We start from the raw sequence: 52,358 nt of genomic DNA on the forward strand, positions 1-52,358 counted from the left end.
AAACAAACGGCAACACCCTTACATTTTATCCCCCTCTCTTTGAATACTTTTATAAGCAAATGTCTGCTTCCTAACGGGTTATTCTATCTTGTATGGTCATTGTGAATTTAATAATGTAATCATTTTTTGTTTATAATCAAGGTTCGATTTAAGTGCATAGAGGCTGCTACGTTCAGTTACGCCAACAAACAAGATTCTGTCTGATTTCTGGCAAACCCATTTGTTCCTCATCATTGCTGTGTCCTTTGACTGACGTGTTGCATTGCTTACAGAAACTATCAATAATCGGTTTTGGGCAAAAGCTTCTTGTAATTCCTTGGGGATAACTTTATACATTCGTCGGGCAAGAACAAGAATAATCGGTTGGTTGCCTTTCAGCAGGAAGTGAAGCACGTCTTGTTCCAACTTACTGTTAAATCCACTGATGACACACTCTCCCCGACTACGCATCTCTGTAGCCCAATCATACACCCGCAACACCTCCTCGGAAGCGATATTGCCCGATGCGAGGAATGCCGTCTTTTGCAGTTTCAGCAATTCCTGATTACCCAAATATTGTGTATGGACTATCATTGATTATTCTCTTCCCTATCTTTCTTCTTTTTATTGTTCTTTCGTGGTGCGATACGCTTCAGGTCTTGGTCGAGCTGCTTAATACTTTCAAGGCGTTCGATTTTTCGTTGTTGTTCTTTGTAAGCAATATATTCCTTTGTAGCTTTGGCTACTGCCGATTCGTGAGAAATGGTGCCAGCATGCTCAAGAATATTCTTCTCGTTCATGGTGAGTACAAGTCGAAGTTTCTGCACCCAGTCGCTCATGTACATTGGTTTTTCAGCTAATGCCTGCGCCTCAGCATAGGCAAGGAACTGTTCTACGATAAGTTTTAGTTGACCAATCTCTTTCTCGTTCAGGTAGTTTTTACCAATCAAGACATCATTCTTGGTAACTTTTCCTTCTTTTTCCGTGGAAGTAAGTCCCATCATAGGCAGTGAGGCATTGGCACGATAGTACATGAGTTCTGCAGCTGTCTTCCCACTGACAGCCCAGAGCAGTTTGTTCTGTACTTCCTTGAAGAAAGCTAATGTCATCTCTGCCGACGGATTATAGTCGATACTTGTTGCATATATATCCTTTATCTGCTGATAAAATACTTTCTCGGATAGACGTATCTCACGAATGCGGTCTAAAAGTTCTTTAAAGTAATTATAGGAAGAACCTGTCTTAAATCGCTCATCGTTCAGTGCAAAGCCTTTGATAATATATTCTCTTAGCCGCTGAGTAGCCCAGATGCGAAACTGTGTGCCCTGTTGTGACTTCACCCGATAGCCTACCGAGATGATTACGTCAAGGTTATAATAATCCACCTGATAAGTCTTTCCATCCGTTGCAGTTGTTGCATAATTTGCAACAACTGAAGGAGCTTGCAATTCTCCTTCCTCAAATATATTCTTAATATGTCGTGAAATAGTAGATTTATCACGTCCAAATAAGATTGCCATTTGGTCTAATGACAGCCACACCGTCTCGTTTTCAAATCTAACATCTATCTTTATCTTTCCATCTTCCGACTGGTAGATGAGCATGTTGTCGTTTGCTTCCATTATACTTTTATTAAATTATTGTTCCTCTCAGTAAATACTTTACCTTCATTAAATAGGAGTGTCGGATCTTCTATTACCATTTTTGGACATTTCTAAACAATTTATCGTCAATAAGTTATATAAAGAAAACGCTTCGTAAATGAGAAAATAAAGTAGAAGATTGGACCACTTTTGGACATTTCTATTGTGAGTTTACTCATAATTTACTTATCTCTTTTAGTTATGAATTCTTTCACTGTTTCGGGGAATCCTTCGTATAAGGACTCTATCTCTTTTGGTTCGGTAATCATACGCTCTGTGATGATATTCAAAAGCCGCATAAGCATTGTAGCGGTTCCTTTATCATCAACATCAAACGAAATCACACCAGGGTGAACTGCCTTATTACCAACTACACGTACAACATCTAATGCCTGTTGGACAGATTGTGGCAGTCCTTTCTTAACAAGCGATCCTATGTTCTTGTTTATATCTCTGTCGGTCTCTCCCAATTCGTTGCATAATCTGTCTATCGCCAATCGCAATAATGCACAGGCTGCTCTTGGAGACTTATTGTAAATGGTTCCTGCTTCGTTATATAGCTGCATCACACTTTGGGGCATATCAAGGTTCGGTTCCTCAGCAATAATATCCGGATAAATATATTCATCATTGATCCATATTATCTTCTTTCCACAGTTAACACACCTTGCGATGAAAAGTTCATTTAAATATTCATTATATGGTCCTTTTTGGACTACTACAGTATTATCTTCATCATGATAGTGATGCCTATGTATCATTAAAGAGAGTGTATGACAGTGAGGACATGTAAACGCTTCCTTTTCACGTGCCGGAGTTACATATTTCTGATTCATATTCCTTTGTATTAGTTATTCTTCGCTTTCTATATTATCATAAATTCTTGTCATAATACAAATTCTTCAATAGCCAATTATAATTCGTCTGTCCACAATAAATCATCAACTCTCACTCCCAATATCTTTGCCAACAGAATGAACATTTCAAAATTGGGCTGTGCGACATTCGTTACCCACTTTGATATAACGGCAAGGTCTTTATCAAGGATTTCTACCAATTGTTTATTTGTCATTCCTTTCTCGGCGAGAACCACTTTCAGGCGATTGATTTTCTTACGTCGCATGCTTATGTAACTTGATTACGCTATAAAATTACTCATTATTTCTTAAAGCACATGTTTTTCCAAGCATAAATACTATCCTGTTGAGTCAAAAAATAGTTTTTTCAATTCATTTTTCATCTTAAAGTTTCAATTCGGAAAAGTATTTATTGCTACAAACTTCAACTTATCCACGTCACGAGTATATTTCTTGGTGTGCTTCAATCCACTTGGTTACAACAAGTAGGTGTCGGTATTGTTGTTGGTTCCGTTATCGAGGATATTCACAGCAAAGCAGTGACGAACAAAATGCCAGACCCTAGTCAACCTGTTTTAGGGAAAGACAAGATTGAATAAATAGATTTAAAGTTGAGATGTTATTTTTTAAAGTGCGACGATAAATTCAGTGGGGCTTTTTCCATAAAACTTTTTAAAGACTTTGGAGAAATAGTTGGGGTCTGAAAATCCGGAACGGTAAGCAGTCTCGGAAACAGAAAATCCTTTCATGAGCAGTTCGGAGGCCAGCGCAAGTCTTTTGTGACGGATGTATTCACCGATAGACATGTTCAGAAGGTTTTTCATCTTGGTGTGCAGCAGACTTCGACTGATAGCCATTGCTTGCGTGATGTCGGTCACAGCGAACTCGTTGTTGCCGATATTCTTGTCAATCAGTTGGTTGATTTGCAAGATAAACTTTTTGTCGATGTCATTGAGCGAGCTGGTCTCAATGTCTTCGGTCTTGGTATTTTGAATCTCGGTCTGACGTGTCTTGACCAGTTGGATGATGTTCTTAACTTGCAGATCGAGCACCTGTGGGTCGAAGGGTTTGGACACATAGGCTTCAGCTCCGCTCTTGTAGCCCGCCACCACATCTTCCTGCTCGTTTTTGGCCGTCAGGAGAATGACGGGAATGTGAGATGTGGTGACGTCCGATTTGAGCTTGGAGCAGAAGGTGACTCCGTCCATGATGGGCATCATCACATCGCTGATGACGAGTTGGATAGATTCGTTTTGAGCAACTTCGATTCCTTCTTTTCCGTTGGTAGCAGTGTAAACGTTGTATTTGGGAGAAAAGTAATTGATAAGGAAAGTAAGCATATCAGCGTTGTCTTCGACGATTAAGATAGACATTTTGTAGTCTTCTTCCATCACAATATCTTTTGAGGCATTGTTGATGTCTGTCATCGAAGGTGAGAAATGATAGTCGGTTAGCGGTACAATGACTTTGTCGTCGGTGATGAGAGATTGCCGGTCGAAAGCTTTAGCGTCTACATTCAGCAATATCCGGAAGATGGATCCGTGCTGCAGCTCGCTCTTCAACTCTATGGTTCCCTTGTGTATGGTTACCAGTCGTTGGACTAGAGAAAGTCCGATGCCCCATCCCTTGTTGTTGGTATTGTATCCTCGTTTGGTTTGATAGAACTTCTGAAAGATGTTTTTCTGTTCTTCCTGAGCAATGCCTATGCCCGTGTCGGCCACTTTCACGTCGAGATAGGTGTAGTTGTCTTCTTGTCCTGTGATGATAGAGGCCTTGACCTTTACCTCCCCATTTTCAGGAGTGAACTTGATGGCATTGGACAGCAGATTGTTCATGATGCGTTCAAGATAGGAAGGTGAAAACCATACGATTTCATCGTTGTTTTCACAATCTACTCTCAAGTTTAAGTGTTTTTCAGCAGCACTTCTGCGGAACAGGTTTGCGAGAATTTTAATAAACTCTAAGGGGTTGCCTTGCTGAATATAGAACGGGAAATTATCCGACTCGACCTTGTTGAACGTTACCAGTTCGTTGATAAGTTCCTCCATCTTGTTGGTATTCTCAAGAGCTGTCTCCAGATGACGTTGTTCCGTTTCGTTCAATTTATCTTTATGGATACTTTTAAGAGGTGCAATGATTAGGGAAAGCGGTGTTTTCAGTTCATGGGACACAGTGGTGAAGAAGTCGAATTTGGCACGGTCTACCTCTTCTATCTTGTTCTTCTCCATCATGGCCATCTTGACTTTGTTCTTTTCGTTCAGTCTTATTTTATAGTAATGCTGAATGTAGTAAACGATGATAACGACGAGCAAGAGGTAGAACAGATAAGCCCAAGTAGAGCGGTAGAAAGGTGGTGCAATGATAATTTTAATTGCTTTTTCAGGTCGGTTTTCCCAACCGGTATTTGAATTATTGGCCCGTATTCGCAGTATGTAGGTGCCGGGTTCCATGTTGTAGCTCACAAAGGTATGGTCGTTGCCCATCTCTCGCCATTGATTGTCTATACCGTCTACTTTGGTTTTGTAAATGATAGACTCTGTTTGTCCGGGAGAAATAACACCATAATCAATCATGATGGAATGTCCCTGACGATAGGAGAGCCTGATTTCATGTGTGGCATCCAGCTCTTTCGTAAGTGGCGAGTTTGCTGATGCAGCGTTGATTTCTTCGCCGTTGATTCTCAAGGATTTGAGATGAACGTTTAGATTTGTGCTTTTGGAAACCATGTCTTCAGAACGAAACATAATCAGTCCGTTCACCGTTCCAAAATACATTCTGCCATCTTGTGTCAGCAGCGTTGAAGAGAAGTTAAACTGGTTGGTGGGCAAGCCATCGTCGGTGGTGTATCGGTTGATGGTCCGAGTCTTGGGAAAATATTGGAATAATCCTTGACTTGTGCTAATCCAGAGATGGCCTTGGGTGTCGGCATTGATGCCGCATATCGTGCTTCTGGATAAGGTGTTGTCGTTCTCAATCTCAGAAAACTTTCCGGTTTTGGGATTGAGCACCTGCAATCCGTTGTTGTTGGTCCCTACCCATACCTTACCATCTTGCGCAGGATAAATGTATGTGATGTAGTTGTCCTTCAGCCCTTGTGCCTGTTGGGTGGCTTTCCAATGAATGAGTTGATTTGTTTTGGTGTTGAGCTTATAAATTCCGTATGCTACAGTACCAATCCACAGATTGTCTGCCTGATCGACGGCGAGTGCATAGATGAAGGCATGATTGAGCGAGGAGTGGTTTATCCTCCTGAATTTTTGGGCTTGCGAATCATACCAATGGAGGCCTTGTGTGGTCCCCACCCAAAGTTTTCCGGAGCTTTGCCGGGCAAAGTCAAAGATGGACACGGCAGATAGATTCATTGATAGTTCAAACCGTTTGACACTTCCGGAATTCAGATTATATCGGAACAACCCGTTTCTAAAGGTCCCAATCCAAATAATGTTGGCGGACTTGTCATAGAACAGACAATGCACGTTGGAGCCGAGTTGGGGAATGGAATTGAAAGGAGAGAAGGTTCCCCGCATGGGATTATAAATATTCAGTCCGTCATCTTCGGTTGCTATCCAGAGTTCATGAGGATTTCTTTCAATGATTTGTCGCACAACCTTCCCCTGTAGTTTGTTGGGGCTGTAACTCGGTCCTTCCCATGAGAAGGGGCTGCTATTCTTAATCATATCTACGCCACCAAAATAGGAGCCAATCCAAATGTTATGGTTGGAGTCTGACAGGATGGAATAAATAGCATTGTCGGACAGCTGATTGATATTGCCAAATTGTTGTTTCAGCGTTTTGATACTCCCGTCTTGCCCAATAATCGTTACGCCTTGTTCGGTACCCAACCATATATTGTGTTTGTGGTCTTCGGTGATCACTCTCACCGTTCCGTCCGAAAGCTGATAGGCCTCATACACTCGCGTATTGCCTGTTTTCACGTCTAACTCCATGACACCTTTCCCGTTCCGTCCTATCCATAGCCTGCCGGCATGGTCAAAAGTCATGGGGATGATACCGTCGGAGCCGGTAATGAAGTCCTTGTAGATACCGGTGTCTAACTTGGAGATTTGATTGAGTTTGGTGTTGTAGGCATAGATGCAGGAATTGGTAGCGACGTAGAGTTGGTCATCCTGGTCTATGGCGAGTGAAAGAATGAAGCCTTCGCCTAACGAGGGGAGAGGTGTGAACTTCTTGGCTTTCTCATCAAAGACACACAATTTCATGCCACCACAGATAATTTTTCCATCGGATGTTTCGACAATTGATTCTATATAATATCCCGGCAGAATGAAGTTTTCAAAGTCGTCTGTAGCCGGTCTGTACAAGCTGACGCCCTTCGAATGGGCCACCCAGACTCTGTGTTTTCGGTCGAGAAAAAGCGATTTCACAAAATTGTGGCTCAGCGAGGAGGGTTTGTGGGGTTCGTTGAAATAGTTTTTAATGGAATAGCCGTCGTAGCGGGCAAGTCCGTTTCGCGTTCCCATCCAGATGTTTCCATGGTAGTCCTGTACCAATGCTTGTACCTGCTGATGTGGCAGTCCCTGCTGACTGGAAATGTGGAAATACTTGTAATTGTTCGCCATCCCTGTGCATAGAAATAGAAACGATAAAATGAGACAGTGGATTATTCTTGCCATAATGATGTTGCGGATGTAGTAGGGCCATAATGAAGTATGCGTTTCCGCAAGGCAACACTATGGGCAGATTTGATATGTAAGTGCAAAGTTATACTATTTTTGCCTTAATCGTGTCTCTTGGCTTTATAAATGCTGTTTCCTCTCATAGTGAGTTATTCTATTTCTGGATAATGCCCTTAATGTACGCTCTTGACATTCCCGTTGCATAGGCTTGGGGCTATATATTATCTGATGACTCTATTCATATTTTCTATAGTTTCCTTTTCCACGAATGGTATATATGGGCAAAGTAAAACGTATCCATATTGGCTGTTTCCATTATTATGAGGGCTGCCCAAAGCAATATTTGTAGAATACAACTATTCAGCCTCCAAATGTTTAGTAAAAACAATATCTCCCCACACCTCTGTTTAAACAAAGGGAATGGGGAGATAACTGTAAATATATATTAACTCTATAGATATTAATACCCTGGATTTTGTACCAGGTTGGGGTCTATCTGAATCTGGTCAATCGGAATAGCAAGCCAGTAGCACTTGGGTGCTTCGATGGTGGAGCGATCAACGTAATCACCATCATTCATCTCGGTGAGACGGTAATATTCTTTTGCTGTCCTTCCGGCAGTATTCCAAGATTTTTCCTTAGGTCTCAACACCTTCTCAAGAATCTTCCAACGTCGAATGTCGTGAAATCTTCTACCCTCCATGGCCAATTCGTTAGAGCGTTCGTCTCGAATCACTTGTCTCAGCTTGGCTATGTCTGTCGGTATGCCCCCAGCGTAGCTCCACGACTCTTGGAATGTGGGAAGTCCGCTACGCGTGCGCACCTTGTTGAGGTATTCCAAACTCTTGGCACTCAACTTGTGATTATATTCCATATCTGCTTCCACGTAGCTCAGGTACAACTCGGCCAAGCGCAGGTAAGGGAAGACCCAATTATTAAACGTGAATTTATTAGTTCTGGGATTGTAAGTATCTTTGGTGGACACCCATTTTTGGCAAAAATAGCCATTGTCGCTTTGATACTCGTTGCCTCTTATGCCATCTTCCTGTTGAGGCTCACCCCTGCGACACTTCAGCATAATCGTGCCATTGTTGACTTCAAATGGTCCACGGTCGAATCCGATAGAAGCATAGAATCTCGGCTCTCTAAACGCATGGTAGGCAGAAGTCTGCTCTTTGGGAAAGAATGGAGACTGCACAATGTCAGTGGGCTTAAGGTTTTTTGTGTCTGGGTCGTCTTCCCAGGGCAAACCCTTCAACGTAAAGTATCGGGTTACGCAACTCCATGTGGGGAATACATATCCTCTAAAACCATTGCGGTTGTATTTGTCAAAGCCTACACGCGGTGCGAAATTCTTGATGCAATAGCTAATCTCTCCTTGATTGGCTATGCCGAAGAGTATCTCGTCCCAGTTGTTAAAGCTGCCCGTCTTTGGACCAACAAAGGCCTCGTGATAGTTTGTGCCGCCCTTAAACCAGTCGGTTGTGCTACCGCCATACAACTTGTAACCATTAGCCTCGCATAGCTTGATAGCATCCTCGGCAGCATCCATGGCTTTCTTCCACTTCTCTCGGTCGTATGTCAAATTCATCAATGGCTTTCCATCCGGATTTTTGAAATTGGCATAAAACTCTGTGTTGCCATTGACCAATGGTGATGCTGCATATAAAAGCAAGCGTGCTTTGAAACCAAGTGCGGTGGCTGAGGTTGCTCTGTTTTTCTCGCCATTGGTTCGAATGGCAGGAAGCAGCTTGGCAGCCTCATCGTATTTCTTGGCAATAAATTCCACGCACTCATCGTATGGTACGCGCATCTGATTGTTTTCAACATTCTGCGAGTACTCCTCTTTGGCCAAGAATATTGGGCCATAAAACTCCAACAAAATCTGATGGTAATAGCCTATGAGGAAGAGCGCCTCACCTTTCCATAGATTTATGTTCTCTTTGGTGATGTCTGGCACCTTGTCAAGGTTGTTCAACACGTTGTAGCACTTGCGAATGGCACCCCAAATATCTTTCTTCTGTGCGTCTACCGGATAGCTGTTCGCTGTATTGCTCCACAGCGCAAAGTAGGTGCTGGACGACGATTCATCGCCGTTCATCAAGCTCTTATAGTGGAACCAGCGTGTCGTTCCGCGGTGTCCCACGACCATTTCATCCGACCCCATCAAGCCGGGAAACCCCTTTTGCGGCTGCATGAAATCGGGTATCTCGCTATAACAGCCCACCACCATACGCTCTGCTTGGGTTTGTGTCTTGTAAATATCGGCTTCGGTGGCGTTGCCTGTAGGCACCACGTCAAGGAAATCGCATGCCGACAGCGTTCCCGCCAGAATGGTGGTGAGCATTATTTTAATATATGATTTAGTTTTCATTGTTCTGTATTTTTTCAATTAATAATGAAATTGTACGCCAATCTTGAATGTTCGCTGCAATGGGTAGCTCAAACCGCTACCACTTCCCATTTCCGGATCCCACGTCTTGAATGGTGAGAAGGTGAGAAGGTTGGTTCCAGCTACATAAACTCGCATCCACTTAGTAGGCGTGAATCCCACTTCCATCGTTTTGAGTCGCAGGTAGCTGCCATCCCGCAGGTAGAATGTACTGGGTTCCACGTTGTTGTTCACAAATGATTGAGTTAGGCGTGGATAGGCCGCATTGGCGTTGTTGTTGGCCTCTGACCAGTGGTTGTCTACGATATATTGGGCTATACCCAGTCCGTCTCCATCCTTGTCTACAAAGGGGTGAATGTTTCTCATCATCAGGCTCACGCGCCCGGCTCCTTGGAACATCATAGACATATCCCACTTCTTGTAGGTGATGGTGGTTCCAAAACCATAGATTATTTCGGGCAATTCCGGATTGCCGATGGTTGTCACATCGTTTTGGTCTATCTTGTTGTCTCCGTTGAGATCCTTATATTTGATGTCACCCACAGTGTATGCGCTTAGCTCTTGCTTGGGCGAGTTATCTATTTCCTCTTGTGAGGTAAACAATCCTTCGGCTACGAAACCGCGAATACTATTGATGGGATGTCCCAAACGAGAGTAGTAGGCGGGCACGTTTTGTGGCTCATCCACATCGGTCATTTCGTTGTGGGCGTATGTCAGGCTACCGTTTGCTTTGACAGTAAAGTCGCGGTTAAGCACCTTTGTATAGGCCAGGCTCATATCAAAGCCCTTGTTTTTAACTGCTCCGATGTTGGCCCAAGGTTTGTTTCTTCCAAATCCTGACATTGAAATCACGGAGTTTCTCTGCATGAAGATACCTGTACGCGACTCGTTGAAATAGTCGAAGCTGATATCCAGACAGCCCATCAGGTTCATATCCACACCCACATTGAGCTTCTTCGATTTTTCCCATGTTGCCAATGGGTTACCATAGGTAGTGATATTGGGCACTTTGATGTTTTCGTAGCCATTGCCTATCCACCAAGCACCATTGGAGAACATGTTCACCGTGGTGATGTATGGGAAACGGTTTTGCAAGGCATCGTTACCCACAAGGCCATACGATCCACGTAACTTCAGGTTGTGAATATAGGCTTTGGCTGGTTTAAAGAAGGCTTCATTAGAGATGGTCCATCCTGCTGCGACAGCTGGGAAGAAACCAAACCGCTTGCCACTCATAAAGTTTTCCGAACCGTTGTAGCCAAATGTGGCCTCCAACAGATAGCGGTGGTCGTAGTTATAAGCAAATCTACCAGCTAAGCCCTGCTCTCTGTAAGGCAACAGATCGTATTCTCCGCCGCCGTTTTTAACTTTCTTGGTTTCTTTCATGTGGTACACCAAGGTGGCGTTCACATCGTGCTTGCCAAACAGTCTTTGGTAATCCACTTTTCCTTGCAATGACCATACTGTCGTGGTGGGGTCTCTGCCGGAGTTGGATTGCAGGTAAGGCTGGCCTGGATCGCCAATGGTGGTGCTGTCAAAAATGTATTGTCCGTTCTCGTCCACGGTGTAATCATCGGACACTTTGTAGTAAAACGGTACTGTCCAATGATCCAACCAGTTGAAGCTGTAATTATAGAACGATGCCAATCCGCTGGCTTTAAGTCCTGGTGTTACAAAGTCTAAATCCTGGTCTATATTGAATGCCGTTGTGGAATACACATAGTTGCGGTCAGTATAACCTGAGCTCAAGCGAGCGTATGGGTTAATTTGCAAACCGCCTACACCTTGGCGAGCATTCATACCATAGCGCACGAAAGTGTCACCTTCCTGGGCGGGGAGCACTGGTGGGAAGCTTACGGGTGACACGCGCATAGTGTAATAAAACAGGTCGTTGACCTGCTCTTTGGGTGCATGATAGTAGAACAGCTGCGTATTCATGTTCAACCCAATCTTTGTCGTACGTGTAAGGCGGGCCGTAACGTTGCTTTGGAATAGATATTTACGGCTTCGCATGCCTACGTCCAACGCTTGTGTCTCCTTGGGCTGACGTATGATACCGTTCTCGTAGAATATGCCGGCATTCAGGAAGTATGTCAGTATCTTGCTACCGCCCCTAACATTGAGGTTCAAGTTCTGGTTCATGGTCATCTTCTTGAACAACAGATCATGCCAGTCGTTGTTCGGGAACAGGTATGGGTTGGCTCCCTCGCGTGTCTTGGCAATGCGGTCTTCGCTGTAAAAAGGGGTATATGCGTTGCCCACAGCCTTAGCCTCGTTGTAGGCTGCTTCATTGAACATTTGCATATAAGTAGGTCCGTCAGCCATTGGCTGTACCATTGTGGGAGAAGAGAACGTGTTGTCCAACCGAACTTTCACCTGCATCTTCTCCGACAGCTCACCTTGCTTAGTGTTCACTATGATAACGCCATTGGCACCGCGCGAACCATATAAGGATGTTGCAGTGGCGTCCTTGAGCACAGAGAACGACTCGATTGACTCTGGCGGAATGTTGTTCAACATGGTTGTGTTGATTTCTACACCATCAAGAATCACCAAAGGACTCTTGTTCACACCAAAGGTCGAGATGCCACGAATGTAGAATTCGGCATTATCGTAACCAGGCTCACCGCTTTGTTGACGGGCGATGATACCAGGAATGTTTCCTGCAAATGAAGTCGTCAAGCTGCTCGATGTCATTTTTAGGTCTTCCGGCTTTACAGCCTGTACAGCACCAACCAGTGATTCTTTCTTCTGCTTTCCGAATCCCACGACCACAACTTCATCAATTTCATTGTGGGCAGGGTACAGGGAAATGGCAATGAACGTGCGGTTTTTCAGACTGATTTCCTTTTCCTGATAGCCGATGTAGGCGATGTCAAGAATAGCGTTTGGTACGGCATGTATAATAAATGTACCGTCGCTGTTTGTAATGGCTGCGTTCGAAGTGCCACGCACCCGAACAGTTGCACCAATGATAGGTTCACCATTCTCATCACCGATGAATCCTTTAACTTCTCGTTTGTCGTTTTGTCCTAAGCTGCTGGCATTATGTGCATGTGCTGTTCGCGGTAAGGCATCATTAGATGCCAAAGCAGATAGCGACATCAGATTTGTCCCTAATAGGAACAATGACGCCAAAAGCAACCTTGGTTTTAGACCTTGATTCCTTTTCATTTGTTATAAGTGTTTAGAAGGTTAAAAATATTTATACTACAATTTGAAAGATAATTCATTTATATATTTTTATGTTCTTTAAGTAAAGCAAACATTTAGATTATTTATAATAAGGTAGGTTTTCATCATTCGTCCTTGCCTACAAGGCAAATCTTTGCGGTGTTTTTCACTTTTTTCTACACGGTAAGATTTGCATTTCTAATTGGAATTAGTGTTTTTTCAGCATGTCGGCAACTTCCTTTTTGGCCTGTTCACGGCTCTTGGAGAAGATGTTTTTGATGCGGTGCATGTCAAATTTCCGTTCCCGGTCGTAGGTGTAGATATCGTTTTTTCCAATTCCTTTGGAGTTGAACAGCTTGTTTTCCATTCCGCTTTTTCCAAAATCAAATTGATAGGTCCATGCGTCACCATTGAGGTTGATCCATTCCGCCCGCTCAAACTGTGGGCGTGGGTATTCCGGTCTTGGCTGTATTGCGGCACTAAGATTTAGTGAAAGGATAAGTGCCAAAGATGACAGGTAGAATTTTGTCTTTCTCATAAATTCAGAGTTTCGGTTTATTAGCACAGTGCAAAGTTAGAATATTATTTAGGCTTGCAGGGGTAATATTGTGTTTTTGTTCTGTAATATTGTTTATAACTGACATATTTCAAAAATCACATAGTAGACTCTCAAAAAGACGAGATAGCATTTTTGAGGTTCGACTAAGTATAAGTGTTTCCTGCAAATGATACAGTGTACCATACTGGTTCTGTGTATGGAGGATTAAGATATAAAACATCACATTTAACATCTTAAATGATATTTTCAATTTTATCGTTTTGGTTTTCTATTCTTTCGAAGATACCATTATTGGAATCATTCCTGCTGAAAATTATAGACTTTAGGGCTCGTGTATCCCAATGCTTATGAAAAGTGCCATATACACCTACGGTATTTGACACATCAGAAACAGATTCTAATAAACATGCTAATAACTTGAGTTCGGGATAAATCAGAATAGAGTTTTGAACGCATGACATTATGCTACTATTACTTTTATATATACCCAAATATTAAAATGTACATCGATTTATAAAAATAGATTTTGAATCTTCAGGCGATACAAAGAAAGATAAATTCACGTTGATGAAGCGTTATGGTACCATTGTAAGCAGAGATACACAACGAATTTCAATCGCAGCTGGGCTATGTGCATCAACTGGGTTAGGCTACGAGGTTTTGGGTTGCCAACCTGTGGCAAAGTGCCGTGCTTGCAGTGCTTGCTGCTACTCAAAAGGTTTACACCGGCACGCCAATTTGTTGAATATTTTATCAAAAAACGGCCCCAAAAACGGCACTTCAAAACTTTCAATCTAGAAAAAAAACAATAGGCAAACGTACCGCAAACAAGCAGTTATTTTGTGCGTAATCTCGATTATTTACACTAAAAAGAGGTATTCAAGCGATAAAAGCCATCATTTTGTCTGCTTACCAACATGCCTTTGACCCGCAAAGGCATACACATTAGGCACTTAAATCAATGCTTTTGGCAAAGAAAGTCGTCATAAAAGATTGAAAAACAACAAAGGAGATTTATAAAAACCAGTTTATCAATCACATACAAAAGTCGCTCATGCTTGGCGTATTTGCGACCAAGCTCAAGGTTGTTCGCAAATACGCCAAGGAGAGAAGGGTATCATGTCAAGAAAATTCTTTATTTCTAATTGGCAGTTATTCAATATCATTTACAAAACAAATGGGACAAATTTTAACGATTGCAGTTTGTTAATAAAGCGTAAAAATATGCCTACTTCATTATTGATAGATAAAAGTATGAGAAGTAAAATTTGTCAAACACCTTAAATTCTATTATCTAATAGTGCATTCCCGAATAACCTTGTCATATTTCGAAGACATATTAAAACATCTTTATTGTACATTCATTAAGCAATCATGTAATTTTCACTTCTTTTGCTTTTAGATGTTGCTTGAAATTAGTTTCTCAAAAGCCTTTCTGTCGCCTTTGGCACCATAGTGTATTTGACCACAATAGGTGTAGCCCAGGTGTGGAAGGATGTTCAGCATCTCAACGTTGTCATAGTTGGTATCTACCTTGATGCTGTGAACGCCTTGCGAGGCAGCCCATTTCTCGGCCTCGTGGAAGAAGCGTTTGGACAGTCCATGTCCTCGGTGACGGGGGCTAACGGCAAGCCTGTGAATCACCACATAGTCTTGTTCGCTGAGCCAAGAACCTTCGAGATGAGCATATTCGGGTTCTCCGTTCACAGCAAGTTTGGCGTATGCGGCTACCTCTCCATTGACGGTAAGGATGTAGGCGTCACCTCCGGCAATATCATTCTCAATCAGTTCTCGTGAGGGGTAGTCCTTTGTCCACTGTTTCCTACCGTTGGTCAGCATGAGGTTGCGAGCCGTGTCCAAGAGTGTCCACGCCTCTTCCAAATCTGCGGTTGTAGCTTTTCGGAATGCAATTTGTGTGGTATGCATGTGTGTTAATTTACTCGCTCGAGCGTAATCAATCTGAGACCGAACTTACTGGTTCCGCCATTCTTCTTCACGCGGAAGGTGATAGAGTTGGTTTGCTGTGTCAGGTCAATGTCACCCACATGCAAGCGATTCTTTTCTTCACGTTCAGCAGTTTTGGCCGAAATCCAGTCAGAAAGCTGTTTCTGGCGTTGCCACACTTGGAAATCTGCACCATCGGGGAACGTGGTATAATCGATTAACACCTTATATTTACCGTCTGGTACATGCGAAAGCATAATGCGCGTTTCACCTTGGTTGTTGGTTGTCATCACAGTTCCATGGTCGGACGAAATATTCATATCGCCCCCAATGGTCATCTCGAAGAGCTGCGGGAAATAGATGTGGGTGGTAGGCTTATATACCTTCAGCAGTTCACCTTGCGGCTCCTGCTTCGTGGTGAGCGGACGGTCTGCGTAGAACATAGCCACCGATATATAGTCTACTGGAAAATCGTTATTCTGTCCACCATGTTCCATGCCATGATAGATTTCTTTCTCGAACGACATCTTGTCGCTGATGTGGAAACGGTATCCTCCTGTTCGAGCCATGGGCAGCGAGTAGTCGAGTGAACCGTGAATTGGAAGGCTGATGCCACGGTCCCACCTGTCGAGTAGTGCATACCAGCCACCGTTGAAATAGTCTTCAGAACCTGTTCCGTGCAAGCGCATCTTACCATCTACATGGGTGCTGTCGTCACCTTCGAAGAAGAGGGTCATGCCAGGTCTGAGTCCTTGTGACTGCAAGATGGTACCTACATAATGTCCCTTCGCCTTTGTATGCAAGAATGTGTGATAGGTTCCAATCGGTGTCTTTTGGCGGCTCCAAACACTGTAGAATTTTCCTTCATCTTTGGCTCTGCCTTGTTGGTTGTAATGAATTTTGACCTTTGCGATGATGGTAGGCTGGTACTCGTTGCGTTTTTTGTATATCAAGTTCACCTTAGCCGAATGGTCAAAGGGCATGGGCAGGAAACAATAGTTGTTGTTACCTTGCTTACCCATGAGTAAGCTGCGCATGGCACCTCGTCCAAAGGCGTAGCCAAAGAAATCTTGCAAGGGTGAGTAGATGGCCTCGATGGATTCGCCGTCCCATGAAGCTGAGAGGATGACATCTTTGTTATCACCCTCTAAGGCTGTTCCGCCATCAATCTCCATGCCGACGATGCGGCCCGGCGTGTCAAGGGAGAAACAATTGACAGTTTCGCCTGGCTGGAGGGTAATTTCTTTCTCCATGGTCTTGATGTCAGACGATTTACCTTGTGTGAAAAGACTCATTTTGTATTCATTGGCATTCCATAGGTCGCAAACCTCTTGCAAGAGCTGTTTGTCCTGCTGTGTAAACTGACCGTTATAGGTTTCCACCTTCTTGGTTGTCAGGTTGCGGTAGCCTATCTGGATAAATTCCAGCTTGGGCCCGTCGTATACTATCTTGCACGATTTTTTGTATGTGATGGGTACGTAGCAATAATATCCACCCACCTCATTTCCGCAGACAGGCTTGACGAAGGGATAAACCTTGCCAGAGAAGAGATCTGAGAATTTTATTTGAAGTCCAGGTTTCTTGTTACCGTCAAAATAGAAATAAAGCATGGTCTCATTGGGCGTAGGAGTCCAAATGCGGTCAATGACTCCCGGTCCTTTCATCTCTGCAATAACCAGCTTGTCGCCCTCTTTGCGAAGAAACGAATAGGTTCCTGCGAACCCATCATCGTTTCCGTGGGTACGGTCGTAGCTGGAGAAGGATTCAACGTAAGATCCTGTGCGGTATTGCGGTAGCTTATCAATGCTTTTTAACAAGGATAGTTCGTCCGCCCAGCGATATTTTTCCTGTGAGAAGACAGTCAATGGAGCGAACAATAGCCACGCAAGGCTGAATAGTTTGAATAATTTAGTCATGTTTTGAAATTATAAATCAATAATGTTATTTTGGAAAATAAAAACACCGTCGACATATATAAGCTTGTCGCTGTTACAAGAACGTAATCAGTGGCAAAATATTGCCGACGGTGCAACCAATCCTATCCAATCAATGAAGATTTAGTAGGAGCCTGAATAGCCTTCTGGAACAATAATCATAGCATTAACACCGAAGAATCCGCCCCACTGCGTATTGAATGGTGCCATGGTCAGTTCGATGTCTACCGTACCATCTTGTCTGGGCTGGATGTTCTCAATGATGGCCAGTTTATCCTTATTGTAGTCGTTAGACAAGTCCATCTGACCTTCATTGACGCCTCTCACTTTGAAGCGAGTACCTGTGTTCTTATCATTGATGGCACCATAGAAAACAAAGGTATACTTCTTGGTGGTATTCATGTTGCTTACTTTGAACGAACCTATTCCCTGTCCTGGTTTTCTGCCGTCACGGAAGAACATGTCCTGACATACACTTTCAGGGAATCCCAGCGTGTTAGAGATTTCTCTTCTGTTTAGCTTTCCGAAAGCGCTTGTCGCTTCGATGTTAAAATAGGTGCTATTTCCTGCTTTATCAATCAAGTTGCTCACTGGCTTTTCCGGATCAATAAAACTATTGAATGGTAATGGAGTAGCTTTATCACCAAAGTCAATATAGATAGGATGATCCAAGATGAATGGGTTTGCCGACTTGAAATCTACCATGTCTATCACCTGCTTGCTGTGAATGATAGCATTGTGAGCCGATAACTTGTACAGGTTATTGACATATTCAGACATTTGGGGAATCATCAAAGGAGATGCACTCACGTCAATGCCAAATAACGCTTCTATCCATGTCATGGCCGCAATGTATTGTCCAGATGTAGCATTTAACTCAATGTCGCCATTAATCACACTTTCTCCCAGATAGGTAGTTCGTGCGTTCTGGATAGCAGTTCCCACAGGAACAATCCGAGTGACTTGATTGGTTGCAGATTGGGTTGCTGTAACAATGCTGTTAAACATCTTCAATTGGTCATTATCAAACTGTTTGAATCCCGGAGTAGTGGCCGTAGAGCTGTAAGCCCAAGGTTGATGAATGAGAATCTTCAAATTTGGATTTGTTGACCACTCCTTGAGTTGCTTGATCAACTCTGGCAAAACCTCCTTGTAGCCTTTTTGAAATCCTGCTGAATCGGCACTTTCTTCAATGGCAATGTAATCCCAATTTTCATTGTTTACAACATCTCTTAATGATTGATTGCGTTGATTGTTGGCATTGAGCCTTTCGTCAATACGTTTGTAGTCGTACGCATTGGCATTGTTGGCAATGTTTCTCAAGTGTTTGGATAAGGATGCTTTGTCTTCAAAGATATTGCATACCACCATAGGATGGCCTGCTGCTTTAGCCATCTGTACCAAGGCTTCGTTTGCAGATTGATTGGCAAGGCCACTTCCAATAGTCAAAAGTTTTAAGGAGGGTGCACCTTCCAAGACTGTCAAATCTGCAAAATACATCAATTTGTGATCGTCAGTTTCCACCTTGATGGTTGTCGTTCCAGGCTGAAGGCCTTTGATCAGACCCATTTGCTGGTCGCTTTTTTCTATCGACGCCAAACTGCTGTTGCCCACAGACCATACGAGTTGATAGTTTTTTCCTGCTAATGTATCTACGGATGCTTTGAGCAAATATTCCTCTCCGACATTGATCGTTATCGATGTGTGTTGCAGTCGGAGAAATCTGTCTACATTTGGCCTTACGTCCTCGCTGTCAGAGCAAGAGCTGAAGACTGCTATCAATAGCAAACAGATTGTTGTCAAATGATAATATAAATGTCTCATAACTGTTTTTCTAAAAGATTAATAACCAGGGGCTTGAACTAAGTTAGTGTTGATGTCCATTTGTGTCTGTGGAACAGGCATCATGTACATCTTCTTGGTGAAGATACGTGGTTTCCAATACCAGCGTTTATAGTATGCCTTGGGATTGTTGGGGTCGTCACTTGCTACAGAACCCGTTCGGTTCATTCCGTAAACCGGTGCATTCAAATATTTTTCCGCTAATTTCCATCGACGCAAGTCTTCAATGCGTACGCCTTCACAGTTGAACTCTATGCGGCGCTCGTGCTGGATAGCCTCTCGCATCTGCTCCTTAGAAAGTCCTTCTTTCAAGCCTGGCAAGCCAGCCCGCTCTCTGATGAGATTAACATACTTGTACACTTCTGCCGAAGGTTTGCCTTGGGTTTCGTTTAGGCATTCAGCGTAGCTGAGATAAGCATCAGCCATACGATAGAGAATTCCTGGCTGGTATCTGTGCTTGTTTTCTTTTGGGTAAATATCCAAAGGAATTTGTTTCCTGATATTATATCCAGTCCAAGGTGAGTCGAAACTATTCGCTGCATCCTGACCAGCGCCCATCAAGTTGTTTACCTGACGGTTGATCACTCCCATCCATTCGTGGTTGAAAATGACGGATACATAGAATCGAGGTTCGCGGTTGCAGTACATATTGTAAGTACCAACCAAGGTCACAGGACTTTCGCCAGTTTCAGCCTTGAACTTGTTTACCGGGCCTCCACCAGGCCATTTGGTATGGCGCATCTCATCTTTAGCCGAGAAGCCCCTTTCGGTATATCCTGATTTCTCATTAATTATGGGAGATCCGTCCTCATGGTAACCCAGGATTGGTTTTTCTCCATTCGCCATGAAGAAAGCATCGACCAGCTCTTGAGTAATATTCATGGCAGCATTGCCTCGAACGCCTTTGGGCAGATGGTGAGCCTGCCAACTATTGAGGTCTTTATTCTCTGGGCGCCCAAATACAATCTCTTTGTTACCGTCCGAGAATCGTTTGAGTGACATATTGTAGTATGACATGAAAGGATCAATAGAGCCACCGGCGTTGTATTCGTAATACAAGCCATATCCGCTTGCTTCTGCTAAGTCAATCATTTCTTTGAAAGCCTGAGCCGCACGCTGCCATTTTTCGGAAGAGTAAGTTTGGTTAATTAAATTCTCACCACTCTTATTTTTCCAGTCAGCATAGTCTGTATTTCCATTGAAAAGAGGACTAGCTGCAAACAGTAAAGTCTTGGCGCGCATGGCCAGAGCCATCACAGACGTGGCGCGTCCCCAATCTTGGTCACTTTCGTAAACGGCGGGTAGATGTTTAGAAACCTCTAAAAGTTCTTTGTCTATCCAATCTACAATGACGTCAGCTGGGGTTTGTTCGGTCATCATTTCCTCAGAAGGTGAGTATATAGAATAGAGTTTGTCTGGATTGAAAGGGACAGCACCATAGGTCTCAACCATTAACGAGTAGTAATAGGCAATGAGAAAACGCGCCTCATACTTCAATTGGTTGACATAGTTCTCTGTCAATCCATCTGAGGGGATGACACGTACATTTTCCAGGAACTGCAAAGCTGTTCTGATACGTTTTGGCAGTTCTACCCAATAATTGGCATTCCAACCTGAAGTAGGACTCCAGTTTCCTGTTGTAAATGCATACACATTGGCCCATCCATAGGGAGTCCATTCATTAGGAATCACAATGTCATCGCCCATGATGTTGTAGCCTTGATCTTTCATGTACCCCCATATAGGACTTGGTATCGATGAGTAAACACTGGCCAGCCAATCTTCTGTGCGGATCTTGTCCGAGAAAATCATATCCATTGTTAATTGATCGTCAGGTTGCTTGTCAAGATAATCACAGCTTGACGTTGCCAACAGACAAACTAAAACAACAGAAGCCTTGAAAATATATTTCTTTATATTCATAGTAACTGTTCTGTTTGATTAATTGTTAAAGTTAAAGGTGATGCCCACAGATACGGCTTTCATCATTGGATACTTCAAACCGTCGGTGGTTCCTACTTCTGGATCCCACATCTTAAAACTAGAGAAGGTAAGAAGGTTGCTTCCTCTTAAGAAGATGCGGCAATCCTTCATGGCAATCTTTTCACTCCAATGGCGTGGGAGAGTATAACCCAATTCAACATTCTTTAGGCGGAGAAAACTCATATTTTTCAACCACCATGTTGATGCTTGCTTGTTGTTGTCTATGGTCAACTCGTTCATGCGCGGCCAGAATACATCCTGTCTGGGATTACTCTTGGTCCATCTGTCATCTATATTTGACCAGATGTTGCCCGCACCGATGGAAGAAGCCGGCAACCAGGTCTCTCCCCCCAAAATACGATATTGTTTACCAACGCCAGAAAAGAAGCATCCGAAATCGAATTGTTTATATCTGAGTGTAGCTCCAAAACCGTATACGATTTGTGGGTCAATGGTTCCGCCAATCGCAGTCTGATCAATGGCAGTAATCTCACCATCACCATTCTGGTCTACATATTTGATGTCTCCAGGTCCGAGCGAACTCTCGGCACTGAATTTCTGTGTAGGAATACCTTCTTTCAGCTTTCCGTTCTCATCAAAATCGCTTTCTTCAAACAGACGTTCTGCCACAAGACCGAACAATTGGCCAACAGGTTTTCCTGTCCTGGCACGGTAAGTACCTTTCATGGCCTCTGGCTCGTCATATTCGGTAATTTTGTTATGTGCATAGGTGAAGTTAGCCAGTGCCGTCAGTTGAAAGTCTCTGTTGAACCGGTGGTTAATGTTCAGGGAACAATCAATACCACTGTTTTCTACCTTACCAAAGTTTGCCCACACTGCACGGTTGAATCCAGCAGATGCGGGGATGTTCTTTCGTTTCATGAAGATATCCTTGCGCCATTCCTTGAACACGTCGAAGCTTAAAGATATGCTGTTGTTGAAAAGACCGAGGTCTAGACCAAGATTGGTTTTTGTCACTTTTTCCCAAGTCAAATCCGGCACACCAATATCACCTTCTGCTCTGCCCAAACGATGGAACTGCCCATCTGTTCCATAATAGTAATAACCTGTGTTTTCTATTGTTGAGATGTAAGCAAAGCGTCGGCCGCTGATATCGCTATTTCCAGCCTTACCCCAACTGGCTCTTAATTTCAAGAGGGATATCGTCTTGGAAAGAGACTCCATCCAGGGTTCCTGTGAGACAATCCAGCCAGTTGCGAATGCCGGGAAGAATCCGAATCGCTTGCCGGGGGCGAAGTTCTCAGAGCCGTTGTATCCAAAGTTGAATTCTGCAATATAGCGATCTTCGAATGTATAAGAAGCTCGTCCTGCAAAACCCTGTGTCCTGAATGGTAAAAAAGAACCATCATCGTAATTTTTTTGGTTGTACAGAGCCATGAGGTTGACAGCGTGTTTATTGTTGAAAGTTCTGTTATAATTAAGCATGCCTTCCAAGTATGTACTTTGGTTGCCCCAGTCGGCCTTTTTTGAATAGCCTAAGAATTGCTCGCCATTTGATAAGATGCTTGTCACGATGTTTCCATTATAATCTCTACTGGAAGCAGGATTATAGTAGTCGGGGTTCTTTGATCTGTCCACAGAGTTGCTTGCGAATTTGTCGAAAGAGAAGGTCAATCTTGCACTCAATCCTGGGGTGATGGCTTTCAAATCCTGTTCAACAGAGGTGAGTGCTTCAACTTTACTATGGTTTAGTTTCGCGAATCCTCTTTGTGTGGCCCAGGCCCAGGGATTCTGCTTGTATTGTACACGTGGAATTCGTCCGTCAGCATAGATGGCGGGGTGTACATACGGTGGAATTCGCATGGCCTGATAGAACATCTCAAAATCAGTGATGTCTCCAGGAGGTGCATTACGAGTTTGTAGGAATCCACCGATGTTGACCCGTACCACTGTTGTGTTCGTGACGTTGATGTCAACATTCGAGCGGACGGTGTATCGGTTTACTTTCAAAGAAGAGTCCCAGGCCTGTCTCTTGTCACGCTCCAGAATACCGTTTTCATTGAAGTAGCCTGCAACCAATGCATAGCGTAAAAGTTTGGATCCGCCCGAGATGTTCAATGTGGCACGTGTGTTGTCTGCGTAGTCTTTTGCAATGGTATCCCACCAATTAACGTCTGGATACAACTCTGGGTCCGTGCGATTTCTGTAGTTTTCCAAAACAGCTTCGGATACCATTGGATCCTTTCCTTCATCTCGATACATCTCGTTCATTAGTTCGAGGTATTTCACGCTCCCTACATATTCTGGTAGTTTGACGGGCTGTGTGAATGAGTGTTCAAATCGTAAGTTAACTTGCGGTTTGCCTATCTCACCGCGTTTGGTTTCAATCATAATCACACCATTGGCACCACGTACACCGTAAACAGCACTGGCAGCAGCGTCTTTCAAAATGGAGAACGACGCTACTTCATCAGGATCAATGTCATTGAGTGAGCGTTCGATACCATCAATAAGAACAAGAGGACGCGTGTTGCCAGCAAAACTACTGATACCTCTAATCCAGAAATCTGAGTTATTGTACCAAGGGTCACCGCTGCGCTGTACTGCTATTACGCCAGGACTTAAGCCGGCCAGACTGTTGCTGAGTGAACGGCTGGGCATCATGTTTAGTTTCTCGGGCTGAATGTTGGCAATGGAACCGACAACAGACGCTTTCTTCTGGGTACCATAGCCTACTACGACTACTTCTTCCAAAGAAGAAATGTCTTCTTCCAAGGCAACGTCAATGACGTTGTCTGCTCCTACATTGACGGTCTTCTCCTTGAAGCCAATGTAGTTGAATTTCAAAATAGGTTTTGCTGTGGTGAGACTGATACGGTAAGTACCTGTGACATCGGTCACGACAGAGTTGGTTGTATTTCCTTCTTCTGCTACAGTGACACCAATGAGGGTCTCTCCTTTTGTATCAAGGACTCGACCACTGACAAGTCGTGGCTTCTGTGCTAACGCTATTCCTTGCACCATGAAGAAGCCAAGGAGTAACACGGACAGCCGCTTGCAATATTGATTTAGATTTAAATGTCGCATATGACTGTTTAATTTATTATAAATAGATTATTATCTCCACTTTCTCTTAGCTGTGGAGCGTTAATGTTGGCATTTGTAATTGCTTGTTGATAGGAGCTTCCGATTATAGTGGTCCTGCTATTTCGAGACGGCTAGTTGCGGGAAGCGTTGGAAACTTAGCATGAGGTTCAGCTTGGTACCAGAAAGCCACGGTCGATATGAACGACTTCTGATCGAGATAGGTACCGTCGTTGCGCCACCCCAGGTCTTGGATGGTTACCTTTAGGTCTTTCTCAAAACGTATGGGGTCAAGGATGTGCCATCGGTACAAGCCGTAGCGTTGTTGCGAGATGTACACGCCGTTGGGGCGAATCACCTGGTGCATGCCCGCGTAGGGTGTGCAGAACTCCTCAAACTGGTGCGTCTTCTGGTTCTCGAAGTTGTACGAGCCGCAGAAATAGTCTTCTGTTCCGGTTCCGCAAATGGTGGGGTAGGTCTTGTCCCCGTCCATGAAGAACTTGATTTCTCCTTCTCCCCACCAGCCGTTGTTAGTGGGTTGTATGGCCATGTAGGTACCTACATATTGTCCACGTCCCTTGACGCCATCGAGGATTGTATGCTCTGCTTTAACTGTTGGGTCAGACAGACGATACTGTGCATGGAAGTAAGCCGCATCTTCAGGTACCTCTGTCAGCGTGTAGTTGATTTGATAGTAAAGGCGCATAGGCTTCTTATCCCGATTCTCCATTGTTATCTTGCAATGCTTTCTGAATGGCATCTGCCAATAACAGTTGAAAGCACTGCCTGGATTAACACAAACAGCCATAGAAGACAGTGGCGCATACACTCCCCAACCAGCGCAGAAGAAATCACCAACTGGCACCTCTACAGAAGGGTTGTTCTCACCATCCCAATACATACGGATAATGGTTTTACGCCATTCACCAGTGGGTGTCATCCATATCTGTTGGATAGCTCCGGGACCGTCGATATCGGCAATAACCATGGTCTCACCAGCATCAATGTCAATGCATGGGTTTACCTTCCAGCCTTTTCCCAATGTTGATGCAGCATGGGCACTAACAGCCTTGTTGCGTACATCTCTGTCTTTAACGGGATCAGCCATGCCACCAGCACCTTTCGCGCCATTAAAGTTCTCAGGACTCAGTGAGCGAGTTTTTGCCTTCGACATACGGAAGAGATTGCCCATTCCCATGTTGAGGCCATTAAAATCTTGTGCACCAGCACTTATACAAAAAAGTAAAGTGAAAAGCAATGCTTTTGTTCTTGTGATGTTGGTTTTCATTTTGATTTGGTCTTTTATTATTGATAATATAATTCTAAATTAATTGTTCTGCTGTATGACCTAATTCTAAGTATTTTTGGTAGAGCTGGTCATAGATTGGTTTCAACTTGGGATTCGGAGTATACTCATTCTCAACCTCAGACATCATGTGTTTCTCTGCCTCTTCAATCGTTGGGTAAATGCCAGATACGACAGCTGCAAACATGGCAGAGCCAAGGGCACAGGCATTTTCTGACTTAATAATCTTGATGGGCATTTCTGTGACATCGGAGAGGATTTGCATGACAAATGGTGACTTCTTACTGATACCCCCGACAGCATTCATGGATTTGATATCAAGTCCTTGCTCGCGCATGTGTTCTATGATACGTTTCAGACCAAAAGCAGTAGATTCTACCAATGCGCGATAGATTTCAGGAGCCGATGTTCCTAACGTAATGTTTGCTATAGCACCTTTGAGATTTTGGTCTGCGTTAGGTGTACGGCGTCCATTCATCCAGTCGAGTGCCACTAGTCCTGCAGCATGTGGTTTTATCTTAGCTGCTTCCTGGGTCAACCGAGTCAGAATCTGTCTTTTCATGCTTTCGGCTTCATTCTTATTAGATGCGGCTGAGAGTGTCCACGACATTATTGACTTGAACCAAGCAAATATGTCACCGAAAGCTGCTTGTCCCGCTTCAATACCAATATATCCTGGTAGCACGGAACCGTCTACCTGACCGCTGATGCCTTGAATGTAGGGATTTTTAAGTGATTCTTTCGGTGATACCATAATGTCACATGTGGAAGTGCCAATGATGCTCACAAGCACTCCTGGTGCAACTGAAGCTCCAACTGCTCCCATGTGTGCATCAATAGCACCTACGCCAATTGCAATACCAGGAGTTAGTCCTAAGCGGGTAGCCCATTCTTCTGTTAGTTTGCCTGCTATTTGCGCGCAAGTGTAGGTGTTCTGATAAAGATGTTCACGCATCTCACCTAATTGAGGATGTAACTTCTTTAGATATTCTTTCGACGGTAGTCCCCAATCTTCATGCCACATGGCTTTGTGCCCCGCTGCACATCGGCTTCTAAGCATCGTTTCTGGTTTTATGTGACCAGCAAGCAGTCCCGATATCCAATCACAATGTTCCACCCATGAGTAGGCGTCCTGGCAAAGTGGCGTTTCCTTTTTTAAAATATGTAGAACCTTGGCCCATATCCATTCAGATGAATAGGTACCACCAGAGTATTGATTGAAACTTAGATTCAGCTTAGCAATTAGTTCATTAATTTGTTCAGCTTCCTTGACAGCAGTGTGGTCTTTCCATAGAACAAACATTGCATCAGGATTCTCGGCATACTGTTTTGATAGTGCCAGTGGCTGTCCTTGCTCATCGGTAATGGCAGGCGTACTGCCAGTGGTGTCGACGGTGATGCCAACGATAGCCTGACGTTCAGTCTCTGACAATCCTGCCGTGGCTTCATGAACAGCAGTTTCTAAGGATTCAATATAATCGAGTGGGTGCTGTCTGTATTGGTTGAGTTTAGGCTGACAGTATAATCCCTGCTTCCATCTGGGATATTCTGCTACGCCTACAGCTATTTCCTTTCCATTGCTGGCATCTACCACGAGTGCCCTGCATGAGTCGGTACCAAAGTCGATACCTAGTACATATTGATATTTTTTGTGTTCCATCATCTTTGTGATATTTCTTGTTTGCGTGCAATAAAGTAACTATAATAAGCTATTACGGAAAAGGCTACAGCTGGTACAATATAGGCAGTCATAATGCTTCCTGTCTCATCAGAAATGATGCCCTGTATCTGTGTTAGTATGGCAGCACCTGCGATAGACATCACCATGCCAGATCCTCCAATTTTGGTATCTTCACCCAGACCTTTCAATCCATATCCATAGATAGTTGGGAACATGAGTGATAGACATCCAGATATCCCCATGAGACAATAGACACCAAAACGACCTGTTCCTAAAATAGCTCCAAAACAGCATACAACCGCTGTGAGTGACATGAACAAAAGTATCTTGTAGGCCTTGAAATATCGCATGAGCCATGTGCAAACAAAGCGCATACATACAAATAGGATGAGAGACATAATATAATAGGTAGCCGCAGCCTGTTCAGCGGTATGTGGCAACAATCCGTCAAGTCCAACTGTTTCACAAATATTGTAGAAGCCAGCTGCGATAGGTTCTAATTCGCGCAATGCTTGACAAACCATATCAGCAGAAGGATTATTACCTAATGCCGCAATTACACCATCAAAATCGAGCTGCTGCATGGCATATCTAATAATGAAAGACCACACAGCGATTTGGGCACCAATATCAAAAAATTGTGCAACGACACCCCACACATAATTTTTGTTGTGAGACAACCGTTTAAGGGTTGCTTTAAGATCAACCTTTCCGTTGCCTTCAGATAGTTGGGGCATTTTTGTGAAGTAAATAGCCAAGAAAAAAGCAATCATGACGAAACCAAGAACAACGTATGCCATAGTTACAGCGTTCAGCTCACTATCTTGAATAGCTTGAAGACTTTCTGCTGGTAGCTGAGCACGTTCTGAGGCAGTGAGTCCATTCAGTTGAGACAAAATGAATATCTGACTAAGAACTACGCCCGTAATTGCACCAAAGGGATTGAACGACTGTGAAAGATTGAGCCTTCGTGTGGCCGTACTTTCTGGACCAAGTGCCAAGACGTACGAGTTGGTAGATGTTTCCAGTATCGAAAGACCAGCAAATAATACAAAAATGGCAAGTAGGTACATGTAGAAGCTAAACTCCATGTTGACAACGGAGGTAATTTTAGCAGGGTAGAACATTAGTGCACCAAATGCATACAGTCCCAGTCCGAGTAATACGCCTGACTTGTAGGTAAATCTCTTGATGAATAATGCGCCAGGAAGTGCGCAACAGCCATAGCCAAGTAGATAACAAACTACTTGAATCCACGCAGTTTTAGAATCAGAAAGACTCATGATGCGCTTAAATGCTGCAAGCATGGTATCTGTCAAGTTGTTAGGAATGGCCCATGCGAAAAAGAGCGTGGTCAGTAGTATATAGGGAAAGAGTATCCCTTTTCCCAATACTTTTTCTTTTTTTTGATTAGGTTGGTTCATTTTATTAGTGGTTGTTGTTATGTTCTATCTGATATTTTTTCACATCTATTTGTCCGTAAACTACATGTAATAAGGGTTGGTTGTTTTTCAGTTCTATGGTTCCAAAACCAGTATCAGTACTGATAAATGATTTGAAATCACCAATTTGTGAGTTAATGTACATGGTCTTAGTAACCGCATCGTACCTTACACCTGTTAAGGCTTGAAGTATGCTGTAGCTCGACATGGCGCGTGCATACCAGTGTCCACATTCTATTTCATCAAATGGGTTGCGACGTCTGCCATCGTATCTGTTGCGGCACAGCCTGACTATTTCGAGTCCTTTTTCTACTTCACCTTTCATGATCAGATGTGAAGCAACCTGATATTCAATACCCGTCCACACTTCGTTGCTGTATACGAAAGGTAATGTAGGTTTTGCGCCCTTGGGCCATGTGCAGAGTAGCAAGCCTCCGTCACCTCCCATGGCATAAGAGGGTCGTTGAGTATTATAGTGGTTGTACATGTTTTTGCGCAGGTTGTATTGGTATACGGCGTTCAAATGGCTTTTCACATGTGTTTGGTTCAGCGGTTCTGGTAGTCCGCAAACCGATGCCATCCACATGCCGAGGATGCCGTCAGAGAGACAACCGGTATCATATTGATATTTAGGTCCTTCAGTTTTCAACAACTCCTGGGCTTCTGCATGGCGGTAGTTACTTCCAAATGATGGAATCTCGGTGGGACTTTTAGCCTCCAACCCTGTCCATTGTGTTTTTTGGAAATAATATTCACCATTGAAAAGATCTTTATCCATGCAAGAAATGCTTCTCTTCAAGAGCTTCTTGTACTTTCCTGCTTGTTTGTTAAGATGTTCACTCATTTGTACAAATGCCTCCAAAGCTCCTGTATAAAAACTGGTGCACATGCCGTCGGCTCCCCAGAACTCTATGTCGTAAGTATTGTGATGAGGTTCAGTGAGGCTTCCCTTTTCATGGGGATCCCATGTCCGAATGCAATAGTCTAAACTGGCTTTTACAGCTGGATACAAACTCTTGAGCCATTCATCATTGCCAGAGATGCGCCAATCACGATATACTTTCATGATACCTCCCAGTTGACCGTCTGCAGCTGCATGGAAGTCGTGTGACGGACGTGAAATAGGCATGTTCGTCCTGAAGTTCTGGTGTCCCTCCGCATTCTGGTTGACCAGGAATTCGGTTTCGCGCATGGTTCGTTCCATTGCAGGGAACAAGTGGGGCAGTGCCTGTGCATAATTCCATACATGTGTACAGCTGCCGTGACATGATCCTACCTCATCTTCAGATCCTTCCCAGGCCCAGAAGCGTCCGTCGTGCTGTCTCAACACGGTGGTAGACTTGAGGATCGACAGGTTACTCGATATAGCTTCGAGAACCTCAGCGGGTAGGGTGGAATCGAAGAAGGCATCACGGAAAAGCTCGGTCGAAGTCCTTAGCTGTTCTTTGTGTTGATTCCAGTAATGGATAACTGCCTGTAAATCCTTGAATTTGCTGGCGTACCATGGCCGGTAGGTGTAGATACCATCCGTTATTCCTGAGTCTTCAATAGGTTTGTTTGGCTTTTGAAAGGTCCAACCCTCTAAAGTTGGTTTCTCAAAATCTTCTAAGACGAGCGCTTGACTTGAGGGTGACGAAAGGTTTTCATCCTTATTGTCTGTCAAGACAAATTGATCGACCATGATGTGTCCCCATGGGTAGGCACTTAAGTCGCTGATCTTGATTTTTGCCGTCTTTCCTTGATAAGCCTGCAAATCCCATATCCTCTCAGACATAGCTTCAGAGTTGGTACCCGCCGCTGTTTCAACCGTCTTTCCATCAATAATCAAGTTGACGGATGTCTTTTCGGGTTGATTTCCACCTCCTACCAGAAATTTTAGAAAGCGTCTGTTGATTTTGAATTCGTCTGATACGAGTTCTCCAACAACAGCATCCCCGCCGCCACGGAACGAGTTGAGCAGTTGTCGGCCCATAAAACCTGTCACGTCGTTCTGATAGGGTTCGGTACCCTGAGAAGGCCCTTTTACAAAAGCCTCGCCAGTAACAGTTGCGACGCCTCGTGTCAGGTTAGAATTTGGAAAGAACCAGCAGAAGTTGATGCTGATGGTTTTTGTTTCTCCTGGTTGAAGCGTCATGGGAACAAAGATGGATGCACCTGGAGATACTCCTTCGATAGGCATGTTCGTGGTAATGTGGTCAGAAGAAACTCTATCCCATGCAATCGACTGTGCGTCAAACCAATCGCCTCTGAACCAGCAATAGTCAACTTGTGCATTCGCATCATCTACATAGATGGCCATTCCATGATCTTCGTTGATGTTTTGGGGGACTAACTTAAAGCCTCCTTTTGCTGCCTTGATGTTACCTTTGGAATCAATAAAGTTTTTTGCGTTATACGAAAATGTTGTTTCTAATATATTGGTAGATGTGTTGGTAAATTGATATTCTATCAGTCCCAGCGGTAAACTAGAGTTGTCTTCATCTGTTGGGATGAAAGGACTCCAGCCTGTAATCTTGACAACAAGAGGTATTTCATTGTCTTTCAATTGGATGGTAGAGAAAGGAAATCTTGCTTGAAAGGATGCGTGTTGGAACCTTGGCAAGCCGTATGTCTTATCTCCTTGTCCCATACCACTCTGTGTAGGTCCAAAAACTTTCCAAAAAGGAACTTGACCCTCCAGCACCTTTGTCCCATGCTTCACTCCTTTGACGTGAATGGCAGCATAGGTATAAGGTGTATTGTGGAAGTCGGGATGATTTTGAACAGATAGATGTGAAATAGAGCCTGTTCCATCCAGGCAAAACATTCCTGCCCCCATTCCCCCAATGGGAAATGCGATGTAATTGAGTGCTTCTCCTGTATATACGTCATTGTATTCTTTCTCCTCCCACCCCGGATGTATAGCATATGTTGGGCCACTTTGAATGGTCAGAATGAACACAAAAGTGATGGAGTATAGATATTTTAATATCTTTAGCATTTTCTTTCCTGTCCTATAAATTATATTTCTAGTTGCCCATGCCTCCCAGTTCCACCTTCATGAGGAAGGTGTTGTACGGTAACCACATAGACATGGTAAAATATAGATTGCGCCCTTTTGAAGAAAGAGGGTGAAAGAATGAACCATAGAGTTGAGCATAGTCTCTGCCGCTAGCTAGTTCGATAGGCTCTGTCCAAGGGCCTGTGATATTGTCAGCAGATCTTAATGTAATGTTATAGAGTGCCTCATTGAAATATGCAATGATCCATTTCTTGAATGATTCGTTATAGATGAGTGAAGCTTCACCAACGGTTCCTGGAATCAATACGGTGGCACTACCCTCGTCACCACGGACCCATTGTTTGGTTTTACCATTCCAATATTCATATGCAGCCTGTGTTTCTATGTCAGTTTCTTTGAACCTAGCAAGATAAGCAGCATGATTCCTTCCTGTTTGAGTTCCAACCATGTACACATAACCGTCTTTTTTGAAATAGGCAGCTTGTCCAAAGTTACTGTTTCCTGAAAATCGTACGCTATTACACCTACGCCATGTTTGCCCGTTGTCGTTAGATTTGTAGAGACTGGAGTAATTGGTTATCCAACCAGCCCAGTTCTTAATATTCATGTAATGTACGTAGTCGGTACCATTTGCCCTGATGGCAGCAGTAGGAATAGAGGTCCAGTCACCAAATCCGGACCCATCTTTACCTCCATATACAATTTCCCTGGCTCTACCGTTTCGATCGGCTGCCATACTACTGATTATCAGCCCATCGTCGAGTTGAGTATCTTCAGAGAAAGCCAAAACGTTGCTTCGCCAAGATGTGCCATTCGGACCGGGAGCGGTCGGGTTCGGCTTAAAATCTGCACCGAAGGTGTCTCCAAAGAAAAGTCCGTATTTACCAGGCGACATTTCCCAAATAATACCGAGGTCTGTCCCTCCTACATTCCACCTAGAAGAGGTCTTGTTGGGTGAAGGGAACGTCTCTCCAGGCATGGGAGTGCCTGTCACACGTGCGATACGAGTGACGCTGTTGATGAACATTCCTTTCCTGTTGTCTATTTTTAGGAAAAGTGGATGTGTCCTACTCCCATCTTTAGAATAAGCCACTACAGCAAGAGCAAACTGTTCAGGGTCATTTTCTGTTAATTGGTACGTATACTGGAAAGGAGAAGTTAACTTGTGCCCCTCTATTCGATCTGTGTATGCTTCTGCACCCACTTTAGATATTTCCAGATAATTGATAGCGTCTATTGGTTCGATTTGTATGGTAGCGGTAACTTCTTTTGTTTCAATGGAGGGTATAAGGGTGGGCTCTACCGTTGATACTTTCACCTCAGACCATTTCAAGGTGTCAAATTCTGAATTTCCGCACGAAACTAGAAAGAGGGCGATACCAAATGTAAGGTGTATGAATTTTTTCATATTCGTATAATCGTTTATATTTTAGTAAAAAAGATTCGGACAAATGTTTTCTCAATAGTGGATAGCCTATCTCACGTCTAGGCTATCCACCTAACTCTGCACACGGCAATATTCGGTGATTATCTCGATACAATGACACCTTTTGAATAGATTTGATCTGATTCTCCTTTCACTCTATTTTCATTTTTGATAGAACTGACCATTTTAATGATGAAGCGGTATGGTTTTCCGGCTTCAACTTTGATGTCAGCATGGCTCGGATCCGTTTCACTCAAAGTGACCTTTTGTCTATAGATACCATTTTCAACTACTTGTATTTCAATTCTTGCTGGTCTTACAATGTCTTCTGGAATATCTTTAGGGACAGTCCATGAGAGCGTTACACTGTTGTCTGCATCTTGAAGGGTTACATTTTCAACAGGTGGCATGAAGTGATTAAATTCTTTACTGTCAATGATATCCCTGTCATAACAACTCGCCATCAGTAAGATTGCAAACAAGGCACACAGATATTTTATTATTTTATCTTTCATAATTTTACCTTTTAAATTAATAACCAGGATTTTGAACATAGTTCCCTTTTGCCCATTTCATTTGTGGTTGTGGGATAGGGAAGTATTCATCCCGACCAGCGGTGAATCTTGCATTTTGCATCCAAGAGAATCTGTTCTTCTCAATGGCAAAATATTTATTCATTGTACTTTCTAAGATTCCCCAACGCTGTAAGTCGAAAAATCTGCGTCCTTCACAAGCCATTTCTAGACGGTTTTCCCATTGTAAAGCTTTCCACGCAAAGTCTTTGTCCCAAGTGCAGTTCACCCCGGGCTTATATGTTTCACATTTGTAATTAAGAATGTATCTCCCATTTGCATCTTTCAAATGACTTGTACTATTGGCTGCACGTGTTCTGATTTTGTTAATCAGGGGGAGTGCTTCATCCCATCTGTCTAGTTGAATCAGCACTTCTGCTTTCCATAGGATAATCTCGTCATATCTAATCATACGTTTGTTCATGGAATTGAACTGCCAACCATCATACAGCAAGCATTCACATTTAGGATTTGGCAACTCTTTCAGTGATTTCAAATAACCATATTCAGCTCCGTTTCTGATACCTTGGCTCTTAAAGATCAAATTAGGGTCATATTTCCAAGGCTGCCCTGGTGCACAGATTGTATGACTAAACCGAGGGTCGAAGGTATACTTGTCAAAGTAGGCTTTATTGCCTCGGTCTATCTTGGTCTTATCATCTTCACCATTTGTACCCTTGATGTAGTCACCATACGAGTCATTGTTATAGGTATCAAACATGGGCAGACCATCAGACCCTGTCTTAAATGCATTGCCCATGGTATAGCTCACATGATGGAAATCACAACATTGGAATCCGCCCCATTGCCATGGATGGTTCAATCCTTCGCTGCGGTTAATCTTGCCTCCAGTTCTACTGTCATCATTGATGGAATATTGAATTTCCCAAATAGATTCTTTGGTTAAATTGTCAGATTCTGAAACAAAATTTGTTCCGAAGTCATTGCACAAGTCCAATGCCCCTCCTTCTTGGTCTGTCAATTTATTCAGATAGGTGAGTGCTTCTTGCAAACGTTCCTTGTTGATATTAACGACCTGGTGTCTGTCGTCTTGCTCATAAGCCATAAACATCAAGATTCTAGCCACCATTGCCGTAGCAGCATTTTTGGTGATGCGCCCTTTGTCTTCTTGTGTTATTGGGAGCAGTTCTTCAGCTTTTTTGAAGTCCGTCAAGATATGTTCCCACAGGTATTGATCGTTTCCTTTTGCTTTGTCTCTGTTGGAAATGGCCTCAAAGTCTGCAGTGGTTCCTTTCACACTCTCATCAATATAAGGTATATACTTGAAGAATTCTTTTAGTCTGAAATAGACAAATGAGCGCAAGAATAACATTTCACCCCTACGGCTGTCTACAGCAGGAAAGACATCGGTAGTAACTCCTTCCAACTTCTGTAAAGCGGTGTTGCATCGCTGGATAATTTGATATGAGACATACCATGGATAATCGAGTGGCCACCCGTTGGGTGTGAGGTTTACAAAGGTTTCCATGTATCCCCAGCCGTCTCCTCCATCCCAAGTGCCGCCACCACCTTTATAGGAGTCGTCAGAGCGCATGGAGCCAGACCACCATGGGGCAAAAGGAGAGTCCCAAGAAGGAATATCCGTTATTCTGGCGTAAGCGGCAGTTACAAAACCGTCGACATCTTCTGGCTTGTTTAGCAGGTTGTCGTCCAATACCTGTTTGGGATTGACATCCAGATAATCGGTACAACTACAGAGTCCAATTATGCTGGGTATCATTGCTATCATGAAGATTATTTTTTTCATATTGCTATATTAGAATTTTAAGTTAATGCCAAATGTAAGAGAAAATGGCTGTAGATAGCCATAGCCAGGCATCTCTGGGTCAAAGCTGGTATAACGATCATTTCCCCAAGATTTCTTCAATGTAAAGACATTCCGTGCATTGGCATAAAGTCTCAGTTCATTGATGAATAATTTTTGTAATGCATGGCGAGGTATTGTATATCCCAATTCTATATTCCTTAGTTTGAGATACGACCCATTTTCAACGTAATAGGTAGAAAATCTGTTCTCGTTGTTTATCGTTTGGTTGGTGATGGCTGGTATATCTGAGTCTGGATTGTCGAATGACCATGCGTCCAGTAGCCTTACAGGATGGTTCTTTCCCTTAGGTAATGAGATATTCCAAAGGTCGCTCTCTCGTTTCCAAACGTTGTCTACCATGTTACCGAATACGCCTTGGAAGAACACGTTCAGGTCAAAGCCGTGGTAACGCAGGTCAACATTCAGGCCACCGAAGAAGTCTGGGTCTGCAATGCCGATATAGGTTCTGTCATAGAGTTCGTTGATGACGCCATCACCATCTAAATCCTTGTATCTAATTCTGCCAATGGCTTTTCCTGGTTGTTCGGCATGTCTGTCAACTTCTTCCTGTGTCTTGAATATACCATCGGCTACCATACCGTAGAAGATGTTGGGAGTCTTGTCCAATACGAAATCTCTCATTCCATCACCAGGATATTTGTTGATAACATTTGATGGAAGGCTTGTCAGCTTTGTTTTATAGGTGCCTATGTTGGCAGAAATCTCGTATTCGAAAGCAGAACCTTGTTTGTTTCTGAACGTGAGCTCCATTTCTATTCCTTGGTTGTTCATGCTGGCACCGTTAATCCATGGCTCACCGCCTTCTCCCATTGCTGCAATATAGGGTGTCTGAACCAAAATATCCTTGGTTTTCTTGAAATAGTATTCCAGCGAACCCGTTAACCTTTGATCGAAAAATCCGAAATCAATGCCCAGATCAGTCTGCGTAGTGGTTTCCCATTTTAAGTCGGGATTACCTAACCACAGCCTTCTGTAACCCGATTCCAAATGTCCGTTCTCATTTCCTTTGATAGGATAAGATGTGTCAAAATAGTCGGGTGTGAACGGTGTTGTCGTATATCCTCTAGGCAGTCCTTGCACGCTACCATTGGTGCCATAACTGGCACGAAGTTTCAAGTTTGAAACAAACGTTGCGCTTTCCATGAACTTTTCGTCTTTCAGTCGCCATCCCAAAGAGAATGCCGGGAAGGTTCCCCAACGATTTGACGCACCGAACAAGGAAGAACCGTCACGACGAATAGTGGCAGAAGCGAGATATTTGCCTGCATAGACATAGTTGATTTTACCAAAATAAGATAGGTAGGTATATTCGTCAGCCGAACTTCCTAGTGAATATTTTTTGCCAGTTGTCACACCGATATGGGCAAAGTCTCGGTCCTCTAGGTAAACGCCTTCTCGGCGAGCCGAAAATCCCTCCTGTACGTATCTTGTGCTTTCCTGTCCTAAAAGAACTGTCAAATCGTGTTGATTGTTGGTAAAGTTATATGTCAGCGTGTTGGTCCATACATAGTTGAGTGGGTGTGATTGGCTGTTGCCCACATAGTTCTCGCCATCGCTACTTCTTCCACCTGTTTCCGACCAGATACCATCAATGGTTCTGCTGTAGGCGTTACCATAGTCTATGCCAAACTGAGTCCTGGCAGACAAGCCTTTCCATAGATTGAGGTCAAGGAAAATGTTTCCGATAATTTTGACGTAGTTATTGACGTTGTTTTTGTTCATTTCCAATAAGCGAACGGGATTGCTGAAATCGTCAAAGCCAGCAGCTCCAGCCCAGTTTCCGTCTTTGTCATAGACTGGGACTGCAGGGGGATTGATCATAGCCCAGCGTGTCTCGTTTTGGCCGCGGTACTGTAGATACGACACTGCCAGATTTTCTCCAATCTTCAAACGGTTTTGCAATAAGTTATATTCAGAGTTGGCTCTGATAGAATATTTCTTGAAGAATGTATGAATTTGTGTTCCTTGGTTATTGAAATAACCCAATGAGAACAAACTGCGACTCTTGTCGTTACCTGATGAAATGGTCAGTTGATGGTTTGTTGAAACTGCAGTCCTAAAAATTTCATTCATCCAGTCCGTGTTTACACCAGCTACTTTCTTATCGGGTGTGAGCCATTCTGCCGGTGTAGCAGCATCAAGACAGGCATAACCGTTCGCATCTCTGTGCCATACAAAGTCATAAGTTGTAGGTAACGACATGGCGGTTCCGTACACTTTCTCGTCGTAAGCCTGTGCCCTGAATTCGGCTGTACCATATTCTTCAGCATTCATCAGCTGAGGCTTGTTGATGACGGTGTTAGTAGAAATGCTTCCATGATATTCTATCGTAGTTTTGCCTTGCTTGCCTTTCTTGGTTTGAATAAGAACAACACCGCCAGAAGCCCTTGCCCCATAGATGCTGGCTGAAGCTGCATCTTTTAATACTTGTATAGACTCAATGTCACCAGCATTAATGTCACGAAGGTTCAGTCCCTCTGTTGGCATTCCGTCCAAGACGATAAGGGGCTTGATACCTCCCGACAGTGACGAAAGTCCTCGAATTTGGATGTTGACACTTTCAGCAGGATTGCCGCCGTTGGTTGTAATCTGTACGCCAGCCATTTTCCCTTGGAGGCCTTTCATGGCATTGGCCGAGTTTCCTCTGGCAATATCTGCTTGATTGGCAATGGCAACAGAGCCTGTCAAATCGGCTTTTTTCTGTGTAAGATATCCTGTGTAAATTACGACATCTGAGAGTGTATTTTCATCATTTTCCATTACTACATCCAGCCTCGCCCTGCCATTGGTTTGTGTCTCAACTGGCTTTTTACCGATATAGGAGAAGACCAATATGTCTTGGCTTGTTCGAAGCTGTAGCTGGTAGTGTCCGTTTGCGTCAGTGACTGTAGCGATGTTCGTTCCTTTTATCTTGATACTCACGCCAATGAGAGGTTCTTGTGTTTCTGCATCCGTCACGTTTCCGCTAACAAATTTTTGTTGTTGGGTCGTCTGGAAGGTTGCATTTCCTGCCACAGGGTTATCCTGTGTGCCGATAGCCTCCACTGTCATACTGTTTGGCAGGAGCAAACCTGTCAAAATAAGCATTGCAATGACTCCGCTTCTTTTTATATATCTCATATTGTGTTGGTATTATGGTGATTGATGAAGCTTTTTAGAGAAGGACTCTTTGCCCGGAAGAGCCCTTCTATTACATAGTTATTGAAATTGACTTTTGATGGTTTCCAGATTGACACCAAAGAGTTTTTCGACAATCGGGTCAAGGATGGCTTCCTCTGCTTGGATGTGGAAGGTCTCCTGCTTGTGAAGAAGCGATTCGTTCACAGCCAATTCTGCACCAGGCGATGAGGTCTCAATTTCGTAGAAGGGCCCCATGATAGAACCATCTTCTACAGGACCGTCGTTATAAGCGTTCAGCATGTCTCCAGCAAAGGGGGCGTCTTGTTTTCCCCACTGTCCGTTGAGATAGGCTCCTGGCTTTTCTGGCATGTTGCAGCGCAAGATGGTCAGCACTTTCTTTTCTGAGTCGTAACTGCAGCACAAACCCTTTGAGCGCATCGGGGGAATGCCCAGCTTCGAGCGCAACTTACCGTCTATTTTAAAGTAGAGTATGCCATCTTTTGTTTTCAAGCGGTCGGCCGGAATCTTGCCAAAATATTCATCGTTGACAATCTTGCCTTCGGCATTTTCATGGAATGGAATGAATACTGTTGTTGTTGGGGTTGGATTGAAGTGACTTAACATCCAGATAGATATCAATCCATTCTTCTTCGTCCATGCTTCCTTGCCTGTATTGGTAATCTTATTCAGACTCTCGTATGCCACGAGTTTGGCATCAGTCGGAAATGTAATACCCAACCGTTGTTCGATTGATGTTTTGGATAACAGCGAAACTTTTCGGTTGATGTCTAGGTCAAAAACAGTCCCAGAAGCATTCTTGACCGACGTACTTTTCTTGAATTGAATGACCGTATCATTGCTCTCTACGACGTCAAAGGTTTCGGTGTCGATGACGGCAGGAACCTTCCAGTTGTCATAAACCTGCTCTTTTCCATTCGCAAAATATAGGGAGTATGGTCCGCCTTCAGGACCCAACCAAAAGCGTTCTTCACCACCCACAGGGTTGAACTGGTCGCTTTGTTTCCCAGCTTCAATGAAACGGTAGTTGATCCAGCCGTAACTGTTGCCTTCATCACCAGCAGCAGACGTGGTCACCACACGGCCTTGCCAAGAGGGGACGACCATTACTTTTGCACTTCCATCTTTTGATTTTAACTCCACGTATTTGATGCCGTGATCTTTTAAGAACTGGGCATCGTATGCATAGCTTCCCATCTTTATTTCTTTTTGTTCATTGCATGCTGTTAATCCTGTAAGGATCATGCACGCCAGCAATATGTGTTTTTTCATCATGTATGTATTTAGGTAGACAAGTGCTTGCCCTGTCAAACAAGCACTTGTCCAGGTGTTTTATTTGTATAAGGGTCCGAAGTTTTTGCATGCACGGAAGTCGCTGCCTTCCATGTCTTCACCAAAAGCAGTCCAAGTACTGGGTCGGAAAATCTGTTCTTCGGGAATATTGTGCATGCACACGGGGATGCGCAGCATCGACGCCAATGTAATGAGGTCGGCACCGATGTGTCCGTAGCTGATGGCTCCATGGTTGGCTCCCCAATTATTCATGACGGAGTATACATCTTTAAAGTATCCCTTGCCTGTCAGGCGTGGAGCGAAGAAGGTAGATGGCCAAATGGCGTCAGTACGCTCGTTGATGGCGGCAAAGGATTTGTCGTTTAATTCCACACTCCATCCCTCAGCTATCTGCAAAACAGGTCCCTGACCTTTAATCAGGTTCAGACGGCACATAGTGAGCGGCATACCACCTTTGGTTTGGAACTGTGCAGAAAAGCCACCACCTCGCATATAGTCACGGTTTGATGGATACCATGTTGTAGCTTGGAGGCATGCTTCAGCTTCTTTTTCCTGGATTTCCCAGAAAGGTTTCATGGCAGGCTTGCCGTTTTCTGTTTGTCTTCCAGAACCGTCGAGTGTGCAAGAGCCGGAATTGATCAGGTGGATGAATCCGTTGGCTGCGTCGCCTTCCAACTTCTGTCCCGTCACGCGCTCGTAGGCAGCGGGACTCCAGTATGTCCTGACGTCCGCAAAGATCTGTGCGCGGTTGCTCAATAGCTTGTTGAACAGCATTGAAACACCATTCAGCGTGTCATTTTCGGTAGCGAACGTAAAGGCTTCACGAATTCCATTCCAGTCGAAAGAACTATTCAAGATGGTTTCTGAGAAATCGCCGTCTGGCTTGAAGTCCGTCCATTGTCTCTGTCCTTGGAACCCACCCACCAAAGCGTAGTGGCCGTTGGACTCTTCTTTGAATCCCATTTCAGCCAACTTGGGGTTACCAATCATCAGGTCACGGAAAATCATGGTCATCTTGACAACATATTCCCAAACTGCATCTTTTTCTTCCCGTGAATAGATAAGGTGTTTGGGGTTGTGGTCTTCTCCTTCGTTAGTTTTGCAATACTTCTCGGTCCAAGCCATGGCTTTGTCAAATTCCTCGTGGTCGTAAATGCCGAGTTTGATACGTCGTTCAATTTCGCTGGCATCGACATATTCGTTGCGCATGCCGAGATAATCCTGGAAGAAATCTGGGTTGGGAATAGATCCACCGATACCCATCGACACGCTTCCGATGGATAGGTATGCTTTTCCGCGCATGGTGGCAACTGCCAAACCTGCCTTTGCGAAACGCAGCAACTTTTCTTTCACATCTTCGGGAATCTCTTCGCTATCTACATCCTGTACGTCACGACCGTAGATGCCGAATGTAGGCAGACCTTTCTGATTGTGAACGGCTAGTGCCGCTGCAAGGTAAACAGCTCCAGGCCGTTCTGTACCGTTGAAGCCCCAAATGGCTCTTGGCAAATCCCCGTCCATGTTGATGGTCTCAAAACCATAGCACCAGCAGGGAGAAACCGATAAAATTACACCAACTCCCTGTTTTTTCAATTGTTCGTCAACACGTGCTGCTTCTGCCACACCGCCAATGGTAGTGTCTGCAATAACACATTCCACAGGGTCACCGTTACTGTAGCGCAATGACGATGCGTACAGGTCGGCCACTCGTTTGGCCATGTTCATGGTCATGTCTTCCAATGATTCTCGGATGCCACCTCGGCGACCGTCAATGATAGGACGAATTCCAATTTTTGGATTCTCACTATTCAATCTTGTTTTTCCCATAGTTATATTTTTATGTTAGGTAATTAAATATTAGCTGAAACCTTTTAGTTTTTTGTTTTGCATCCAACGACACCTCCTATTTGGTTTACGTTGTAACGTCTTCTGCATGAGGCAATCCTTTGCCACCTGTTACAGCGAGTTTTCCATCAATCAACATGGACGGTGCCTCTTTTCCGTTAATCTTATCCATTAGCGCCTCTAGCGTGTATTTCACCAGTTGATCCATGGGTTGTTTAACATAGGCTATAGGTCGCTCATAAAAGTCGAATACTGGGTTGCCGTCGAACCCCACCAGTCCTATCTTACTCGTTTCATTCTCGTTGAGTGTCCGAATGGCATACAGGCACGAAAGTGAAATGAGGTTTGTGGCGAACATGAGTGAGTCGAAACCTGCTGATAACACGCGTTTCATCAGTTCGTTAGCCTGGTCTACTACAACTTTTTGTTGTAGATAGAACACTTTGCTCACCGATTCCTTCCCTGCGTTCTTCATACTTTCGCAGTATCCACGTGTACGTTCTTTCATGTGGATCAGGTTTAGGTCGTAGGCAATAAACGCTGGTCTTTGGTAGCCTGACCGGAGCAGATAGTTGGTTGCGTCGTAGGTGGCTTTGTAATTGTTCAATCCCACATAACCAATGCCTGTATCAGGGAAGTAGCGGTCTATGAGTACCAACGGGACATCATTTTTGGCCACGTTGACAAGGTAGCTTTCCGTATCTTCACAGGGGGCTACAATCAGACCATCTACGCCGCGGTTAATCAGGTTTCCAACCGTTTTCCGCATGCGATCTGGACGCTCGTCTGAACTGCCGAAAAAGACAGTGTAGCCAAAATTGGCAGACATGTCTTCAAACAGACGCGCCAAAGAAGAGAAGAAAGGGTTGGATATGTCTGGTAATACGATACCGACGACACGCGAACGCCCTCCGCGCAGGCTCTGTGCTGCGATGTTAGGTCGGTAGCGCATGCTCTCGGCCGTATCCATGATGCGCTTCGCTGTGTCAGCGTTGATGCGGTATTCCTCTGCTTTTCCGTTGAGAACGAACGAAACCAGGGTCGTGGAAACGCCCGCAGCCTCTGCAATATCTTTTATCGATACTTTCTTAATCAGTGGCATTAGCTATAACGATTTAGGTGATAGTGATACTTTTGCAAAAGTATGAAAAATAATCGATATTATTGAATAATATTTTGAAAATCAAACTAATATTTACGATTTATTAACACAAATCCCGTTTTATATCGGATTCCAAAAGTAACTGTGATTGCCATGATTTCAAGTCTGTGTTTCAAGGAAGTTGCACAACCAGATTGCAATCTACCGATATGAGAGGTCCTCTTGTCAGACTTGATGAGGTAGCTCAAATCAGTGGTTATGGTTATAAGGGGACCATATTCGAAGGATTAAAGGCTGAAGACTGCGAGAATAATTAGCGTTCAATATTACCAAAGATATGGCTCTTGTTTTTATGTAGTAAGGTTAAGCATAATTACGCAGTGCGTCCAAAACGCACTGCGTAATCTTAAATATAGGGGAAATATGTTGAAGTGTGGTGAACCACTTGAACAATCTCTTCTTTCCATCTATAGTGTGTGATGTGCGCCGAATCCAAATTTAGGGGCTTTGACGGTTAAATGCACTTGTCCTTTCAGTCCGTTGCTTTGCACAGTTACCACCAATTTGCCGTGGAAAAGGTGCATGTTGGGGAGGTGGAAAGGCTCTAATGACGTGGCGTCGCCATTGCAGACAGCCTTGAAACGGGCAGCGCCAGACACTTCGAAGAGCAACAGGTCATTGGCATCGGGACAGAGGTTGCCGTCTTTGTCTACCATACTAATGGTGTAATACAGCAAGTCCTTGCCGTCGTTTGCGAGCTGTTGCTTGTCTACTTCAATCTTGAGTGCATGAGGCGCACCGGCTGTGTGAACGGTTTGTTGAGCCACTTCATTGCCCTTTTCGTCGTAAGCCACTACCTTCAGTTCGCCCGGCTCATACACTACGTTGTTCCAGCGCAAGCGGTAGCGGTCTAATTTGGATGCCTTGTTCTTCTTGATGCGTCCTTGACTCTTGCCATTGACAAAGAGTTCGGCTTCGGGATAACTCGTATAACAGTACACGGGTGTTACCTTTCCCTCACGTCCATGCCATGTCCAATGCGGCAAAAGGTGCAGGGTGGGAGAGGAAGTGTTCCACACCGAGCGATACAGGTAATAGCGATCTTTGGGCAAGCCCGCCAAGTCGACTGGTGCAAAATAGCTGCTTCGTGAGGGCCAATAGCTGTAATAAGGAGTGGGTTCGCCGATGTAATCGATGCCTGTCCACACGAATTGACCGATAGAGTAGGGCAAATCGTCTTGTTTGGCAAAGTCTTCATCGGGGTAACTGCCCCAGCTCACCTTCTCCACGTCGTATGATGAGCATTGTCCATCATCGTAGGTAGCCATGTTCTTCTCTTCTACAGGGAATTTATATACCCCTCTTGAGCTCACTGCTGACGATGTTTCCGAACCCAACAAGAACCCTTGTGGTAGCTTGTCAATGAGTTTTTCGTAAAGGAAGACACGATAATTAAAGCCCGGTACGTCTGTGGCAGCATAGAAACCGCAATTGGCGCTGCCCTCTGGATTGTCCACACCGCAAGTGACGGTGCGTGTAGAATCGAGGCTATGGCAAAATTTCACCATGGTTTTGGCACGCTCTGTGCCCTGCTGGTTGGCTTGTTCGGGTATCTCGTTGCCAATGCTCCACATCACGATAGATGGGTGATTGCGATGCCCTAAAATCAGATTTGTAAGGTCTTTGCGCCACCATTCATCGTAAAACCGATTGTAACCGTTCTTTACCTTTGGCTCTTTCCAAGCGTCAAAGCTCTCTGCCATGACCATCATCCCCATGGAGTCGCACACCTGCATTTGCATTTGCGAAGGCATGTTGTGCGCAGTACGGATGGCATCTACGCCCATATCTTTCATGATGCGTATCTGTCGAATCATGGCAGCCTTGTTGGCAGCCGCACCAAGAGGTCCTAAATCGTGGTGTAGACATACGCCCTTGAACTTTCGTGTGATGCCATTGAGCTGAAAACCGTGCTCTTTCGTAATGACTATGGTGCGGATTCCCACCTGTTGTGAGGTGGCATCTAAGGTTTTACTGCCTCGTTTCACGCAGATCTGTAACGTGTAGAGATAGGGATGTTCGGGACTCCAAAGTTGTGGATTCTTGATGTTCAGCGTCGTTGCCACATCTCCTTTCGCATCGTTTTCCACAGTGTTCTGTGCAACCGTCCTACCGTTTTTGTCTTTTAGGATAATGTGCGTCTTGAGCTTGTCGTTCTCTCTGAGTCCCTTTGCTTGTGCATTCACGGCAATTTCCGCTCCTTGTTGCGAAACGGAGAGGGTGCGGAAATACGTTTGCCAAGGGTCTATATAGGTTTTATTGGTCGTAATCAGCGTCACTGGGCGATATAGTCCAGCACCCGGATACCATCTGCTGCTTTCTTCCAAGTTGTTCAGTTTGACCAGTATCTCATTGCCCCCTCGTTTTAAGTAGGGTGTGATATCGATGCGAAAAGCGTTGTAACCATACGCCCACCGACCCGCTTCCGTGCCATTGACATAGACAACAGGTTCGCTCATGGCACCATCGAAATAAAGTTCTGTGCGTGCATCGAGGTCGCGCACATTGATGGTGGTGCGATATTCGCCACGTCCCAACCAAGGCAGTCCGCCCGAACGTCCTGTGTGCCATATAGGGGTGCGCTGTCCGTCTTGCGTGATACCCAAGAATTGGCGATCCCACTGCTTGTCAAACGGTCCTTTGATTGCCCAGTCGTGTGGCACTGTTACCGGTTGCCACGCATCGCCATTGCGAGAGAATTGCCATGAGGAAAGTTCTTTTTCCACTCTATTTTGTGCCATGCAAGCACCACTCAAGGCTAAGAAAGCCGATAAGATAAAGGTTTTGTTAGTCATGAATAAAAAGGTATGTTGATTGTTATTTTGTTCATCAGCATCCACCTTCCTTCTTTCAAAGTAGGTTGGATGCCTCAGTAAGTCTTAGTGTAGGGGAGAAAATATCATTTCGCTCCCAACTTTTTCATCCATTTTCCACCCCTCATGCAGGCGATACCAAGGATGATGAAAGGAATGCTCAGCAGTTGTCCCATGTTGAAAATCATGCCCGACTCGAAGTCTACTTGTATATCCTTGGTGTATTCTATGAAGAAGCGGAACGTGAAAATGAGGGTCAGACACAAGCCGAAATAGAAGCCAGTTCCCACCTCTTTGGAGGTTCGCTTGTAGAAATGCAGCATGACGAAGAAGAAGAAAAAGTAGGCAATCGCCTCGTACAACTGTCCTGGGTGGCGTGGCGTCATGTCTACCCGCTCAAAGATAAAAGCCCAAGGCACATTGGTTGGTGTGCCGATAATCTCGCTGTTCATGAGGTTGCCCAGGCGGATAAAGCATGCAGTGATAGGAGTGGCAATGGCAATGTCGTCGAGTACATGCCACAAGTTCATGCCTGTTTTGCGATAGTACAGATAGAGTGCCACCATGAGTCCTATCGTACCACCGTGCGAAGCCAATCCCTCGTACCCTGTAAACTTCCATGAACCGTCCGCCATCTGGTGAATAGGCAGGAACATTTCGACGACATGCGTCCACGAAGACAAAAAGTATTCGGGCTGATAGAACAAGCAGTGTCCCAATCGGGCGCCGATTAAAATGCCCAAAAAGCAATATATAAACAGCGGATCGAAATACGCATCCTTCACCTTTTGGTCCTTATAGAGCCATTTCACGATGAAGTATGCCAAGGCAAGTCCTATCAACCAGCAGGTTGAATACCAACGAATGGCAAAATTGCCGATGCGGAATATCTCTAAATCAGGATTCCACAGGATGTAAAGTAGATGGTCTATCATATTGTTTTGTTATTGGGCTTATAGGGCTTATTAGCCTAATTAGCCCAATTGTCGATTGTTAAACATTAAAGCGGAAGTGCATGATGTCACCGTCTTGCACCACATATTCCTTGCCCTCGATACCTAATTTTCCAGCTTCACGGACGGCACTTTCGCTGCCATATTTGATGTAATCATCGTATTTGATGACTTCTGCCCGGATAAAGCCTTTCTCGAAATCGGTATGGATGACGCCAGCACATTGTGGCGCTTTCCAACCTTTGTGGTATGTCCACGCCTTTACTTCCATTTCGCCAGCCGTGATGAATGTTTGCAGGTTGAGCAGCGAATAAGCCTTTTTGATGAGGCGGTTCACGCCACTTTCGGTCAATCCCAACTCTTCTAAAAACATTTGCTTGTCCTCGTAGGTCTCCAAAGATGCAATATCCTCTTCTGTCTTGGCGGCAATCACCATGGCTTCGGCACCCTCTTCTTGGGCAATTTTCTCTATTTGGGCACTATAAGCGTTGCCCTCTTTGGCACTTGCCTCGTCCACATTGCACACATACAGTACGGGTTTGGTGGTCAGCAGAAACAAGTTGTGCGCTGCCTCTTCTTCCTCTTTGGTGTCGAACGAAACCGTCCGTGCGTTCTTTCCTTGCTCCAACACCTCTTTGTAGGCTTCTAATACGGTAACAAGCGTCTTGGCTTCCTTGTTGCCCGAGGCTGCTATTTTTTGCTGTTTGGATAGTTGTGCCTCAATGGTCTCCAAGTCTTTGAGTTGCAATTCGGTGTCAATCACCTCTTTGTCACTGACGGGATTCACCGCCATACCGCCTTCTCGTACCACGTTGTCATCGTCAAAACAGCGGATAACGTGTATCAGCGCATCACATTCGCGTATGTTTCCAAGGAATTTATTGCCCAAGCCTTCGCCTTTGGACGCTCCCTTTACCAATCCTGCAATATCTACTATCTCGCATGTGGCAGGCACAATGCGTCCCGGATGCACAATCTCTGCCAATTTGGTGAGCCGTTCATCGGGTACTGTTATCACGCCCACGTTGGGCTCAATCGTACAAAAAGGAAATTTGCTGCCTGTGCCTTGGCACTCGACAAGCAGTTGAATAGGGTAGACTTGCCCACGTTTGGCAACCCTACAATACCACATTTTAATGACATGTCGTTATGATAAACGTTTATATTATAATGTGCAAATTTACGAAAAAGATTGGGAAACAAGCGAGGAAAAGCGTATAAAAGTGCTGGCTGAGAGGAGATCCATCATGCCGCGACTCGTGTGTTCTGGCTCGAATATGGTATTTTTTTGCCTTCCTTGCCAATATTTGTCCTCATTGTTTTTGTTGTTAGTCAATATTTTTATAATTTTATTCAAAAATTCCGGAGAATGACTAAACTTTGGATATCACTCTTTTGTATTTTGCTCCTTGCAGCTTGTGGTGGCGGGCAAACAAACGAAGTTGCCACCCGCAGCATATATTACTGGCGCACCACTTTCCGACTCGATTCTGCCGAGCGTGCCTTCCTTCGCATGCACCATGTGGAAAAACTCTACGTCAGATATTTCGACGTGACACCAGACGACGAGATGCACCCCATGCCCAATGCCACAATCACCTTTGCCGACACCCTGCCGCAAGGTGTTGAGATTGTGCCCGTGGTGTATATTGTCAATCGCTTCCAAGCGGGAAGCATTGATGACATAGCCGACCTGGTCTTTCGCCGTATTCTACAGATGAACGAAACGCACGACATCAAGGGCATCAGGGAAATCCAGATAGACTGCGACTGGACCATGACGACGCAGAAACGCTATTTCAGTATGCTCCGACGTATGCGCGATCTCTGCCACGAGCATAGGTTGACACTGTCGGCTACCATCCGTCTACACCAGTTGTCGCTCGAAGTTCCGCCTGTGGACAAGGGCACCTTGATGATGTACAACACCGGCGATTTCACCCAACTCTCTGTCCATAAGCCCATTCTTGCCATGAAGGATGTGAGACCTTATCTGCACAGTTTGTCCCGATACAAATTGCCTCTCAATGTCGCTTACCCGCTATTCACGTGGCGTGTGCTGTTCCGCGATGGCAAATATGTGGGTATTATGCACGGTGATGACGATTTTCCCATATTGCAGGGCGACAGTGTAGCCACGCGCCAACCTGAACTTGATGACATCATGGCTGCCCGGCGGGCTGTGGACAGTCTGCGCCCGGAGGCCAACAGCGAGGTGATACTCTATCATCTCAACAATAAGAATATCAACCGTTTTACTCCCAACGACTATGAAAATATCTATCAGCAGCATTAATTTTCGGACAGGATTAGTTACCCTGATTCTGTCTCTGATGCCCTGTCTCGGCGCGATGGCATGTGCATTTGAGGGGCCTACCCACAACTATTACCTTTTCAGCGTGTTTCATCGCAGCTTGATGGGAGATCGTTTCGCAACCGAGACCGAGGTGTTTTGGAACAAATATGTCGGCAACGATCCCCGTTTTTCTTCCTATCGGTGGAGCCGGGAGGTGGTAATGGATGTGGCCAAGCGCAGGGGAGACACCGAGATGATGGGCTACCTGAGGTTGCTTAATTCCTACATCGATGCCTCTGTCTTTTACGACGCTTGGGAATATCCGTCGAAGGAGAAAATTGCCCAGAGCCAGGCCACCATGCGAGAACTTCAGGCTGAGGCCCGAAAATACAAGGGAAAAAGGTTTCGAGCGCAATATATGCTGATGGTGATGCGCACGCATTTCGCCCTGAAACAATATCGCAAGGCCATGAACTGTTGGACGCGGCAGGGACAAAAACTGCCACAAAGCGTCTACCGAGACCTGATGCAAAACCTCTATGCGGGCTGTCTCCTGCGCCTTGGGCAACGTCGTGAGGCAGTGGAAATCTATGCTGCGCAGGAAGACTTCGCAAGTTTGCAATACAGCGTGCGCAACTATCGCAACCTTGCCGGTATCAGCAAGGTGTTTGCCGAAAATCCCAATTCGCCCACGTTGCTCTATCTTGTGCAGGACTTTGTGAACAACTTGCAGGAAACGCAGGATGTCTATGCCAACGAATGGCTCTCGAAAGAAGTTTATCCGGAGGATTCCGACAAGGTGAACTGGATTAGGGAGATAGGTGCACAGCCCATCTATAAACCCGAAGCTCGGCAGTTTATCGATTTTGCCCGTAGGGTGGTGGCCAGTGGAAAGAGCCGTACGCCCTGCCTCTGGATGTCGGCGATAGGTTGTCTGGAGCACCAAATGGGCGACTATCAACGGGCTAAAATAGACCTCGCCAAAGCGCTTACCCTCAACGGAACGCCCCGCATGAAGGACAATGCGCGCGCCATCTACGCGGCCAACTCGGTGTTTGTGAAGCCGATGAAAAGGAAGTATCGCCAATGGTTGGCGGCCGAATTGCAGTGGCTCGATGCCAAGTCGAAGCAGGATATAACCGACAGTGTGCTGACCGACGACCATTATCGCGACGTGAAAGAACGCATCGTGTACAACGGATTGGTGCCCCGCTATTTCAAATCGGGCGACCGCACGATGGCCATGGCGATGCTCTGCATGATGGATAACGAGTCCAATCACATTGGGGGTATGCCCAACTGGCGACATCCTGACTTCAAGGCCGCCTACAAGCCATGGAACTCAGACTATTTGGGCGAGTATTTCGAGGCTCTCGACAGCGTTAATGTGGAGCAACTCAAGCATTATGCGCATTTTCTCAGCAAGAAGCCCAAGGATGCTTTGCAACGCTATGTGTGGGGTAAATGCTATCGCGATGCCGATTATTACAACGACCTGATCGGCACCAAACTCATGGCACGAGGGAGGTTTGCCGAGGCTATTCCCTATCTTGAAAAGGTGAGTATGGTCTTTCTCAATACCCAGAACATCGTGCCTTATGTCCGTCATCGCAGCTATGAGACGGAGCGATGGCTGACCAAACAGAAAGTGGGGGACGAGTTTGAGGGTTACATGCCCCTGCTTACCACAAACCGGAAAGTGGAGTTTTGCCATCGTATTCTTGCTGTGCAGCATCTCTATCGCAACATGCGCCCATCGGAGCTGCGTCTCGAAAAGGCCTACGAACTGGCCTCGCTCTATTATCAGGCCAGTTATTTGGGCGACTGCTGGTGGCTCACGCAGTATGGTCTCAGCTCAGTGCAAGACAGCACTAAGACGGGCAACATGGACTTTGTGGGCTATGCCATCAACCTGTTGGAAGAGAGTGCGCGCTCGACAGACTTCTCGTTGAAGCAGAAAAGCCTTTACGCTCTGGCCTTTATCCCGCAGGATTCGTGGTATGAGAAAGGGTGGGACGGCACCATCGGGGTATATCACGACCTTAGCAACCCTTCCGTGCATCCTGCTTCGCGACAATACCGAGCCATGATGCGACTTGCGGAATTTGCACACGACAATGCCGAGCGCATCGCCCCATACATCTCCCGTTGTGAGGAACTCAAAGCTTTCGAGAGAACCAGACTGGCGACACCCTTCGCATTTTTCTCCTACGATGAAGCGCGATATATCAAATAGAATGATAAATAAAATCGATATGGCAAGTTTAGGTTATGGCTTTTATCCGACACACCCCGGTGAGGTGTTGAAGGATGAACTTGAAGCAAGGGGCATCTCGCAACGTAAGTTTGCAGATAGTATTGGTATGGGCTATTCCGTACTGAATGAGATATTGAACGGTCGTCGCTCACTGAGCACCACCACCGCACTGATGTTTGAGGCTGCCTTAGGTGTTCCAGCAGAGTCGCTGATGAAATTGCAGCTGAAATACAATATGCAAACGGCGAGAACTGACAAGACATTGGCAGATAAGCTGAAAGAGATTGCACGAGCGGCAGCGCTACTTTGATGAATGTCCCTTAGAAGAATTAACTTACCCCTACTGAATTAAGGCTGGTTCTATAAATTAGCTTTGTTAGGTTTTGAGCTTATTTTTGAGGTCAAAATGCAAGAGAGTGAGGGAGTGTAGCGAGCTACACGACTGAACGAACTTACATTTTGAACCAAAAACAGAGCAAGCCGAATACAATCAAACTTGTTTGAATTGTTGAGGCGCAGCCTGTTTTATGTAAAAAGAAGCCAAAAGATAACAAAACGTATTTTATAAAGATTTAATGACTATATGCGGTGGTAATTTATAGAACCAGCCTTAAGGATAATCGGTGTCACCCATAGGGGCGTGATAATCACGCTCCGAAACATATCCGGGAAATGGTGTGATGCTCCTGAAATTTATCTTCACTCCTTGTTTGTAACCATTCGAAGCACTCCACTCCGTCTCTCCTATAGGAGGGTGGAGTGGAGTGTTTTGTTAGGTTGGGATAAAACTTCTATTTCTGAATATATTTCTTTCCGTTTTTAATGACAATGCCTTTATAGCTCTCGTTCACACGACTGCCACTGAGGTCGTATATTTTCCCTCGACTTCCTGGTTGTAAGTCTTCAATGGTCAATACCTGTGGTTTTGCTTGTGAAGTAACCCGTGGTGGGGTTAGCCATCTCAATGCCGATTTTGTTTGCGTTGAACGAAGTGTAGGTACCTTTCAGCTTCGTACAGTTTTCAAACATAGATTTATCATTAACAGGACGACCAACATTCCAGTTACTGTTGCAGAAAATAGTGGTCAGGGACTCGCAGTCATAGAACATCCATCTCATGTCGGTGACGTTTTCTGCTTTGAATTTGCGCAGGTCGAGCGATGTCAATGCCTTGCAACCAATGAACATCCATCTCATGTCGGTGACGTTTTCTGATTTGAATTTGCTTACATCGAGCGATGTCAATGCCTGGCAGCCAGAGAACATGCCATACATGCCGGTGACGTTTTCAGTTTTGAATTTGCTTACATCGAGCGATGTCAATGCCTCGCAGCC

At 44.7% G+C, this 52,358-nt stretch carries 30 protein-coding genes and 2 pseudogenes; 3 read left to right on the forward strand and 29 right to left on the reverse strand.

The annotated features are described in order from the left end of the window. Positions 1–96: 96 nt before the first annotated feature. The 28 genes and pseudogenes from HMPREF0650_RS02070 to ychF form a co-directional block, all read right to left on the reverse strand. Entirely contained in the window at positions 97–573 is a 477-nt protein-coding gene (locus tag HMPREF0650_RS02070; protein WP_004348024.1) for a DNA-processing protein DprA, read from the reverse strand. Beyond that, on the reverse strand, positions 570–1,601 hold the full coding sequence (locus HMPREF0650_RS02075; protein ID WP_004348025.1) for a virulence RhuM family protein: 1,032 nt from the start codon (positions 1,599–1,601) through the stop codon (positions 570–572). The genes HMPREF0650_RS02070 and HMPREF0650_RS02075 overlap by 4 nt, the downstream gene beginning before the upstream one ends. Before the next feature lie 203 nt (positions 1,602–1,804). Beyond that, a complete protein-coding gene (locus HMPREF0650_RS02080) occupies positions 1,805–2,458 on the reverse strand; it encodes a DUF4145 domain-containing protein (protein ID WP_004348026.1) in 654 nt (217 codons plus the stop codon). A 77-nt stretch (positions 2,459–2,535) separates the two neighbouring features. Continuing rightward, positions 2,536–2,745 (reverse strand): helix-turn-helix transcriptional regulator, encoded by a 210-nt coding sequence (locus HMPREF0650_RS02085; protein ID WP_004348027.1) that lies wholly within the window; start codon positions 2,743–2,745, stop codon positions 2,536–2,538. Between the two features lie 126 nt (positions 2,746–2,871). After that, positions 2,872–3,036, reverse strand: a pseudogene (locus HMPREF0650_RS13775) (site-specific integrase); the annotation flags it as partial. Between the two features lie 69 nt (positions 3,037–3,105). Continuing rightward, positions 3,106–7,113, reverse strand: a complete 4,008-nt coding sequence (locus HMPREF0650_RS02090; protein WP_040562154.1) for a hybrid sensor histidine kinase/response regulator transcription factor — start codon at positions 7,111–7,113, stop codon at positions 3,106–3,108. A 463-nt stretch (positions 7,114–7,576) separates the two neighbouring features. After that, positions 7,577–9,490, reverse strand: a complete 1,914-nt coding sequence (locus HMPREF0650_RS02095) for a RagB/SusD family nutrient uptake outer membrane protein (RefSeq protein WP_004348029.1) — start codon at positions 9,488–9,490, stop codon at positions 7,577–7,579. 18 nt (positions 9,491–9,508) lie between these two features. Further along, positions 9,509–12,682, reverse strand: a complete 3,174-nt coding sequence (locus tag HMPREF0650_RS02100) for a SusC/RagA family TonB-linked outer membrane protein (RefSeq protein WP_040562157.1) — start codon at positions 12,680–12,682, stop codon at positions 9,509–9,511. A gap of 208 nt (positions 12,683–12,890) precedes the next feature. Further along, positions 12,891–13,220, reverse strand: coding sequence for a hypothetical protein (locus HMPREF0650_RS13695; protein ID WP_004348033.1), 330 nt, complete (start codon positions 13,218–13,220; stop codon positions 12,891–12,893). Between the two features lie 1,419 nt (positions 13,221–14,639). Then, complete coding sequence (locus tag HMPREF0650_RS02110) at positions 14,640–15,167, reverse strand: GNAT family N-acetyltransferase (protein ID WP_004348034.1); 528 nt, start codon at positions 15,165–15,167, stop codon at positions 14,640–14,642. A gap of 5 nt (positions 15,168–15,172) precedes the next feature. Then, positions 15,173–17,101, reverse strand: coding sequence for a glycoside hydrolase family 172 protein (locus tag HMPREF0650_RS02115; protein ID WP_004348035.1), 1,929 nt, complete (start codon positions 17,099–17,101; stop codon positions 15,173–15,175). A 141-nt stretch (positions 17,102–17,242) separates the two neighbouring features. Beyond that, positions 17,243–18,943, reverse strand: a complete 1,701-nt coding sequence (locus HMPREF0650_RS02120; protein ID WP_004348036.1) for a DUF4886 domain-containing protein — start codon at positions 18,941–18,943, stop codon at positions 17,243–17,245. Positions 18,944–18,961: 18 nt separating this feature from the next. Beyond that, positions 18,962–20,884, reverse strand: coding sequence for a RagB/SusD family nutrient uptake outer membrane protein (locus HMPREF0650_RS02125; protein WP_004348037.1), 1,923 nt, complete (start codon positions 20,882–20,884; stop codon positions 18,962–18,964). A gap of 18 nt (positions 20,885–20,902) precedes the next feature. Continuing rightward, positions 20,903–23,929, reverse strand: coding sequence for a SusC/RagA family TonB-linked outer membrane protein (locus tag HMPREF0650_RS02130; RefSeq protein ID WP_375342083.1), 3,027 nt, complete (start codon positions 23,927–23,929; stop codon positions 20,903–20,905). A gap of 166 nt (positions 23,930–24,095) precedes the next feature. Beyond that, on the reverse strand, positions 24,096–25,277 hold the full coding sequence (locus tag HMPREF0650_RS02135; RefSeq protein WP_004348040.1) for a glycoside hydrolase family 172 protein: 1,182 nt from the start codon (positions 25,275–25,277) through the stop codon (positions 24,096–24,098). Between the two features lie 34 nt (positions 25,278–25,311). Further along, positions 25,312–26,958, reverse strand: coding sequence for a ribulokinase (locus tag HMPREF0650_RS02140; RefSeq protein WP_004348041.1), 1,647 nt, complete (start codon positions 26,956–26,958; stop codon positions 25,312–25,314). Continuing rightward, positions 26,955–28,400, reverse strand: coding sequence for an L-fucose:H+ symporter permease (fucP, locus tag HMPREF0650_RS02145; protein WP_004348042.1), 1,446 nt, complete (start codon positions 28,398–28,400; stop codon positions 26,955–26,957). Before fucP ends, HMPREF0650_RS02140 begins: the two co-directional genes overlap by 4 nt. 4 nt (positions 28,401–28,404) lie before the next feature. After that, positions 28,405–31,398: a GH116 family glycosyl hydrolase gene (locus HMPREF0650_RS02150; RefSeq protein WP_004348043.1), complete on the reverse strand. Its 2,994-nt coding sequence runs from the start codon at positions 31,396–31,398 to the stop codon at positions 28,405–28,407. Positions 31,399–31,426: 28 nt separating this feature from the next. Beyond that, a complete protein-coding gene (locus tag HMPREF0650_RS02155) occupies positions 31,427–32,827 on the reverse strand; it encodes a glycoside hydrolase family 183 protein (RefSeq protein ID WP_004348044.1) in 1,401 nt (466 codons plus the stop codon). A gap of 119 nt (positions 32,828–32,946) precedes the next feature. Continuing rightward, positions 32,947–33,360, reverse strand: a complete 414-nt coding sequence (locus HMPREF0650_RS02160) for a DUF4945 domain-containing protein (protein WP_004348045.1) — start codon at positions 33,358–33,360, stop codon at positions 32,947–32,949. A gap of 16 nt (positions 33,361–33,376) precedes the next feature. Next, on the reverse strand, positions 33,377–35,185 hold the full coding sequence (locus tag HMPREF0650_RS02165; RefSeq protein ID WP_040562161.1) for a RagB/SusD family nutrient uptake outer membrane protein: 1,809 nt from the start codon (positions 35,183–35,185) through the stop codon (positions 33,377–33,379). A gap of 9 nt (positions 35,186–35,194) precedes the next feature. After that, positions 35,195–38,386 carry a SusC/RagA family TonB-linked outer membrane protein gene (locus HMPREF0650_RS02170; RefSeq protein ID WP_004348047.1) on the reverse strand — a complete coding sequence of 1,064 codons (3,192 nt, stop codon included), beginning with the start codon at positions 38,384–38,386 and terminating at the stop codon, positions 35,195–35,197. A gap of 78 nt (positions 38,387–38,464) precedes the next feature. Then, positions 38,465–39,601: a DUF6786 family protein gene (locus HMPREF0650_RS02175; protein WP_155813554.1), complete on the reverse strand. Its 1,137-nt coding sequence runs from the start codon at positions 39,599–39,601 to the stop codon at positions 38,465–38,467. 135 nt (positions 39,602–39,736) lie between these two features. Then, complete coding sequence (locus HMPREF0650_RS02180; protein WP_004348049.1) at positions 39,737–41,524, reverse strand: L-fucose isomerase; 1,788 nt, start codon at positions 41,522–41,524, stop codon at positions 39,737–39,739. Positions 41,525–41,609: 85 nt separating this feature from the next. Further along, positions 41,610–42,644 (reverse strand): LacI family DNA-binding transcriptional regulator, encoded by a 1,035-nt coding sequence (locus HMPREF0650_RS02185; protein WP_004348051.1) that lies wholly within the window; start codon positions 42,642–42,644, stop codon positions 41,610–41,612. Between the two features lie 467 nt (positions 42,645–43,111). Then, a complete protein-coding gene (locus HMPREF0650_RS02190; protein WP_040562168.1) occupies positions 43,112–45,499 on the reverse strand; it encodes a DUF4982 domain-containing protein in 2,388 nt (795 codons plus the stop codon). Positions 45,500–45,603: 104 nt separating this feature from the next. Next, positions 45,604–46,452: a prolipoprotein diacylglyceryl transferase gene (gene lgt / locus HMPREF0650_RS02195; protein ID WP_004348056.1), complete on the reverse strand. Its 849-nt coding sequence runs from the start codon at positions 46,450–46,452 to the stop codon at positions 45,604–45,606. Between the two features lie 58 nt (positions 46,453–46,510). Continuing rightward, positions 46,511–47,613 (reverse strand): annotated as a pseudogene (gene ychF, locus HMPREF0650_RS02200) (redox-regulated ATPase YchF). A 226-nt stretch (positions 47,614–47,839) separates the two neighbouring features. Between ychF and HMPREF0650_RS02205 the strand changes: the two are divergent. From HMPREF0650_RS02205 to HMPREF0650_RS02215, 3 genes are read left to right on the forward strand one after another with little or no spacing between them, the layout of a single operon-like run. Continuing rightward, positions 47,840–48,766 carry a hypothetical protein gene (locus HMPREF0650_RS02205; protein WP_004348060.1) on the forward strand — a complete coding sequence of 309 codons (927 nt, stop codon included), beginning with the start codon at positions 47,840–47,842 and terminating at the stop codon, positions 48,764–48,766. Continuing rightward, a complete protein-coding gene (locus HMPREF0650_RS02210; RefSeq protein ID WP_040562163.1) occupies positions 48,741–51,002 on the forward strand; it encodes a hypothetical protein in 2,262 nt (753 codons plus the stop codon). Before HMPREF0650_RS02205 ends, HMPREF0650_RS02210 begins: the two co-directional genes overlap by 26 nt. A 19-nt stretch (positions 51,003–51,021) precedes the next feature. Then, a complete protein-coding gene (locus HMPREF0650_RS02215) occupies positions 51,022–51,333 on the forward strand; it encodes a HigA family addiction module antitoxin (RefSeq protein WP_004348064.1) in 312 nt (103 codons plus the stop codon). A gap of 593 nt (positions 51,334–51,926) precedes the next feature. On the opposite strand, the gene HMPREF0650_RS02220 is transcribed toward HMPREF0650_RS02215, so the two are convergent. Continuing rightward, on the reverse strand, positions 51,927–52,358 hold a 432-nt coding region (locus HMPREF0650_RS02220; protein WP_004348065.1), incomplete at its 5' end, for a BspA family leucine-rich repeat surface protein.

Origin of the sequence: Hoylesella buccalis ATCC 35310 (genome assembly GCF_000177075.1) — a bacterium.
Taxonomy (GTDB): Bacteria; Bacteroidota; Bacteroidia; order Bacteroidales; family Bacteroidaceae; genus Prevotella; species Prevotella buccalis.

Coding starts and splice junctions, on each gene's coding strand:
- HMPREF0650_RS02070 (WP_004348024.1), bottom strand. CDS start 573: ATGATAGTCCATACACAATATTTGGGTAATCAGGAATTGCTGAAACTG.
- HMPREF0650_RS02075 (WP_004348025.1), bottom strand. CDS start 1,601: ATGGAAGCAAACGACAACATGCTCATCTACCAGTCGGAAGATGGAAAG.
- HMPREF0650_RS02080 (WP_004348026.1), bottom strand. CDS start 2,458: ATGAATCAGAAATATGTAACTCCGGCACGTGAAAAGGAAGCGTTTACA.
- HMPREF0650_RS02085 (WP_004348027.1), bottom strand. CDS start 2,745: ATGCGACGTAAGAAAATCAATCGCCTGAAAGTGGTTCTCGCCGAGAAA.
- HMPREF0650_RS02090 (WP_040562154.1), bottom strand. CDS start 7,113: ATGGCAAGAATAATCCACTGTCTCATTTTATCGTTTCTATTTCTATGC.
- HMPREF0650_RS02095 (WP_004348029.1), bottom strand. CDS start 9,490: ATGAAAACTAAATCATATATTAAAATAATGCTCACCACCATTCTGGCG.
- HMPREF0650_RS02100 (WP_040562157.1), bottom strand. CDS start 12,682: ATGAAAAGGAATCAAGGTCTAAAACCAAGGTTGCTTTTGGCGTCATTG.
- HMPREF0650_RS13695 (WP_004348033.1), bottom strand. CDS start 13,220: ATGAGAAAGACAAAATTCTACCTGTCATCTTTGGCACTTATCCTTTCA.
- HMPREF0650_RS02110 (WP_004348034.1), bottom strand. CDS start 15,167: ATGCATACCACACAAATTGCATTCCGAAAAGCTACAACCGCAGATTTG.
- HMPREF0650_RS02115 (WP_004348035.1), bottom strand. CDS start 17,101: ATGACTAAATTATTCAAACTATTCAGCCTTGCGTGGCTATTGTTCGCT.
- HMPREF0650_RS02120 (WP_004348036.1), bottom strand. CDS start 18,943: ATGAGACATTTATATTATCATTTGACAACAATCTGTTTGCTATTGATA.
- HMPREF0650_RS02125 (WP_004348037.1), bottom strand. CDS start 20,884: ATGAATATAAAGAAATATATTTTCAAGGCTTCTGTTGTTTTAGTTTGT.
- HMPREF0650_RS02130 (WP_375342083.1), bottom strand. CDS start 23,929: ATGGTGCAAGGAATAGCGTTAGCACAGAAGCCACGACTTGTCAGTGGT.
- HMPREF0650_RS02135 (WP_004348040.1), bottom strand. CDS start 25,277: ATGAAAACCAACATCACAAGAACAAAAGCATTGCTTTTCACTTTACTT.
- HMPREF0650_RS02140 (WP_004348041.1), bottom strand. CDS start 26,958: ATGATGGAACACAAAAAATATCAATATGTACTAGGTATCGACTTTGGT.
- fucP (WP_004348042.1), bottom strand. CDS start 28,400: ATGAACCAACCTAATCAAAAAAAAGAAAAAGTATTGGGAAAAGGGATA.
- HMPREF0650_RS02150 (WP_004348043.1), bottom strand. CDS start 31,398: ATGCTAAAGATATTAAAATATCTATACTCCATCACTTTTGTGTTCATT.
- HMPREF0650_RS02155 (WP_004348044.1), bottom strand. CDS start 32,827: ATGAAAAAATTCATACACCTTACATTTGGTATCGCCCTCTTTCTAGTT.
- HMPREF0650_RS02160 (WP_004348045.1), bottom strand. CDS start 33,360: ATGAAAGATAAAATAATAAAATATCTGTGTGCCTTGTTTGCAATCTTA.
- HMPREF0650_RS02165 (WP_040562161.1), bottom strand. CDS start 35,185: ATGAAAAAAATAATCTTCATGATAGCAATGATACCCAGCATAATTGGA.
- HMPREF0650_RS02170 (WP_004348047.1), bottom strand. CDS start 38,386: ATGAGATATATAAAAAGAAGCGGAGTCATTGCAATGCTTATTTTGACA.
- HMPREF0650_RS02175 (WP_155813554.1), bottom strand. CDS start 39,601: ATGGGAAGCTATGCATACGATGCCCAGTTCTTAAAAGATCACGGCATC.
- HMPREF0650_RS02180 (WP_004348049.1), bottom strand. CDS start 41,524: ATGGGAAAAACAAGATTGAATAGTGAGAATCCAAAAATTGGAATTCGT.
- HMPREF0650_RS02185 (WP_004348051.1), bottom strand. CDS start 42,644: ATGCCACTGATTAAGAAAGTATCGATAAAAGATATTGCAGAGGCTGCG.
- HMPREF0650_RS02190 (WP_040562168.1), bottom strand. CDS start 45,499: ATGACTAACAAAACCTTTATCTTATCGGCTTTCTTAGCCTTGAGTGGT.
- lgt (WP_004348056.1), bottom strand. CDS start 46,452: ATGATAGACCATCTACTTTACATCCTGTGGAATCCTGATTTAGAGATA.
- HMPREF0650_RS02205 (WP_004348060.1), top strand. CDS start 47,840: ATGACTAAACTTTGGATATCACTCTTTTGTATTTTGCTCCTTGCAGCT.
- HMPREF0650_RS02210 (WP_040562163.1), top strand. CDS start 48,741: ATGAAAATATCTATCAGCAGCATTAATTTTCGGACAGGATTAGTTACC.
- HMPREF0650_RS02215 (WP_004348064.1), top strand. CDS start 51,022: ATGGCAAGTTTAGGTTATGGCTTTTATCCGACACACCCCGGTGAGGTG.